This is a genomic window from Corynebacterium kalidii (assembly GCF_022869005.1).
GTDB classification, from domain to species: Bacteria; Actinomycetota; Actinomycetes; order Mycobacteriales; family Mycobacteriaceae; genus Corynebacterium; species Corynebacterium kalidii.
The window spans coordinates 225,335-272,509 of sequence record NZ_JALIEA010000013.1; the positions used below are offsets into that span (position 1 = coordinate 225,335).

At 69.2% G+C, this 47,175-nt stretch carries 44 protein-coding genes and 2 tRNA genes (1 of these 46 running past the window's edge); 27 read left to right on the forward strand and 19 right to left on the reverse strand.

All coding sequences use genetic code 11. The features are described 5' to 3' along the window. The 4 genes in view from MUN33_RS09300 to MUN33_RS09315 are tightly spaced (each overlapping or abutting the next) and all read right to left on the reverse strand, a layout consistent with a single transcriptional unit that may run on beyond the window. On the reverse strand, window positions 1-263 hold the 5' end (the start) of the coding sequence (locus MUN33_RS09300; protein WP_244804637.1) for a Na+/H+ antiporter subunit E. 892 nt of this gene lie to the left of the window's left edge; only the first 263 of its 1,155 coding nucleotides appear in the window; it begins with the start codon at window positions 261-263; the stop codon falls past the left edge of the window. Then, complete coding sequence (locus tag MUN33_RS09305) at window positions 263-1,924, reverse strand: monovalent cation/H+ antiporter subunit D family protein (protein ID WP_244804638.1); 1,662 nt, start codon at window positions 1,922-1,924, stop codon at window positions 263-265. Before MUN33_RS09305 ends, MUN33_RS09300 begins: the two co-directional genes overlap by 1 nt. After that, the gene (locus MUN33_RS09310) at window positions 1,924-2,352 is read right to left on the reverse strand and encodes a sodium:proton antiporter (protein ID WP_244804639.1); all 429 of its coding nucleotides are present in this window, start codon (window positions 2,350-2,352) and stop codon (window positions 1,924-1,926) included. Before MUN33_RS09310 ends, MUN33_RS09305 begins: the two co-directional genes overlap by 1 nt. Continuing rightward, complete coding sequence (locus tag MUN33_RS09315; protein ID WP_244804640.1) at window positions 2,349-5,510, reverse strand: DUF4040 family protein; 3,162 nt, start codon at window positions 5,508-5,510, stop codon at window positions 2,349-2,351. Before MUN33_RS09315 ends, MUN33_RS09310 begins: the two co-directional genes overlap by 4 nt. Window positions 5,511-5,731: 221 nt before the next feature. On the opposite strand from MUN33_RS09315, the gene MUN33_RS09320 reads away from it, so the two are divergent. Further along, window positions 5,732-6,589: an aldo/keto reductase gene (locus MUN33_RS09320; RefSeq protein WP_244804641.1), complete on the forward strand. Its 858-nt coding sequence runs from the start codon at window positions 5,732-5,734 to the stop codon at window positions 6,587-6,589. Window positions 6,590-6,623: 34 nt separating this feature from the next. Continuing rightward, complete coding sequence (locus MUN33_RS09325; protein ID WP_244804642.1) at window positions 6,624-7,325, forward strand: LuxR C-terminal-related transcriptional regulator; 702 nt, start codon at window positions 6,624-6,626, stop codon at window positions 7,323-7,325. A gap of 21 nt (window positions 7,326-7,346) precedes the next feature. Here the strand turns inward: MUN33_RS09325 and MUN33_RS14240 are convergent, their stop codons facing one another. From MUN33_RS14240 to MUN33_RS09345, 4 genes are all read right to left on the reverse strand, one after another. Continuing rightward, window positions 7,347-7,646 (reverse strand): GlsB/YeaQ/YmgE family stress response membrane protein, encoded by a 300-nt coding sequence (locus tag MUN33_RS14240; protein ID WP_244804643.1) that lies wholly within the window; start codon window positions 7,644-7,646, stop codon window positions 7,347-7,349. A gap of 172 nt (window positions 7,647-7,818) precedes the next feature. Further along, window positions 7,819-7,892 (reverse strand) — tRNA-Pro (locus MUN33_RS09335). 130 nt (window positions 7,893-8,022) lie between these two features. Continuing rightward, on the reverse strand, window positions 8,023-9,051 hold the full coding sequence (locus MUN33_RS09340; protein ID WP_244804644.1) for a metallophosphoesterase: 1,029 nt from the start codon (window positions 9,049-9,051) through the stop codon (window positions 8,023-8,025). A gap of 52 nt (window positions 9,052-9,103) precedes the next feature. Beyond that, the gene (locus MUN33_RS09345) at window positions 9,104-11,272 is read right to left on the reverse strand and encodes a transglycosylase domain-containing protein (RefSeq protein WP_244804645.1); all 2,169 of its coding nucleotides are present in this window, start codon (window positions 11,270-11,272) and stop codon (window positions 9,104-9,106) included. Between the two features lie 532 nt (window positions 11,273-11,804). Between MUN33_RS09345 and MUN33_RS09350 the strand changes: the two genes are divergently transcribed. The 6 genes from MUN33_RS09350 (at window position 11,805) to MUN33_RS09375 (ending at window position 15,537) form a co-directional block, all read left to right on the forward strand. Further along, a complete protein-coding gene (locus MUN33_RS09350) occupies window positions 11,805-12,209 on the forward strand; it encodes a WhiB family transcriptional regulator (protein ID WP_305037383.1) in 405 nt (134 codons plus the stop codon). 40 nt (window positions 12,210-12,249) lie between these two features. Further along, the gene (sp36, locus tag MUN33_RS09355) at window positions 12,250-12,402 is read left to right on the forward strand and encodes a Sp36 family protein (RefSeq protein ID WP_075814027.1); all 153 of its coding nucleotides are present in this window, start codon (window positions 12,250-12,252) and stop codon (window positions 12,400-12,402) included. Then, window positions 12,403-12,888, forward strand: a complete 486-nt coding sequence (locus tag MUN33_RS09360; RefSeq protein WP_244804646.1) for a RidA family protein — start codon at window positions 12,403-12,405, stop codon at window positions 12,886-12,888. A gap of 67 nt (window positions 12,889-12,955) precedes the next feature. Then, window positions 12,956-13,780 carry an MBL fold metallo-hydrolase gene (locus MUN33_RS09365; RefSeq protein ID WP_244804647.1) on the forward strand — a complete coding sequence of 275 codons (825 nt, stop codon included), beginning with the start codon at window positions 12,956-12,958 and terminating at the stop codon, window positions 13,778-13,780. A gap of 195 nt (window positions 13,781-13,975) precedes the next feature. Further along, complete coding sequence (locus MUN33_RS09370) at window positions 13,976-14,569, forward strand: TetR/AcrR family transcriptional regulator (protein ID WP_244804648.1); 594 nt, start codon at window positions 13,976-13,978, stop codon at window positions 14,567-14,569. Next, a complete protein-coding gene (locus MUN33_RS09375; protein WP_244804649.1) occupies window positions 14,566-15,537 on the forward strand; it encodes an EamA family transporter in 972 nt (323 codons plus the stop codon). Before MUN33_RS09370 ends, MUN33_RS09375 begins: the two co-directional genes overlap by 4 nt. Before the next feature lie 27 nt (window positions 15,538-15,564). Here the strand turns inward: MUN33_RS09375 and glxR are convergent, their stop codons facing one another. Then, complete coding sequence (glxR, locus tag MUN33_RS09380) at window positions 15,565-16,248, reverse strand: CRP-like cAMP-activated global transcriptional regulator GlxR (protein WP_244804650.1); 684 nt, start codon at window positions 16,246-16,248, stop codon at window positions 15,565-15,567. Window positions 16,249-16,428: 180 nt separating this feature from the next. Here glxR and nth point away from each other — a divergent pair, with 180 nt between their 5' ends. Genes nth through MUN33_RS09400 form a run of 4 tightly spaced genes read left to right on the forward strand, consistent with a single transcriptional unit; the run spans window position 16,429 to window position 19,981 of the window. Beyond that, window positions 16,429-17,127 carry an endonuclease III gene (nth, locus tag MUN33_RS09385; RefSeq protein WP_244804651.1) on the forward strand — a complete coding sequence of 233 codons (699 nt, stop codon included), beginning with the start codon at window positions 16,429-16,431 and terminating at the stop codon, window positions 17,125-17,127. Then, complete coding sequence (locus tag MUN33_RS09390) at window positions 17,124-17,861, forward strand: TlpA family protein disulfide reductase (protein ID WP_244804652.1); 738 nt, start codon at window positions 17,124-17,126, stop codon at window positions 17,859-17,861. Before nth ends, MUN33_RS09390 begins: the two co-directional genes overlap by 4 nt. A gap of 12 nt (window positions 17,862-17,873) precedes the next feature. Next, window positions 17,874-18,788 (forward strand): NUDIX hydrolase, encoded by a 915-nt coding sequence (locus MUN33_RS09395; protein WP_244804653.1) that lies wholly within the window; start codon window positions 17,874-17,876, stop codon window positions 18,786-18,788. Continuing rightward, entirely contained in the window at window positions 18,785-19,981 is a 1,197-nt protein-coding gene (locus MUN33_RS09400; protein WP_244804654.1) for a MarP family serine protease, read from the forward strand. The genes MUN33_RS09395 and MUN33_RS09400 overlap by 4 nt, the downstream gene beginning before the upstream one ends. 21 nt (window positions 19,982-20,002) lie before the next feature. On the opposite strand, the gene MUN33_RS09405 is transcribed toward MUN33_RS09400, so the two are convergent. The 3 genes from MUN33_RS09405 to MUN33_RS09415 all read right to left on the reverse strand — a co-directional run bounded on the left by MUN33_RS09405 (window position 20,003) and on the right by MUN33_RS09415 (window position 22,505). After that, on the reverse strand, window positions 20,003-20,938 hold the full coding sequence (locus MUN33_RS09405) for an alpha/beta fold hydrolase (protein WP_244804655.1): 936 nt from the start codon (window positions 20,936-20,938) through the stop codon (window positions 20,003-20,005). A gap of 40 nt (window positions 20,939-20,978) precedes the next feature. After that, the gene (locus MUN33_RS09410; RefSeq protein ID WP_244804656.1) at window positions 20,979-21,485 is read right to left on the reverse strand and encodes a phage holin family protein; all 507 of its coding nucleotides are present in this window, start codon (window positions 21,483-21,485) and stop codon (window positions 20,979-20,981) included. A gap of 129 nt (window positions 21,486-21,614) precedes the next feature. Then, window positions 21,615-22,505, reverse strand: coding sequence for an HAD family hydrolase (locus MUN33_RS09415; RefSeq protein WP_244804686.1), 891 nt, complete (start codon window positions 22,503-22,505; stop codon window positions 21,615-21,617). A gap of 219 nt (window positions 22,506-22,724) precedes the next feature. Here MUN33_RS09415 and MUN33_RS09420 point away from each other — a divergent pair, with 219 nt between their 5' ends. Genes MUN33_RS09420 through MUN33_RS09445 form a run of 6 tightly spaced genes read left to right on the forward strand, consistent with a single transcriptional unit; the run spans window position 22,725 to window position 27,122 of the window. Further along, the gene (locus MUN33_RS09420; protein ID WP_244804657.1) at window positions 22,725-23,717 is read left to right on the forward strand and encodes a hypothetical protein; all 993 of its coding nucleotides are present in this window, start codon (window positions 22,725-22,727) and stop codon (window positions 23,715-23,717) included. After that, window positions 23,714-24,889 (forward strand): TadA family conjugal transfer-associated ATPase, encoded by a 1,176-nt coding sequence (locus tag MUN33_RS09425; protein ID WP_244804658.1) that lies wholly within the window; start codon window positions 23,714-23,716, stop codon window positions 24,887-24,889. The genes MUN33_RS09420 and MUN33_RS09425 overlap by 4 nt, the downstream gene beginning before the upstream one ends. After that, window positions 24,871-26,082, forward strand: coding sequence for a type II secretion system F family protein (locus MUN33_RS09430; protein WP_244804659.1), 1,212 nt, complete (start codon window positions 24,871-24,873; stop codon window positions 26,080-26,082). Before MUN33_RS09425 ends, MUN33_RS09430 begins: the two co-directional genes overlap by 19 nt. A gap of 43 nt (window positions 26,083-26,125) precedes the next feature. Continuing rightward, a complete protein-coding gene (locus MUN33_RS09435) occupies window positions 26,126-26,404 on the forward strand; it encodes a DUF4244 domain-containing protein (protein ID WP_439647845.1) in 279 nt (92 codons plus the stop codon). A gap of 48 nt (window positions 26,405-26,452) precedes the next feature. Next, window positions 26,453-26,776, forward strand: a complete 324-nt coding sequence (locus tag MUN33_RS09440; protein ID WP_244804660.1) for a TadE family type IV pilus minor pilin — start codon at window positions 26,453-26,455, stop codon at window positions 26,774-26,776. Beyond that, window positions 26,754-27,122, forward strand: coding sequence for an Rv3654c family TadE-like protein (locus MUN33_RS09445; RefSeq protein ID WP_244804661.1), 369 nt, complete (start codon window positions 26,754-26,756; stop codon window positions 27,120-27,122). Before MUN33_RS09440 ends, MUN33_RS09445 begins: the two co-directional genes overlap by 23 nt. 11 nt (window positions 27,123-27,133) lie before the next feature. On the opposite strand, the gene MUN33_RS09450 is transcribed toward MUN33_RS09445, so the two are convergent. After that, a complete protein-coding gene (locus MUN33_RS09450; RefSeq protein WP_244804662.1) occupies window positions 27,134-28,468 on the reverse strand; it encodes a lipase family protein in 1,335 nt (444 codons plus the stop codon). Between the two features lie 106 nt (window positions 28,469-28,574). Next, window positions 28,575-30,965, reverse strand: coding sequence for a DEAD/DEAH box helicase (locus MUN33_RS09455; protein WP_244804663.1), 2,391 nt, complete (start codon window positions 30,963-30,965; stop codon window positions 28,575-28,577). Window positions 30,966-31,349: 384 nt separating this feature from the next. Between MUN33_RS09455 and MUN33_RS09460 the strand changes: the two genes are divergently transcribed. Continuing rightward, window positions 31,350-31,553 (forward strand): cold-shock protein, encoded by a 204-nt coding sequence (locus tag MUN33_RS09460; RefSeq protein WP_038546005.1) that lies wholly within the window; start codon window positions 31,350-31,352, stop codon window positions 31,551-31,553. Between the two features lie 272 nt (window positions 31,554-31,825). Here the strand turns inward: MUN33_RS09460 and MUN33_RS09465 are convergent, their stop codons facing one another. After that, complete coding sequence (locus tag MUN33_RS09465; RefSeq protein WP_244804664.1) at window positions 31,826-32,179, reverse strand: winged helix-turn-helix transcriptional regulator; 354 nt, start codon at window positions 32,177-32,179, stop codon at window positions 31,826-31,828. Between the two features lie 75 nt (window positions 32,180-32,254). Here MUN33_RS09465 and MUN33_RS09470 point away from each other — a divergent pair, with 75 nt between their 5' ends. The 4 genes from MUN33_RS09470 to MUN33_RS09485 all read left to right on the forward strand — a co-directional run bounded on the left by MUN33_RS09470 (window position 32,255) and on the right by MUN33_RS09485 (window position 38,167). Then, window positions 32,255-32,884, forward strand: a complete 630-nt coding sequence (locus MUN33_RS09470) for an NAD(P)-dependent oxidoreductase (protein WP_244804665.1) — start codon at window positions 32,255-32,257, stop codon at window positions 32,882-32,884. A 157-nt stretch (window positions 32,885-33,041) separates the two neighbouring features. After that, window positions 33,042-36,044, forward strand: a complete 3,003-nt coding sequence (gene topA / locus MUN33_RS09475) for a type I DNA topoisomerase (RefSeq protein WP_244804666.1) — start codon at window positions 33,042-33,044, stop codon at window positions 36,042-36,044. Between the two features lie 192 nt (window positions 36,045-36,236). Continuing rightward, window positions 36,237-36,698: a hypothetical protein gene (locus MUN33_RS09480; protein WP_244804667.1), complete on the forward strand. Its 462-nt coding sequence runs from the start codon at window positions 36,237-36,239 to the stop codon at window positions 36,696-36,698. A 227-nt stretch (window positions 36,699-36,925) separates the two neighbouring features. Beyond that, the gene (locus MUN33_RS09485; RefSeq protein WP_244804688.1) at window positions 36,926-38,167 is read left to right on the forward strand and encodes an Nramp family divalent metal transporter; all 1,242 of its coding nucleotides are present in this window, start codon (window positions 36,926-36,928) and stop codon (window positions 38,165-38,167) included. Here MUN33_RS09485 and MUN33_RS09490 read toward each other — a convergent pair. Further along, window positions 38,164-39,690, reverse strand: a complete 1,527-nt coding sequence (locus tag MUN33_RS09490) for an adenylate/guanylate cyclase domain-containing protein (RefSeq protein ID WP_244804668.1) — start codon at window positions 39,688-39,690, stop codon at window positions 38,164-38,166. The two genes, MUN33_RS09485 and MUN33_RS09490, sit on opposite strands and share 4 nt — an antisense overlap. Window positions 39,691-39,787: 97 nt before the next feature. On the opposite strand from MUN33_RS09490, the gene MUN33_RS09495 reads away from it, so the two are divergent. Both MUN33_RS09495 and MUN33_RS09500 read left to right on the forward strand, forming a co-directional pair. Beyond that, the gene (locus MUN33_RS09495) at window positions 39,788-41,017 is read left to right on the forward strand and encodes a DNA polymerase III subunit delta' (RefSeq protein WP_369414950.1); all 1,230 of its coding nucleotides are present in this window, start codon (window positions 39,788-39,790) and stop codon (window positions 41,015-41,017) included. 100 nt (window positions 41,018-41,117) lie between these two features. Then, a tRNA-Thr gene (locus MUN33_RS09500) sits at window positions 41,118-41,190 on the forward strand. A gap of 81 nt (window positions 41,191-41,271) precedes the next feature. On the opposite strand, the gene rhuM is transcribed toward MUN33_RS09500, so the two are convergent. Together rhuM and MUN33_RS09510 are read right to left on the reverse strand one after the other, a co-directional pair. Further along, complete coding sequence (rhuM, locus tag MUN33_RS09505; RefSeq protein ID WP_244804669.1) at window positions 41,272-42,360, reverse strand: RhuM family protein; 1,089 nt, start codon at window positions 42,358-42,360, stop codon at window positions 41,272-41,274. 588 nt (window positions 42,361-42,948) lie between these two features. Beyond that, window positions 42,949-43,557, reverse strand: a complete 609-nt coding sequence (locus tag MUN33_RS09510; protein WP_244804670.1) for a hypothetical protein — start codon at window positions 43,555-43,557, stop codon at window positions 42,949-42,951. 247 nt (window positions 43,558-43,804) lie between these two features. Between MUN33_RS09510 and MUN33_RS09515 the strand changes: the two genes are divergently transcribed. Together MUN33_RS09515 and MUN33_RS09520 are read left to right on the forward strand one after the other, a co-directional pair. After that, window positions 43,805-44,569, forward strand: a complete 765-nt coding sequence (locus MUN33_RS09515; protein WP_244804671.1) for a metal-dependent hydrolase — start codon at window positions 43,805-43,807, stop codon at window positions 44,567-44,569. Between the two features lie 103 nt (window positions 44,570-44,672). After that, window positions 44,673-45,239, forward strand: coding sequence for a TIGR03086 family metal-binding protein (locus MUN33_RS09520; protein ID WP_244804672.1), 567 nt, complete (start codon window positions 44,673-44,675; stop codon window positions 45,237-45,239). Between the two features lie 371 nt (window positions 45,240-45,610). Here the strand turns inward: MUN33_RS09520 and MUN33_RS09525 are convergent, their stop codons facing one another. Beyond that, window positions 45,611-46,147 (reverse strand): hypothetical protein, encoded by a 537-nt coding sequence (locus MUN33_RS09525; RefSeq protein WP_244804673.1) that lies wholly within the window; start codon window positions 46,145-46,147, stop codon window positions 45,611-45,613. Window positions 46,148-47,175: the final 1,028 nt, after the last annotated feature.

Below are 47,175 nucleotides of genomic sequence, written 5' to 3' on the forward strand. Positions count from 1 at the left end.
GCGGCGTCCTCGTCGACCTCCTTGGGGCCGGTCACACCCAACGCCAGCGTGCCGGGGGTCATGGTGATCGACGCGATGAACACGGCGATGTCACGTTCCCGGGTGAGCCGCAGCGGGTAGTAGACCATCACCGGTGCGATGTGGCGACCGGTGGTGAACGTGTCGTAGGCCATGATCGTGGACTCCTTCACGATCTGGCCCACGAGCCACACCGAGTAGGACGCCCCGTGGCCGATCTGGTGGAGGACGTGCTTCAGCGTCATCACCGCGCTCCTTCCGTGGCGGCCGCCGCGTCCGTCGCGACGGGGGTTGAACCGGAGTCCGTGTGCGCCAGCCCGTAGTGCTCGGACGGGAGCACGACACCGACCGCCTCGTCCGGGTCACCGATGACCGAGTGGACGTAGTCGGTGGTGTCGGTCAGCGACGCGGCCGCGTCGCCGGTGACCTGGGTGACCACGCCGACGAAGAGGAACATGCCGACGCTGACCACCATCATCGTGGCGCTGGGGAGGGTGAGCCGCACGCTGACCGCCAGGCTGGGGTCCATGTCCTGCTTGTCCATGGGCTTGCCCCAGAAGCACTTCCGCCAGACGTGCAGCATGCTGAGCAGCGCGCCGATCGACGCGACGACGACCGCGCCGACACCGACCCACACCATGGGGCCGGAGTCCCGGACCATGGCGAAGACGAGCATCAGCTTGCCCCACAGCCCGGAGAACGGCGGGAAGCCGATCAGCGACATGGCGGCCGCGGCGAAGACCACGGAGATCATCGGGTCGCGGCGCATCAGGCCGGAGAGCCGGCGGAGCCGTCCGGTGCCGTAGGTCTCCTCCACGGCACCGGCGGCCATGATCATCGCCGCGGCGGTGATCATGTGGTGGAGCATGTAGAAGATGGCCGCGGAGAGCATCAGCTCGGCGCTGCCGCCGAGGAACGCCAGCGCCACCAGGATGAACGGGATGCCGTTGACCATCTGGTAGGCGATCACCCCACGCAGGGTGGTCTCGCCGAGGGCGGCGAACCCGCCGATCATCATGCCGATCACGGCGAAGACCAGGATCGGCAGCGCCCACCGCTGGTCGCCCTCGAAGACGGTCATGTACACCCGCAGGATGGCGTACACGCCGACCTTGGTGTGCAGACCCGAGAACAGGGCCATCACCGACGGCGAGGTCGAGCCGTAGGAGCGGGGCAGCCAGGTGTGCACCGGTGCCGCACCGGCCTTGACCGCCAGGGCGATGAGCACGACGCCCAGGGCGAGCAGCAGCTGCCACTGGGTGCCGAAGACCCCCTCGGCGAAGCCGCCTGCGCCACGTTCACCCGCGGCACCGGCGAGGGCGGCCATATTGGTCGTGCCCACCACCGCGTACACCAGGGCCACACCGGAGAGCAGGCACAGCGAGGTGACCAGGTTGACCAGCACGAAGGTGCGGCCGGCGGCGAGCCGTGCCCAGGTACCCGTCATGGCCAGCAGTCCGAAGGACGGCATGAGCATGACCTCGATGAAGACGAAGAGGTTGAACAGGTCGGCGGTGAGGAAGGCGCCCCAAACGCCGGCGAGCAGCATCAGCGTCATCGCCGGGTAGAAGCGGGCGCGGGACTCGCCGACAGCCTCGGCGAACCAGTTCGCGGTGAGGGCGACGACGGCGGTGGCGACGATCATCACCGCGGACAGCGTGTCCGCCACCAGGGGGATGGACACGCCGCCGGTGAAGGAGCCGACGTTGTCGGCGACGACGGTGGTCTCGCCACCGCCGGACACCTGGGTGAGCAGCAGGACACCGCCGACGAGACCGGCGGCGGGCACCAGCAGGCCGAGGGCACGCCGGGGGAGGCTCCACGGCAGGGCGGCGGCGACACCGGCCGCCATCAGCGGGACCACGACGAACAGTGCGAGCAGTGGTCCGAGGGTGTCGGGGTTCATCAGTAGTCCACCTCTCGGTCGCGACGGCGTTGTGCCTGGGCTGAGTGTTCGTCGATCCGGTGGGCCGAGCGTCGGCCCACGGTGTCCAGGGCGCGGAACTCGCGGCGGGCGCGCTGGACGTCCTCGCCGGAGCGGGTGTCGTCGTCACGGCCGAGGGCGGCGAGGGCGAGCAGCACGGCGGTCGTCGCCATCGAGATGACGATCGCGGTCAGGACGAAGGCCTGGGGGAGGGGGTCGGCGGAGTCCGCGGGGAACGTCCGGTCGGCGAGCGCGTCCGAACGCCACGCGCCGATACCGGCGGCGAGCAGGAGCAGGTTGACTCCGTGACTCATCAGTGTGGCGCCGATGATGACACGGACCATGCCACGCTGCATCACCATGTAGACGCCGGCTGCGACAAGGAGGGCGATGATGGCCGCGATGATCACCGGAGGTCACCGTCCTTTCCCTGGTCGCTGTTGCTGTCGTTGTCGTTGGTGCTGTCGTGTTCGTCGTCGGGTGCTGCCCCGGGTTCTCGGGTACCGGATCCGGTCCTGCCGCGTTGTTCCTCGGCGACGGCGGAGGGATTCAGCGGCACGGCGGACCCGCCGGCGGTCACGGCGACCTGTGAGTTCGCCACCGCCTGCAGTTCAGGACGGTCCGCCACCGGCCGCGCCAGTTCGACCGGGCTGGCCTTGGACGGCCGGTGTGCCTCGGAACCGGGGCGGTCCCGGCCACCGAGCTCGTTGAGCACGATGGTGACGATGCCGATCACGGCGAGGTAGACCCCGCCGTCGAAGAAGAGCGAGGAACTGAAGTGCTCGGACCCGATGTAGAAGTGGATCGGGGTGAGGAAGCTGCCCTCGGCGAAGCCGACGAGGCCGGTGACCAGGGCCAGGACGATACCGCCGCCGACGAACTGGTACCCCAGGTCGGCGCCGCCGATGCGCTTCGCGTTCGGCTGGACGAGGTACCAGAACACCAGTCCGAGGGCGAGCATCAGCGCGGCGAGGAAGCCGCCGCCGGGTGCCTGGTGGCCGCGGTAGAGCGTGACCGCGGAGTACACCACGAGCACGGCGAGGAACGGCCAGACGACCTGACGTCCCAGGATGGAGTTGAGGTGGGTGCTGCGCAGGTACTTCGAGTAGAACGGGGCGAGCTCCGGCACCTTGTGCACGTCCGGGAACTTGGTGGAGCCCGGCTTGCGGAAGAGCTCGGCGCTGGACCCCGGACCGTAGCCCGGCACCGGGGACTTCGGCACCGAGGAGACGATGGCGGCGATGACGATGCCGGCCATACCGAGGACGGCGAGTTCGCCGAGGGTATCCAGTGCACGGAACTCGACCAGGATCGCCGCGACGATGTTGTTCGCGCCGGAGACCTCCGGCGACTCGGTGATGTACCACATGGCGAGCTCCGGGCGCTCGTGGCGCCCGATGAGCAGCCAGACACCGATGAACACGACGAGGCCGACGATCGCGGCCAGGGTGACGGCGAACTTGGTGCGGTTCTCGCCCTCCTTGAGGTAGAGGCGCGGCTGGTGACGGACGACCAGCATGAGGAACACGGTGACGATGAACTCCACCATGAGGTTGGTCATGGCCACGTCCGGGGCACCCAGGGTCAGCATGATCCAGGAGACACCGGCACCGGCCACGCCGACCAGGATGACCGAGCCCATCCGGGAGCGGGTGGAGATGATCGCCATGGTCACCATGAACATGATGACCAGGCCGATGATGTCGGTGAGGCTGTCGATGCCGCTGACCCGCGGTGGCAGTTCGCCCAGGTGCTCCAGGCCTCCCGGCCCGAAGAACGCGGCGACGGTGAGGACCAGGACCATCACGAAGATCCAGAGAAGGTGGGCGTTGGGGCTCAGCGTGTTGCCCAGGCGGCTGACCAGCCGGCCCCACCGGGCGGCCATACGGAGGGTGAAGGCGATCACCTCGTTGCCGGTGAAGGGGAACAGCCGGTGGTCCTCCATCCAGTTGGTGTAGGCGCGGTGGCGCAGGGCCACCAGCACGACACCGAGGACGATGACCGCGAGGGTGATGTAGAGCGGGATGCCGAACCCGTGCCACAGGCCCAGGTGGGAGTGGGATTCACCGGCGCCGATGGATCCCACCACCGCGTCCAGCGGCGAGTCCAGCGCAGTGAGGAACAGGACCACGGGCAGGGACAGGAACCCGGGGATGGCGGCGGGGAGCCAGAGGGACACCGGGACCTCCTTGACCTCGTCGACGGGGGTCACCTCGGCGGTGTCCGCGGCCGACCCGGTGTCGATGAAGGCACCGGTCAGGTACTTCGCGGAGTACAGGAACGTCGCCAGGGCACCGACCCCGGCGGCGACCAGCAGCACGATCTCCCAGGACGGCACCAGCGGGGACTCGGTGAAGGCCTCGAGCATGCCCTCCTTCGACACGAAGCCGAAGGTCGGGGGGAGACCGGCCATGCTCGCCGCGGCGACGAGGGCGGCGGTGAACGTGGCCGGCATGCGGCGCCAGATGGAACCGAGTTCGCGGATGTCCCGGGACCCGTTCTCGTGGTCGACGATGCCGATGATCATGAACAGCGAGGACTTGAACATGGCGTGGGCGGCGGTGTGGACGACGGCGGCGGCCAGCGCGAAGGGTGTGCCGATACCGATCGTCGCGACGATCCAGCCGAGCTGCGAGACCGTGGAGTAGGCCGTCAACCGCTTGAGGTCGGTCTGCTGGTAGGCGAAGACCGCCGCCATCACCGCGGTGCACATGCCGGAGATGATCAGCATCAGGTTCCACACCATGACGTCGGAGAAGACCGCCGAGAACCGCAGCAGCAGGTAGATACCGGCCTTGACGACCGCGGCGGCGTGCAGGAACGCCGACACCGGGGTGACGGCCGCCATCGCCTCGGGGAGCCAGATGTGGAACGGCAGCTGGGCGGCCTTGGAGAAGCCGGCGAGCGCGACGAGGACGGCGACGATGGCGGTGAGGGAGGCGTCCTGGCCCCACACGTCACTGGCCAGGATCCCGGACAGGTTCGTCGTCCCGGTCGCCATGACCGAGATACCGAGGGCGACCAGCAGGCTGAGCCCACCGGTGAAGGTGAGCAGCAGGGTGCGCACGGCGCCCGGCTCACCGGTGTGGCCCGCGCGGGCGACGAGGAAGAACGACGCCAGGGAGACCAGTTCCCAGCCGATGAACAGCACGGAGACGTCGTCGGCGAGGAAGAGCAGGACCACCGAGACCATGAACCCGGTCATCAGGACATAGAAGTTCATGATATGCTCCCCGCGGTGCAGGTACCGCGAGGAGTAGGCGAAGACCGCCGAACCGACGAACAGGGCCAGCAGGGTGAAGAACAGGCCGAGCGAATCCATGCGCAGGGCGAACTCGAGGTTTCCCGCGGATCCGTCGACCCCGGGGATGATCCCCTCGATCCACGTCGCGGAGTAGACGGCGTCCTGCCCGTCCAGGATGTCGCCGGCGTGGGCGACGACGTAGGCGGCGACGCCGAGGAACACCGCGGCCAGGGGCCAGCCGGCGTTGCGGTCGAGAGTTCTGACCAGGACCGGGGTGAGTGCGAGGGCTATGGCCAGCACCACGGGAACGACGATCAAGGTCACGGTCTCACCAACACCTCACTGTTGTTCTGATTCGGTAGGTGCCCCATGGTTTCTCCGGGTGTCGGACCCGTACGGGCCCGGCCACCGGTGGGCCGTGCCAGGGCCCCGGCAGTCTCATGCGACGGGACAAGTTTATCAGGCGTGTCGCAGGTGGGTACGGCCGCCACTTTGCAGTAGAGAGCGGTGGAGGTCAGCGGCGCGACGTTGTTACCATCGGTGGGATGTCACCCACATCGTCATCGGTAACGTCATTCACCCCGCCGCCACTGGAACTCCCCGGTATCGGTTTCGGCACCTACAAGTTGCGCGGTGCCGACGGCCGGGAGGCCGTGTCGGGGGCGATCGAGCTGGGGTACCGGCTCATCGACTCCGCCTACAACTACGAGAACGAGGGCACGGTCGGCGCCGGCATCCGCGACGCCGTCGAGAGCGGTGCCGCGACCCGCTCGGAGATCATCTACACCAGCAAGCTGCCGGGCCGGTACCACCGACGCGCCGACGCCCTCGCCACGGTCGAGGAGTCGTACCACCGGTCGGGGATCGGCCCGATCGACCTCTACCTGATCCACTGGCCCAACCCGAAGCAGGGGCACTACGTCGAGGCATGGAACGCGCTCATCGAGGCCCGCGAGCGTGGCCTGGTCAAGCACATCGGTGTGTGCAACTTCCTGCCCGCGCACCTGGAGGTCCTGGAGAAGGAGACCGGGGAGCTGCCGGAGGTCAACCAGATCGAGCTGCACCCGGCGTTCCCCCAGGTGGGCGCGCTGGAGTGGAATGCCGCTCACGGGATCATCACCCAGGGGTGGAGCCCGTTGGGCCGCGGGGCCGCCCTGGACAGCGTGCCGGTGCAGGACGCCGCCCGGGCGCACGGCGCCACGGCCGGGCAGGTCGTGCTCGCGTGGCACCGCGCGGTGGGCTCGTTGGCGATCCCGAAGGCGGCCGGGCGTCAGCGCCAGCAGGAGAACCTGGAGTCGTTGACCGTGGAGCTCACCGACGACGAGGTCACCGCGATCACGGCCCTGGGCACCCCGGACGGCCGGTTGAAGGGCCAGGACCCGGCGACCTACGAGGAATTCTGAGCCGTCCCGCCCGCCGGGCCGGTAAGGTGGGTGTGTGACCCATCCTCCGTCCCGGCCGCTGAACCTCCGTCTCCTCAACGACTACGAGGTGGTGGTCCTGGGCCTCAGGTCCATGCTCCGCCCGTTCGCGGACCGGATCAGGATGGTGGAGGCGGAGACCGGGTCGGTCTCGGACGTGACCGCGGACATCACCCTCTACGACACGTTCGGACGGTCCCAGGTCGAGGGCCTCGACCTGGACGAGGTCCTCCGCGACGGCGACGCCGGCCACGTCGTCATCTACACCTGGAACATGCGGGCCGACCTCATCCGCACCGCCCTGGACAAGGGGTGCCGCGGCTACCTGGACAAGTCGATGGGGGCCGACGCCCTGGTGCGCAACCTCGAGGCGATCGGGAACGGTGAGGTGCGGGTGTCCGACACGGCGGACTTCTTCCGCGAGGAGTCCGACGACCGGGTGGATTCAGTGGACTCGGTGTCCGACCGGGGGTTCTGGCCAGGTCGGGACGCGGGGCTCACGGCGCGTGAGGCCGAGATCATCGCACTGGTCACCCAGGGACTGACGAACGCGGAGATCGCGAACCGCTGCTACATCACCATCAACTCGTTGAAGTCCTGCATCCGGTCGGCGTACCGGAAGATGGGCGTCGAGCGGCGGTCGCAGGCCGTCCGGTGGGGGATGGAGAACGGGATGACCCCGCCGTCGGCGCGGGGGAGGGCGCCCCAGCGGAGCTGAGGCACACGCGTAGGAGGGGTGTTACCTCTTCCTGGTGACCAGGCCGACGATCCAGAGCAGGATCACCGCGCCCACCAGGCAGGTGAGGAAGCTGAAGAAGATGCCGCCTCCGGCGACGTCCACGCCGAACAGGGTCAGCAGCCAGCCGCCGAGGAAGCCGCCGACCACACCGACGACGATGTTGAGGATGATCCCCATCGACGCGTCGGTGCCCATGATCTTCGAGCCGATCCAGCCGGCGAGCCCGCCGATGACGATCCAACCGATGAAGCCCAGCGGGGGAGCCGATTCCGCCGCGAGGATGAGTGTGGTGGAGTCCACTGTTGTTCTCCGTTCGTGAGAGGTCGGTCTTGCGGTCATGTGACCGGACCAACGGTAGGAGAACAGGGCACCCTGTGAAACACCCCTGAGGGTGGTGCCGCGGAGCGGGTACGGGAAAACGGAGAACACCCTCCGCCCTGCCTGTGCAGGTCGGAGGGTGTTCTCCCGGCTGTCGGGGTAGCGGGATTTGAACCCACGACCTCTTCGTCCCGAACGAAGCGCGCTGCCAAGCTGCGCCATACCCCGGTCTGGAACGGCACACCTCATCCCTGTCGGGAATCGCTGTGTCGCAACAGGTAAGCACTATAGACCGATGTGGAGCCCGCTGGCAAAACGGCTGGACACGCCGGTGCCGGGGGCGTGGCCGGAGCTGCTGTCAGGCCGGGCGTTCGACGACCCGGACCAGGGTGGCCGAGGGCCGGCAGAACGTCCGGAACGGGACGTACTTCGACGTGCCCAGCCCGTTGGTCACGTGCAGCCACATCCGTTCGGACCAGCGGGACAGCCCGGCCACCCGCGACCGGTCGATCCCGCAGTTGGTGACGATCGCCCGGCCGCCGGGGAGACACAGCTGACCGCCGTGGGTGTGGCCCGACATCGTCAGCTGGTAGCCGTCCGCGGCGAACTCGTCGAGCACCCGGGGCTCCGGGGAGTGCGACAGGCCGATCGCCAGGTCCGCCTCGACGTTCGGTGCACCGCCGAGCCGCGCGTAGTCGTCCCGGTCGAGATGCGGGTCGTCGACACCGCCGACGGCCAGCTTCACCCCGCCGGTGGCGAAGTCCACGCGCCGGTGGGTGGCGTCCTCCCATCCGTGCTCGACGAAGGCGGCGCGCATACCGCGCCACGGCAGTTCGACGTCGCTGGGCTTGTTGCGCTTCCCCAGCAGGTAGTTGACGGGGTTCACCGGGTGCGGTGCGTAGTAGTCGTTGCTGCCGAAGACGAACACCCCGGGCCGCCGGAGCAGCGGGCCCAGGGCGCGCAGCACCCCGGGGACCGCCTCGGCCTCGCCGAGGTTGTCGCCGGTGTTCACGACGAGATCGGGTTCGAGGGCGTCGAGCCCGGCGACCCAGTCCTGCTTCGCGCGCTGGCCGGCCAGCATGTGCAGGTCCGAGATGTGCAGGATCGTGAACGCCTCGCGCCCGTCGCCGAGGGTGCCGGGCGCGAGCACCGGGACGGTCACCTCGTGGAGGACGAAGGCACGGGTCTCGGCGACGGCCGCGACGGCGGTGGCGGCAACGACGGCCGCCGCGGTACCGACGGCGGCCAGCGCCCCCGGAACCAGCCCAGGAACCAGCCCGGAAGCAACCCGGGAAGCTACCCGGGATATCGGGCCGTGCCCGGCGTCGGCCTCCCCGGTGCGGCGGTGGGGGACGGGCTGCTGTTCTGGACTGCGTCGGTTATTCATCGTGTCCAGTGTAAACGGCGGGCCCGACGTGGACGACGCGTGCAGCCCGGAGCTACTCGAACTCGTCGAGGGTCATGTCCCACCCGGCGCTACGGCTCTCCTGCCGGGGCGTGGGGGCGTCGTCGGTGAACGTCGCGTTGCGGTAGCGGTCGGGGTTACCCCGGTCGTAGCTGCGGTCGTAGCGGGGCAGGCCGGCACCGCCGTAGCTGGCGGCCAGGGAGTTCGCCGCGGTGAAGAACGCCCGCGCCGGCTCGTTGCCGCCGTACAGGTTGCCCGCGCCGCACTGGCGGAGCGGGGAGGTGCACAGCGGCGAGGTCTGTGAACCGTCGTTGAAGGCGTAGGTCGCCCCGGCGAGTCCGGGGGTGAACCCCAGGAACGCGGCGGAGAGGCTGGTTTCGGTGGTGCCGGTCTTCGCCGAGATCGGCCCGCTCCAGCCGGACGCGGCGGCGGCCGCCGACGCGGTGCCGTCACGGACGTCCCCGCCCATGCCGTTGGCCAGCGCGTCCGCGATGTCGCGGGACAGCGCCTGTTCGCACGACGGGGTGTCCAGGTCGACGGTGTCGCCGTCGCGGTCCGAGACCGACAGCACCGGCGAGGGCTCGCACCACCGGCCGTGGTCGGCCAGGCTGGCGGATACGTTGGCCAGCTCGAGCGGGTTGACCTCCAGCGGGCCCAGGACGAAGGAGCCGAGGTTGCTGTCCTTGACGAAGTCGGCGACGGAGGTGTCGCCGTCGTAGGAGCCGGGTTCGGCGTAGGAGCGCAACCCGAGGTCGACGGCGATGTCGGTCATCCGTCCGGTGCCCAGCTGCTCCGCCATCGCCACGAACGGCGTGTTGGGGCTGGTGGCCAGCGCCTCACGCAGGCTCATGCTGGACTTGAAGTCGCCGGCGTTCTCGACGCAGTACCGGTCGGCGGGGCACCCCGCGGCACCGCCGCTGCCCATGCCCGCCACCTCGATCCGGGACGGGACGTCGAGTCTGGTGTTCAGCCCCATCCCCTTCTCCATGGCCGCGGCGGCGGCGAAGATCTTGAAGACACTTCCGGCGCCGTTGCCCTCGGAGGTGTGGGTGACCGGCAGCACCGTCTCGCTGACGTCGGCGTCGAGCCCGTAGGTGCGCGACGACGCCATGGCGACGACCTCGTGGGCGTCGTCGGTGGGGGCGATGAAGTTCGAGGTCATCGAGACCCCCGGCGTGGCGCTGTCGGCCTGGGAACGCACCGCGTTCACCGCCGCGTCCTGCGCGTCCGGGTCCAGGGTGGTGCGCACGGTGTACCCGCCGCGGGCGATCTCGTCGCGGTCCAGGTCGTGGTCCTCGAGGTAGGACAGGACGTAGTCGCAGAAGAAGCCGGCGTCGTCGGCGCCGATGCAGCCGTTCGCCTGCCCCACGGGGGACTCGTTCACGCCGAGGGGCTGGGCGATGAACCGGTCGCGTTCCTCCGGGCCGAGGGCGCCGGTGGACTCCATGGCGGTCAGGACGGCGTCGCGCCGGGCTTTGGCGCTGTCCGGGTTCATCCACGGGTCGTGGGCGGTGGTGGACTGCACCATGCCCGCCAGCAGGGCGGACTGGGGCACGGTGAGTTCGGCGGCGGTGGTGGAGAAGTAGGTGCGGGCGGCGGCCTCGATGCCGTAGGCGCCGTTGCCGAAGGAGATGAGGTTGAGGTACCGGGTGAGGATCTCGTCCTTGGAGTAGCGCTTCTCCAGGTCCGTGGCCATCTTCATCTCGCGCAGTTTCCGGGTGGCCGAGGTTTCGGTCGCCGCGGCGCGTTCCTCGTCGTTCGCGGCGTCGATCAGCAGCAGGTAGTTCTTGATGTACTGCTGGTTGATGGTGGACGCGCCCTGCTCGACGGCTCCGCTGGAGAAGTTCGCCGCCAGGGCGCGCAGTGTGCCGCGCACGTCGACGCCGTCGTGCTCGTAGAAGCGACGGTCCTCGATTGCGACGATCGCCTGCTTCATGTTGTCGGAGATCTCGTCCGAACCGACGGAGTAGCGGCGCTGGTCGTACAGCGTGGCCAGCCTGTTCCCGTCGCGGTCGGTGATGGTGCTGACCTCGGGCAGCGAGGTGTTGTCGTCGATGTCGGCCAGGTCGCTGTCGACGGTGTCGGAGCCGGCGTTGACGGCGAACCCCATGCCGCCGACCAGGGGGACGGCGGCGAACGCGGTCAACACGCCGACCAGGACGATGGCGAGGACGAGTGTGGCCGCGTTCCGGAGGTAAGTCACACGGAAAAGGGTATCGGATGCCGGCGGTGAGGGGGAGTCCGCGCCGGGATCGTCGGCAGGGGGAGTCGACGGGGGTGGTCGACGGTGGCGTCCCCGACAGGTGCGTCGGCGCCGGACGGGGCGGGGCGGAGGCGGGGTCCTTTAACAACGCGGTGGCGTCCGCGGGGCCGGAACGGGCTATCGGTGACGGACATCACAACATGCTCGCGGGGGCGGTGAGGGTGTGATGACCAGCACATTTTCTGGGATGATTGCTCCAATTTCCCGCGGGGCGCCGGTGAATGTGCAGGACGGTGAGGAAAATCTCCGGCTGCCGTCCGGCCGGGCCGCGGGGTGCCGGCGGCCCGTCGGGACGTCCGTCGACGAGGTCCCCGTGATGTGCCGCACAGTTGTTCGCGGCATGTGCGATTCGACACTTCTAAATCTGTGTGAATACACTTACATCCAGTTTGCTGATGATCGCTTCCGGGGTCCCGATCTCCGGAGCCGGAGGTCATCAACCCCCGGCCACTATGTACAGCGGAAGGACATCATGACCGCATCACTCCGACACCCCGACACCAAGGCCAGCGTCGACGCCGGCACCGCCCCCCAGGTGCGCAGCGGTAGCGAGGGCGTCCTGCACCGGACGGCCGGCCAGGTGACCACCCGCGAGTCCTTCGCGAACCGCGGCGAATGGATCACCCAGGCGCACTGCCGCAACATCGACCCCGAGGAGCTGTTCGTCCGCGGCGCGGCCCAGCGCAAGGCCGTGGCCATCTGCCGCCACTGCCCGGTGGTGCTCCAGTGCCGTGCGGACGCACTGGACAACGAGGTCGAGTTCGGCGTGTGGGGAGGCATGACCGAGCGTCAGCGCCGTGCCCTCCTGCGCAAGCACCCTGAGGTGGAGAGCTGGGCGGACTTCTTCGCCGGCCAGCTCGAGGCCACCCGGAACTGACCCTCCCCGGCGGTCCCGGCGCGTTTGTATACTCGGCGGCATGACTCAATGGGAATACGCCACCGTTCCGCTCCTGACCCACGCGACGAAGCAGATCCTGGACAACTGGGGTGAGGACGGCTGGGAACTCGTGTCCGTGCTCCCCGGCCCCACGGGGGAGCAGCACGTCGCCTACCTGAAGCGGGAGAAGTAGATGGCCGACGCAGCCCGCCCCGTCTCAGCCTGCCTCGCGGAGCTGGGGATCACGCTTCCCCCCGTCGCGGCGCCCGTCGCCGCCTACGTCCCCGCGGTGAGGACCGGGGACCTGGTCTTCACCTCCGGTCAGCTGCCGTTCACCGACGGCGCTCTGCCAGCCACCGGCTCGGTCGGTGACACCGGTGAGGGGGCCGCCGTCTCCCCGGAGGACGCCGCCTCCTACGCCCGCACCGCCACTCTCAACGCCCTGGCCGCGATCGACGACCTGGTGGGCCTCGACAACGTCGCCCAGATCGTCAAGGTCGTCGGCTTCGTGGCGTCGGCCCCCGGTTTCGGCGGCCAGCCTGCCGTGGTCAACGGGGCCTCTGACCTGCTCGGCGAGATCTTCGGTGAGGACGGGGCACACGCGCGCAGCGCCGTCGGTGTCGCCGAACTGCCGTTGGGCAGCCCGGTCGAGGTCGAGCTGACCGTCCGGGTGGTGTGACACCGCGCCCGTCGGGGCACCCCCGTCGGGCCTGTCGTTTCCCGCCGGGCGACGTAGGATCGGTGTCATGGAGCATCCCGCGTACAGCCAGTTGCGTCCCGTCACCCCGTCCACCGGCGTGGTCCTGTGCGACAACCCCAGCTACCAGGCCCTGGAAGGCACGAACTCCTGGATCATCCGGGCACCGGGCGACACCGCGAGCGTGATCGTCGACCCGGGCCCGCAGGATGAAGGTCACCTCAACGTGCTGTGGAGGAAGGCCAGCGAGGGGGGTGCCGAGGTGGCGTTGATCCTCCTGACCCACCACCACCCCGACCACGCCGACGGTGCGGCCCGGCTGCGGCAACTGGTCGGCGCCCCTGTCCGTGCCTTCGACAAGCGGTACTGCCTTGGCGGAGAGCCTCTTGTCGACGGTGAGTTCCTGCACATCGACGGACTGACTCCCAGCATCGAGGTCCTGGCCACCCCGGGCCACACCGACGACTCCGTCTGTTTCGCCGTGCATACCGACGGTGGGGATACCGACGCCGACGTCGAGGGGATCCTGACCGGCGACACCATCGCCGGACGGCACACCACGATGATCTCCGAGACCACCGGCGACCTCGGTGACTACCTGGAGACCCTGCGGTTGCTCGCCCGTCGGGGGTCCGGGGTGCGGTTGCTGCCCGGGCATGGTCCGGACCGGGACGACACCGCCGAGCTGGCGGAGAAGTACCTGCAGCGCCGGGAGCACCGGCTCCGCCAGGTCACCGCGGCCCTGGAGAAGCTGGGGGAGGACGCCACGGTGGGGCAGATCGTCGACGAGATCTACATCGACGTCGACCCGGTGCTGCGGGACTCGGCGAAGCAGTCCACCCGCGTGGCGTTGCGGCACCTCGGCGCGTTGTAGCTGTTGTAGCTACAGCTTCGCGGGCACGGCTGGCGGGCCTGGGGGTCCGGGGTGCTCGGTAGCCCGGCCTGTTGGTGGTTCTGGACCCTGAAAACCGACAACGGCGCGGGTAGTTGCCGCCGTTCCGCAAAGTAGGCAGACTGGGCTACCTAGACGTGGCCACCCACCGAGACCCGAGGAGCCCGGAGAAGACCCATGACGCACGACACCGCCCCTCGTCCCCGCCCGGCACGACAGCGGATCCTCGCCGCCGCCGACGAGCTGTTCTACTCACGGGGAGTACTCTCCACCGGCATCGACGCGGTGACCGACCACGCCGACGTCGCCCGCAAGAGCCTCTACAACAACTTCGCCTCGAAGGACGACCTGGTCCACGCCTGGCTCGAACAACGCCACCGCGACTGGCGCGGCTACTACGACGCCCGGGTGGCCGCGGCGCAGGGGGAGGGCTCCGTGGACGGGGCTGGCCTCGTCCTCGCCGTCTTCGACGCCTACCTGGACCACGCCATGGCCGCGGGCGAGGGCTTCCGTGGTTGTGGCCTGCTCAACACCGCCGCGGGCTACCCGCCGGACTCCGCGGTCCGGCAGCTCGTCCGGAGGCAGAAACAGGAGGTCGAGGACCTCCTCGCGCTGGGCTCGCCGACCCATGCCGACATGCTGTCCCACCTGCTCGAAGGTGCGGTGACGCGCGCGGGCCTGGAGGGGTCGCCCGACCGTCTGCACCGCGCGCGGGAGCAGGCCGCCGTCATCCTCGGCGCCCGCACCGTCCCTGAGGGAGGGCAGGGGTGAACGGGCGGTCGAACAGCCCCCTCGCCCTGGCCGCCATCGCCACGACGGCCGTGCTGTGGGGGACGACAGGCACCGCCGCCACGTTCTCTCCGGGTGTCGGCCCCCTGGCCGCCGGCGCCGCGGCCCTGGGTATCGGCGGGATCCTCCAGGCGGTCGTGGCCCTTCCCGAGCTGCGTCGCCGCTTCCGTGAGCTCCTCGGGCACCGGGGTCTGGTGGTGGCGGGTGCGGTGGCGGTGTTCACCTACCCACTCGCCTTCTACAGTTCGATGCACCTGGCCGGCGTGGCGGTCGGGACGGTGGTCTCGTTGGGGTCGGCACCGCTGTTCGCCGGGCTCATCGAGTGGATGACGACCGGGCGGGCCCCGTCCGCGCGCTGGTTCGCCTCGGTGGTCGTCGGGGTCGTCGGCGCGGTGCTGATATCCACGGCCACGGCGCCGACAGGTGCGGAGGGCCCGGGGTCGACGGTCCCCGGATTACTGCTGGGACTCCTCGCCGGGGCGTCCTATGCCGTGTACTCCTGGGTGGCGTCGCGGTTGATGGGGGCCGGCGTCGGACGTGGCGCGGCGATGGGGTCGGTCTTCGGGCTGGGCGGTGTCCTGCTCTTGCCGGTCCTGGTGGTCACCGGGGCACCGATCCTGGATTCCGTGCAGAACGTGGCGGTCGCGGCGTACATGGCGTTGATCCCGATGTTCCTGGGCTACGTCCTCTTCGGGTACGGGCTCACCCGGCTGCGACCGTCCACGGCGACCACGGTGACACTCCTGGAGCCGGCGGTCGCCGCCGCGCTCGCGGTGTTCGTGGTCGGGGAGCAGCTCAGCGGTGCAGGCTGGACGGGTGTGGCGCTGATCGGTGGGTCGCTCGTCATCCTCGGGGCGCCGTCACCGATGCGTCGTGGTGGACGTGGTGGACGGCGCGGCGGACGAGACGACGCCGCACCGGGACCGGTGGGTCGCCCGTCCCGTCCGTGACACGGAGCCTCCGTCGGCGGTGCGGCGTCAGCGGGCGCGCTTGGCCAGCCGCTCGGTGTCGGAGATCAGCACGGACTTGCCTTCCAGGCGGATCCACCCGCGGTGGGCGAACTCGGCCAGTGCCTTGTTCACGGTCTCCCGGGACGCGCCGACGAGCTGGGCGATCTCCTCCTGGGTCAGGTCGTGGTGGACACGCAGCGCGCCGCCCTCCTGGACGCCGAAGCGGTTCGCCAGCTGGAGCAGGGCCTTGGCCACACGGCCGGGCACGTCGGTGAAGATCAGGTCGGCCAGGGTGTTGTTCGTCCGGCGCAGACGACGGGCGAGCACGCGCAGCAGCTGTTCGGAGATCTCGGGGTGGGCGGAGATCCAGTCGTGCAGCATCTGGGAGTCCATCGTCGCCGCGGTCACCTCGGTGACGCAGACGGCCGCGGACGTGCGGGGGCCCGGGTCGAAGATGGACAGCTCACCGAACATGTCGGAGGGGCCCATGATCGTCAGCAGGTTCTCCCGACCGTCCGGCGCGTGCCTCGCCAGCTTCACTTTGCCGTTGATGATGATGTAGAGCCGGTCCCCCGGTTCACCCTCGTCGAAGATGGTCGTGCCGCGCGGGAACGTCACCGACTCCAACTGCTCGATGAGTGCGTTGACCGCGGTGGTCTCGACACCCTGGAAAATTCCGGCGCGAGACAGGATCTCAGGTACTTCACCCATTGCTCGTCTGACTCCTGGTCTTGGTACGGTTGGTCTGCTGTTCGGTGGCAGGTCGGCGGTGCTGGCGATGCCCCTGGCCGTCGGTGACGGGTTGGTCACACCGGCCCCCGAAAAGGGTCACTCCACACAATACAGCGTAGGGGGTGTGTTCTGTGGAACGCGGGTTAGACTGGCTGCACCATGGTCGCCACTTCACCCTCACGTCCCGCCGTCAACGCCCCGTCCGTTGCGAGTCCGTTGGCGCTGACCCGCCGCACCCGGAAGGTCAACCGGACCCTGGCCCGGGAATACCCGGACGCGCACTGCGAGCTGGACTACACCACACCGTTGGAACTGCTCGTCGCGACGGTATTGTCCGCCCAGTGCACCGACAAACGCGTCAACCAGGTCACCCCGGCACTGTTCCGGGAGTTCCCGGACGCCGCGTCCTACGCCGGTGCCGACCGGGAGCACCTGGAGGAGCTCATCCGTCCGACGGGTTTCTTCCGCAACAAGGCCACCAGTCTGATCGGACTCGGCGCCGCCCTGTGTGAGGAGCACGGCGGCGAGGTCCCCGGGTCGATGGAGGAGCTCGTCGCCCTGCCCGGGGTGGGGCGTAAGACGGCCAACGTGGTGCTCGGCAACGCCTTCGGGGTGCCCGGGTTCCCCGTCGACACGCACGTCGGACGGGTGCTGCGTCGGCTCGGCCTGACGACGCAGACCGACGCCGTCGCCGTGGAACGGGAGATCACCGCGCGGGTGGAGAAGGCGGAGTGGACGATGTTCTCGCACCGGCTGCTCTTCCACGGCCGGCGGGTCTGCCACGCGCGGCGTCCCGACTGCGCCGGATGCGTCCTCGCGGCCGGGTGCCCGTCGGCCGAGGTGGGGGCCGCGCCGTGACCGGGGTGCAGGAGCCGGAGGATTCCGGCTCGCGGCTGCGTGCCGTACTGCTGGTCGTGGTGGTCGTTGTCGGACTCGCCGTCGCGGCGGTGCCGATGGTCATCTCGTTGACCGGGGGAGGGGACGACGCGTCCTCCCCGTCCGCCGCGCCGTCCGCCCTGCCCGGGGACCCCGCTGCGTCGGGCGGCACCGGTGTGCCGACGCCCGACCGGACCGCGGCCCCGGACCCGGCCGGGACGTCCTACGACGTCGCCGGCGGTCAGCGTATCGCCTGCCCCACGCCGCAGGAGGGGGCAGTGGTGGCGCCGGACGCCGAGCTCGGCGACGTCGTCCTGCCGTGTCTGACCGACGGCGGCGCGGAGTCGGAGGCCACGGTGGCAGAACTGACCGCGGGGCGTCCCACCCTGGTGAACGTCTGGGCGTGGTGGTGCGGTCCGTGCCGTCAGGAGCTGCCGGTGCTCCAGGAGGTCGCCGAGAAACACCCGGAGTGGAACATCGTCGGTGTGCACACCAACGAGCGCGGCCAGGCCGGGGTGGACCTGCTGGCGGACCTGGACGTGCGCTTCGCCAGCTTCCAGGACTCCACCGGTGCCGTCGCCGCCGCCGCGTCGCTGCCGGCGGTCGTCCCGCTGTCGGTGGTCTACGGGCCCGACGGCTCGCGTGTGGCCATGCACCCCGGCGAGTTGACGTCGGTGGAACAGGTGGAGGAGCTCATGGCGCCTCTGGGCACGTAGGATGGGGAACCCATGAGCCTTTCCACCGATCGCCCCGACCGGGCCCACTCGCTGGAGGACTGGCTGGCGGCCGCGCAGGCCCAGCCGGACCTGCCCTCCGACGCGCCCGCATGGGTCCGTGACCTCGTCGGCCTTGTCGCCGCCGTCCGCGGGGTCACGGGGGAGGACGCCGGGTCGACCATCTTCAGCGAACCGTCGCGGACGGTCCCGGAGGCAGGTCCGGACGGCACGCCACCGCGCTACTCCGCCGTGCTGGTGCTCCTCGGTGAGGACGGTGCTGCCGGTGCTGCCGGTGCTGCCGGGGCTGCGGGGAAGACCGTGCTGCTGACCCACCGCAACCCCCGCATGCGGACCCACTCCGGGCAGATCGCCTTCCCCGGTGGGCGTCGTGAGGCGCAGGACGCCGGCCCGGTCGAGACCGCCCTGCGCGAGGCGGTCGAGGAGACCGCCCTCGACCCGGCCTCGGTGGTGCCGGTCAGCGTGATGGAACCCCTCTACATCGACCGGACGAACCACGCGGTCGTCCCCGTCCTCGCCTGGTGGCGCACACCAGGGCCGGTGCGTCCCGCGACGGAGGAGACCGACTGGGTCTGCGCCTACCCCGTGGCGCGCCTGGCGGAACCGTCGTCCCGCAGCCGGATCGGTGTCCTCGGCTGGCACGGCCCCGCGTTCGACGTCGAGGGCTACCTGCTGTGGGGCTTCACCGGCGGAGTGGTCGACGCCCTGCTGCGGATCGCCGGATGGGACGAGGTCTGGGAGGAACCCTGGACCGACGGTGAACCTGCGGCGGTGCAGGACCTCTTCGCCGCCCTGGAGGGGTCGCGCAACGGCGAGAACCTGGTACCGGCGGTCTTCGGTGAGACGGGCCAGGGCGACGGCCAGGATGACGGCCAGGACGAGCACGACGACGGGGAGGCGCCACGGTGAGCGGGTCGGTCATCGTCGATGTCGCACTGGTCGTCATCGCCCTGTTCGCCCTGGTGTCCGGGTGGCGTCAGGGCGGTTTCTCCGCCCTGCTTTCCCTGCTCGGCGTCCTCGGTGGCGGTGTGCTGGGTCTGCGGGCCCTGCCGTGGGTGATGGGCCACCTCGAGGGGGACACCCAGCGGTTCCTCGCCGCGCTCGCGGTCCTCGCCGGCTCGGTGGTGGTGGGGTACACCGTGGGGTCGATCATCGGCGGACGCCTGCGTGACCTGATCCGGACCCGCACCGCCCTGCGCGCCGACTCCGTGGTGGGCGCCATGGTGCAGGTCGTGACGACGGTGGTCGTGGTGTGGCTGATCGTCGTGCCCGTGGCCGGGAACAACTCCGGCCAACTGGGGTCGTCGGTGCGTGGCTCCTCGATCCTCTCCGGCGTCAGCGACGTCGCCCCCTCCTGGCTGGAGGCGCTGCCGCAGCAGACCGCGTCGTTCTTCAGCGACTCCGGGTTCCCGGTCATCACCGACCCCTTCGACGACGTCCCCAGCGCCGAGGTCGAGCCGCCGGACACCGCACTGTCGGACAACCCCGTCGTCGCCCAGACGCGGCCGTCGCTGGTGCGTGTGCTCGGCGAGGCGGAGCAGTGCAGCAGGATCCTGCAGGGCTCCGGCTTCGCCGTGGCGCCCGACCTGGTGATGACCAACGCCCACGTCGTCGCCGGGACCGGACGGGTGGCACTGGAGACCGTGGACGGCGACGCCCAGGGTGAGGTCGTCTACTACAACCCCTCGCAGGACATCGCCCTGATCCGCACGACCGACGGGACGACGCTGCCGCCGCTGGAGTGGGCGGACACCCCCGCCGCGCAGAACGACGACGCCATCGTCATGGGGTTCCCGCTCGGCGGGCCGTTCCAGGCCACGCCTGCCCGTATCCGTGAGATGTTCACGGTCTCCGGGCCGGACATCTACGCGGACACGCGGGTGGAGCGGGAGGCCTACACCCTGCGGGGGACGGTCGTACAGGGTAACTCGGGCGGCCCGTTGCTCGACACCGACGGCCGGGTCCTGGGCCTGGTCTTCGGCGCCGCGGTCGGGGACTCGGACACCGGGTACGCCCTGACCAGGAACGAGGTGCTGTCGCAGGTGGGGGACACCGGCGCCTACCGCACACCCGTGGACACCCGGAGCTGCGTGGTCAGCTGACCTCGCGGCGGTGCGGGGGATTCAGCCGCGGCCGGGACGGAGCCCGGCGGCGGCGCGGATGATCGCCGCGACCGCGGGGGGATCCTCGATGTGCGGGAAGTGGCCCACCCCGTAGAGTAGTTCGGCCGAGGAGCCGTCCCCGCCACGGTCGGCGGACCGTCGGGCGATACGGCGGGAGTAGGCCGGGTCCATCGACCCGTCCACACAGACGGCCGGGGCCTCGGTGCGGGCGGGGAAGGTGCGGTTGAAGTCGCCGCCTTCGGGGCGCAGCCGGCTGCGCAGGGTCCAGCGGCGGTACTCGCAGGACAGGTGCGCGACCTTGTCGATCTGCATGGCCTCGCGGCGGAGCTCCTCGTGCTCCCGGCAGATCCGTGTGCCACGGAACCCGGGACCGACCTGCCGACGGAAGGAGTCGGCCACGGCGGCGGACCCGTTCTTGCGCAGGGCACGTTCCGGTAGCCGGGGGAGCTGGGCGTAGAGCGAGGCCCGCACCCGTGGCCACTGGGACACCGGGTGCAGCAGCACCGACCGGGCGAGGACCAGGGGGTGCGAGGAGGCGAGGGTGACGATGCCGCGGACGCGTTGTGGTTCGTGGGCGGCCATCGTCCAGGCGACCAGGCCACCTTCGCCGTGGCCGACGACCAGGGCGTCGGCATGGCCGAGGGCGCGGATGGCGCCGCACATGTCGGACGCCGCCGTGGTGAGGTCGTATCCGCGGGGCGTCTTGTCGGAGCGTCCGTAGCCGCGCAGGTCGACGGCGGCCACGCGGAACGGCGGGGCGTCGGGTGAGTCGGTGCCGGTCAGCTCGGGCATGAGCTCACGCCAGTCGAAGTGGCCGCCGGCGAATCCGTGGATCAGCAGGACCAGGGGGGCGTCGACCGGCCCCTGGACCAGGACGTGCAGGCGGATGCCCCGCGTGTGGAGGTACTGGTGGGCCGCGTCGTCAGGGGAGGTCATCAGTGGAGGTCGTCGCAGGAGGGGGAGAGCCTGGGGTGGGCTAGGTGAACATCCCGTCGCCGGAGGAGGCGGGCTTCTGGCCGGACGGCACGACGGACTTCAGGTCGTTGAGGGAGTCGATCGTCGCCTGCGGCTTCCGGACGCCCTTGATGTACTTCACGCCGCCGATGGCCAGCAGGGCGACCAGCACGAACATGATGCCGAAGACGATGAGGAACGCGGACCACCGCGGCAGCCAGGTGTCCAGCAGCTCTGCGAGGAAGAAGAAGAAAAAGAAGGAGCTGTAGGCCAGCACCACGCCGGCGGCGCCGAAGAGGGCGACGGCGATGCCGGCCTTCTTCGCGGTGCCGGAGATCTCCGTCTTGGCCAGCTCCACCTCGGAGCGGATCAGGGAGGACACCTGGGCGGTGGCGTCTTTGACGAGGTCGCCGATGCTGCCGCCGCGTCCTGCGGCCTGCGCGTCCACGTCGGACAGCGGGATGGAGTTGACCCGGGGGTTGAAGCTGTCCTGGTCAGTGAACAGGCCGTTGCTGTTCTTGTCGCTCACTACGCACTCTCCTGGTCGATGGTCTAACTCGGATCCTACCGGTTGGTTCTCCACGCTATTGTGCCAGAGGCTCCTGCGTGGCGAGGGGGAAGCCGTACTCTAGCGGCCTCCGGTGATACTACTGCACGGTCATTCCTCGTCCCGCCCGCGGAGCCACACGAGGAGGCCGGCGGCCACGGTGCCGACGAGGGCGACGGCGGCCGAGGTGCCGGCGATGGCGCCGGTGTTCTCCGGGAGACTGACCAGTGGTTCGGTCCGGGCGAACCGGGCGACGGGCCAGTCGCGGGCGGTCGCCTCGCGGCGGAGGGCGCGGTCGGGGTTGATGACGGTAGGGTGGCCGACGGCCTCGAGCAGGGGCAGGTCGGTGGCGGAGTCGGAGTAGGCGTAGCTGGCGGTCAGGTCGTAGCCCTGCCGGTCTGCCAGTTGCCGCAGCCCCTCGACCTTGGCCGGGCCCTTGCAGAAGAAGGGGACGTCGCCGGTGAACAGTCCGTCGTCGTCGACGGCGAGTTCGGTGGCGATGAGGTGGTCGGCGCCGAGCTCGTCGGCGACGGGCGTGACCAGTACTCGGGCGGAGGCGGTGATGATCGCCACGTGGTGGCCGAGGGCGTGGTGCCGGTCGATGAGGGTGCGGGCCTCGGAGTAGATGAAGGGGACGATCACGTCCTGGAGGGCGCCGTGGGCGACGTCGGCGAGGTCGTCGTGGCTGCGGCCCCGGACCATGGACACCAGGGTGTCGCGGGTGGTGTTCATGGAGTTGTCGTCGTGACCGCTGATCATGTAGTTGCCCAGCATGACGAGCATGCGCAGCATGTCGGTGGTGGTGATCAACCCCCGCTCGGCGAGGGGTTTGCGGTAGGCCATCGAGGCGGATGTGTCGATGATGGTCTTGTCCAGGTCGAAGACGGCGAGGACGGTCGACGGGTCGACGCCGGGGTCGGTGGAGACGGTTTCGACGAGGTCGGCGACCGGCGTGTTGTCGGCGTGGGCGTCGTCCGGTTCGCGTGGTCCTCCCGGCGGCATAGTCACACCACCACCATACGTCCCAGAGGTCACATTCGTTACCTTGCGTCTCATACTTTTCTCCTGCCGTGAGGGTTATCCACAGGGGGTGGGGGCACCGGCGCAAAACCGGGACCGAAGTTATCCACAGGCTCGGGGCCTGTCGGCCCGGCCCTGGCCCTGGGGTGGCCTGTACTGTCACCATCTACCGCCATGAGGGGAACACGAGGTGTCAGGGCAGTGACGGGCAGGTACACCGGGTTAGCCCGGCGGCGACGGGACGGCGGGGGTGGACCGGACACCCGGCGCGCACCTGTCCTGGTGGCGCTCGAGGATCCGGGACTGGTGGACGCCGTCGCCATGACGGTGGCGGCGACCGGCCGTCGGCTGGTCCGGGCCGACGAGCTCTCCGCCGTGGGCGGGTTGGTCGTGGTGACGGACGCCGTGGAGCCGGAGGTGCCCGACGTACCGGGGCCGGTGCGGGTCGTCCGTGTCACCGGGGAACCTGGCGCGGCGGACGTGGCTGGTTCGGGCGACGCGGTGCCCATCCAGATCCCGGAGGGCACCCAGGAGCTGGCTGCGGCGGTCGGCACCCACGATCCGCTGGAAATCGCGGTGAGTGGTGTGGTCGGCGGGGCCGGGACCAGCGTCTTCGCCGCCGCGCTCGCCGGGGCGGTGGCGGAGCCGGGTCCGGACGGGACCGACGGCCCGGGCCAGGCGTTGCTGGTGGACGCCGACCCGCTGTCGCCCGCGGGGCACCTCCGGGTGCTTCTCGGCGCGGAGGGGCAGGAGGAGCGGGACGTGACCTGGGTGGGTGACGTCGGCCTGGTGGAGGCCGGCGGGGCTGCCGGGACTGTCGGGGCTGCCGGGGAACGGTACACCGCGTCGCCGGCGTGTCCGGTGGTCCGGGACTGCGGTCGCGGTGCGGTCACCGACCTGCCGGCGACGGTGACCGCCCGGGTCCTGGTGGTTCCGCAGACCGTACCGGCGGTGTTGGCCGCCCGGCACCTCGTCGCGGCGGACGGCGGGGTCCACGTGGTGTTGCGCGAGCTTCCGCGCTCCGGGCTGACCTGGAACCAGACGGTGAGCCTGTTGGGGCGGACGCCGACGGTGACCTGGGAGGACGATCCTTTTCTCACCGTGGACGTCGACCGGGGTGATTTCCGCACGACCGGGAGGTCCGCGGGGACCGCCGCCACTGCGGCGGTGCGGCTGCTGGAGCAGATCCGGTGATCGGCCGGCTGCGGTTCCGGACGGCCGGTGCCGCCGGTGCCACCGGCGGCGACAGCTCCGGCGACGACACCGCCCACGGGGACCTGCCGCTGGTGGACCGGGTGCGCGACGAACTGGTCGACCGTGCGGTGCTCCGTCCGTCCCCGGGTGATATCGCCGGGGTCGTCGGGGCGCTGGGCTCCCCGGACGTCGAGCAGGTGCGTGTCCTTGCCCGGGAGTTCTCCGGACTGGGTGACCTGGCGATCCCCTTCGGTGACCCGGAGGTCACCGATGTGCTGGTCAACGGCCCAGGACCGGTGTGGGTCGACCGGGGCCGGGGTGTGGAGCCCACGGAGTTGTGTGTGCCGGACGAACCGGCGTGCCGTGCGCTCGCCGTGCGGCTGGCCACGGCCTGTGGCGTGCGCCTCGACGACGCCCGTCCCTACGCCGACGGCGTACTCACCGACCTTCCACCTGGTGTGGCGGCGGTGGGGGTGCGGGTCCATGCGGTCCTGGCCCCACCGGCCGGTTCCGGGACCTGCGTGAGCCTGCGGGCCCTGTCGCGAGCCTACCGTGACGTGGGCACACTGCAGCAGGCCGGGATGTTCCCGGAGGACGGCGCGCGGTTGCTGTGTGAGCTCGTCGCCGCGCGCCGGTCGTTCCTCGTCAGCGGTGGTACCGGCAGCGGCAAGACGACGCTGCTCGGGGCATTGCTGGGCCGGGTGTCCGCACACGAACGGCTGCTGCTGGTCGAGGACACCCCTGAGCTTCTCCCGGAGCATCCGCACGTGGTGCGGCTGCACACCCGGGAGGCCGGTCAGGACGGTGCCGGTGGCGTGGACATGCGGATGCTGGTGCGGCAGAGCCTGCGGATGCGGCCGGACCGCATCATCGTCGGAGAGATCCGCGGGGCGGAGATCGCCGAGCTGTTGCTGGCGTTCAACACCGGGCACAGCGGCAGCGCGGGGACATTGCACGCCAACAGTCTGTCGGCGGTCCCGGGCCGGCTCACCGCACTGGGTGCACTGGCCGGGATGCCGGCGGAGTCGGTGGCACGTCAGGTCGTCGACGGGGTGGACACCGTGGTGCACCTGCAGCGGCGCGACGGGCGGCGGCAGCTCGCGCAGATCGGACGGCTCACCGGGTCGGACGGGGTGCTGCGGGTGGATCCGGTGTGGGAGCAGTCGTGGTGACCGTGGTGGCGTTGATCGGGACAGGGGCGGTGGTGCTGTTCACCACCGGGCGCGTGGTCTCCGCGGTGGTCGTGTTGGCCGGCGACAGGCGGAGGGTCCTGGAGTACCGGGACTTCATCGACGCCTTCGCCGTGGAGCTGCTTGTCGGTGCCCGGCCGGTGGACGCGGCGGAACAGGCGCTCACCGCGGAGCACGGCATCAGCGACAGGCTGCGACGTCAGATCCACCGTGTCCGGCTCGGGGCGTCGGTCGACAGCGGTACCGGCCGCGACGACGACTTCGTCCGGTTCCACCGCCTGTGGGCCACCGCCGAGCGTCACGGTCTGGCACTGGGGACCCTGATGGGGAGGTTCGTCCAGGACCTGGATGCCCGGCTGCGGCACCTGGGCCACGTCTCCGGTGCCCTGGCCGGGGCACGTATGACCGAGGTGATCCTGCTGCTCCTGCCGGCCGGGGCGCTCGGTATCGGCCAGACCATGGGGCTGGAGCCCGTGACATTCCTCCTCACGGAGCCGGCCGGTTCTCTGGTGCTGTTGGCGGGCACGGGGCTGGCGTGCGCCGGGGTGCTGTGGGTGGAGTCGTTGACGGTGACCGTGCTCGGCGGGGTCGGCGGGCGCGCCGGGCCCGGTGGGAAAGCAGGGGTCTCAGGGGGCTTTCGACTCCCGGGGGTCTCAGCGGCACCAGGTATCGGCGCGCTCGCCGCTGCCCGGGTCCTCGACGTCTTCGCTGCAGCCGTCCAGGCGGGTCTCCCCGTCGCGGTGGCGTGGCGGGCGGCGGTGGACGGGGCGGTGCAGGATCTCCCCGGCGATGGCGATGGCGATGGCGATGGCAATGGCAGGGACGGGGACAGGTACGGGGACGGCGGTGCTGACGGTGAGGCGGTGGTCGCCCTGTACCGGGTGGCCGGCCTGTTGGAGTTGGGGGCGGGGGCGGATGCGTGGAAGCACCTCGCCGACGACCCGGACTTCGGGCCGGTGGCCCGTCGGGCTGCGGCACAGGTCAGGAACGGGGGAGGGATGTCGGAGGCGGTCACGGCCCAGGCTGACAGACTCCGCCAGCAGGCGGACGACAGGGCGCGGGCGGGTGCCGAACGGGTGCTCGTCGCCGTCGCCGCACCGCTGACCCTGTGCTTTCTCCCCGCTTTCGTGGTGGTGGGACTGCTTCCCCTGGTCATCGGATTCGCCGGGGTATGACGACAGCACAGAACAATGAAGAACAACGAGGAAAGGGGACATCATGGACGAGAACGAGAAGGACCACGACTACATGGACACCACAGGTGCCACGGACGACGTGGACGTCATGGCCAACGGGGGAGAACCCGGGGAAGGGGCAGGTCAGGACGGTGTAGTCCTGTCTGTCCTGGCAGATGATCGGGGGATGAGCACCATCGAATACGCACTGGGATGTGTCGCCGCGGCGGCGCTGGGTGCATTGCTGTACCTCGTGGTGACGTCTGACGCCGTCGAGGGTGCGCTGACGTCGATCTTCCAGCGCGCCCTGGACACCCAGTAGGCAGGCGGCGGCAGGGTGAGGGGGAGTTGTGCCGACGAGGACGGGTACGTGACGGTCGAGGCGGCCATCGTCTTCACCGCCCTGACCGCCGTGATCGGTGTGGTCGTCGCCGGTATCGTCACGGTGGCGACGTACCTCGGTGCGGTGGGGCTGGCCCGGGACGGTGCCAGAGCCGCCGCACTGGGCGGTGTCCTGGCCGCGAGGTCGCTGGTGACGGAGCGTCAACCGGATGCCACAGTGACGGTGACCAGTGGTTCCGTGGATTCGTCGACGGGACAGCTGGTGTACCGGGTGCAGGTGAGCGTCCCGGGAACACTGTTCGACCTCTCCGCCACGGCGGTGATCGTCGGTGAGCCGCAGACGGTGGGATGACGACGCCGGGAACGTGACCGTCGCCGGTGCCGCCGTCATCCTCGCCGTGGTGGTGCTGGCGTTGCTGATCGGCTCAGGGGTGACGGGGATGGTGCAGTCACACCGTGCCACACATGCCGCGGACATGACCGCGTTGTCCGCCGCGTCGGTGATGCAGCGGGCCAGCGTGGCCGACGCATGCGCCGTGGCTCGGGGTATCGCCGAGGACAACGGTGCCCGGCTCACCTCATGCGACCTGGTCAGTGGTGACGACACAGCCCACGGGCCGCCAGGACTCGAGGGGATCTCGGTGACGGTCTCCGTCGCAGGGAAGACCGCCTCGGCTGCCGCCGGGCCGGTGGGGTGAGGATCCCGGGATCAGGCGAACAACGACCGCAGGAACGGCGTCGAGTCCGCCATCGAGGCGACCATCGCCCCGCTGTGGTCCTCGTCGTACCAGTGCACGTCGACCTGCTCGTTGGAGCCGGCGAACTGGTTGATCCACATCTGCGAGTTCAGCATCACCCCGATGGGGGTCGGGACGTCGAGGTCCCGCATGCCGTGGCCCACGAACACCGGCTTGTCGTACCCGTCGGTCGGGGTGGCCATGTAGGAGCGCAACGCCGGCTCCAGTCCCGGCACCGAGCTGACCGGCGCGGTGAAGGCGCGGGACATCCCCACCCCGTCCAGGGCGTCCGCAAGCGAGGAGTAGCAGGCGGTCTCGGCCATGTCGGTGATCCGTCGTCCTTCGTCGGAGAGGACGGAGTCCACGTCGATCTCCGGGTGCGCCTCACGGAACCCGGCGAGGATGTAGGCGGTGTACACGTTCAGTCCCGTCGGAAGCACCACCGGCGGGAACGACGGAGAACCGGCCAGCACGACTTCCTCGACATATGCCGGTGCGCCGGTGGAGACCGCGCCCCGGTAGTCCAGGCCGAGCTCCCGGCTCCGCTCCGTCGCGGCATGGGCCACGTGCAGCGCCGCACCACCACCCTGCGACTGGCCGATCACCGCCCACGACGACGACAACGACGCCCCCACCGACTCCAGGGACCGGGCTGCGGCCACCGAGTCGATGACATTTGCCGCGCTGACCTGCCCGTTCAGGTACGACATCAGCCCCGGCGTCCCCATCCCCACGTAATCGGAGGCGACGACCGCGTAGCCCTGGTCCAGCCAGTGCTGCAGGTAGTCGGCGTCCCGCGCGCTCCGGGGAAGCGCCGAGGGCGTGCACTCGTCACCCAGCCCGACGGTGCCGTGGGCCCAGGCCAGCACCGGCCAGCCGCCCTTCGGCGCAGGCCCCTGCGGGAGGAACACCGCCGCGGTGGACGCGGCGACGTCCCCGTGCTGGTCCACCGTGGAGTACACGAACCGGCGTTGCGTGCCGGCGGACCCCAGTCCGAGATCCGGGTTCAACGCCACGTCCCCGACAGGCTCACCGACCCGGTCGGGGAGCGCGACCCCACCGGTGACGTCCAGCCCCGACCAGTCCGGGTTCTCCTCGTTGGGGGCCGCCGTGCCCGCCGGTTCCCCCGCGTCGACGAGGGCCGCCGGCAGTGATCCGGCCACAGACGCCGGTGCCGCGGTGGCGACAGGAGCGAGGACACCGCCAGCCAGGGCGAGCACGGTGGCGGGGACCAGGGCCCGTCGGAGCGGGGACAGGACAGTGCGGGACAGCGAACGCAGTGAACTCAGCGGGTTCAGCGAATTCATCGGACTTCTCGGGGCTGGTCAGGAACATCTCCGGCAGAAACACGTCTGCCGGTGAGTCTAGCCACCGCCACGGGGTGACCGGTGGAAAACCGCCGCTCACGGTCCGTCACCGCCGCTGCGCCGCATCCGCCAGGGCCCGCAGCAGCACCGCGGCACCGTGTTTGAACAGCGGGTCATTGCCGTTGCCGCACTTCGGCGACTGCACACACGACGGGCAGCCGGACTCGCATCCGCAGGACTCCACGGTGTCGGCGGTCATCGCCATCCACCGGGCGAACCGTTCGAACCCAGCCTCGGCGAACCCCGCACCTCCCTCGTAGCCGTCGTAGACGAACACGGTGGGGAAACCGGTGTCGGGGTGCAGCACCGTGGACACCCCGCCGATATCCCACCGGTCGCACGTGGCCAGCAGCGGCAGCAGGCCGATCGCGGCGTGCTCGGCGGCGTGCAGGGTCCCGGGCCACAACGGTTCCTCGATACCGAGGTCGAGCAGCACCGCCGGGTCCACCGTGTACGCGACGGCCCGGGTGCGCAGCCGTTGCGGCGGGTAGTCCAACGGCACGGTGGTCAGCACCTCACCGTCCCGCGTCCGACGCTGGTAGCCGGTGACCTGGTGGGAGACCTCCACGTCCACGTCCGCCGTCCAGACCCCCGACGGCGCGGACTCCGTACCGCCGATCTCACAGGTGCGCCGGACCCCCTCGATGCGGATGTCGACCGTCTCCTCGGCCCGCGTGGTCCACTCCGGGGTCTCCGGGTGCACCAGGCACACCGAATCGGCGAGGGCCAGCTCGTCCACCAGGTAACTCTCGCCCTGGTGGACGTACACCGCGCCGTCGTGGACCTCGCTGACGGCACGCGCGGTGTCGACGGTGCCGAGCACCTGGCCGGAATGCTGGTCGACGATGACCACCTCGTCGCCGGTGCCGCCCCGGATACTCACCCGCCCGTGCACCTCACCGGAGATCTCCAGGTCGCAGAACACCCCCCGCGGCCGTCGGCGCAGGGACCCGTCCGCCACCAGCGAGTCGACGACGCGCCGGGCCGTCGGACCGAACGCCTCGATCTCGCCGTCGGTCAGCGGGGCCTCGGCCGCGGCGCACAGCAGGTGCCCGGCCAGGATGTACGGGTTCGACGGGTCGAAGACGCTGGCCTCCACCGGGATGTCCAGCAACGCCTCGGGGTGGTGGACGAGGTAGGTGTCCAGGGGGTTGTCGCCGGCGACCATCACCACCAGGCAGCCCTGGCCCCTACGTCCGGCCCGTCCCGCCTGCTGGCGGAAGCTGGCGACCGTCCCGGGGAACCCGCAGGACACCACCGCGTCGAGCCCGCCGACGTCGATGCCGAGTTCCAGGGCACTGGTCGCGGCCAGACCCAGCAGGTCACCGTTGTCGAGGCGACGCTCCAGGTCGCGCCGGGCCTCCGGGGTGTACCCCGCGCGGTAGGACGCGATGCGCGCGGCGTCGCCCGGACGGCCCGTAGCGGCGAGCTCCTCGGCGCAGGCGAGCGCGGTGGTCTCGGCACCGCGCCGGGACCGGACGAACGTGAGCGTGCGGGCACCTTCGGCGATGAGCCGTGCCATGATCCGGGCCGACTCGGTGGTCGCCGCCCGACGGACCGGGGCCCCGTGCTCACCGACGACGTCCTCCCGGAACCCGGGCTCCCACAGGGCGATCGTCCGCTCCCCGCGCGGCGAACCGTCCTCGGTGACCGCCACGGTGGGACGTCCGGTGAGACGTTCGGCGTGACGTTCCGGCTCCGCCGTCGTCGCACTGGCCAGGATGACCGTCGGTGTCGAGCCGGCCCGCGCCGCGAGGCGCAGCAGCCGACGCAGCACCAGCGACACGTGGGCGCCGAAGACACCCCGGTACACGTGGCACTCGTCGACGACGATGAACCGCAGGGTGCGCAGCAGCCGCGACCACCGCTGCGACTGCCCCAGGACCGAGGCGTGCACCATGTCAGGGTTGCTGACCAGGATGCGGGCCTCGTCCCGGATCGTGCGCCGGGCCTCCGGCGGCGTGTCCCCGTCGTACGACGCCACCATCACCCCGCGCAGCTCGGGGACCGTGGAACACAGGCGGGCCAGCGACGCCCGCTGGTCCTGCGCCAGCGCCTTGGTGGGGGACAGGTACAGGCACGACGCGCCGGTGTCGGACGCGAGGCCCGAGAGGACGGGCAGCTGGTAGCCCAGCGACTTCCCGGAGGCCGTACCGGTGGAGACGACCACGTCGCGCCCGTCCCAGGCGTGCTGTGCGGTGGCGACCTGGTGGGACCAGGGGGTGGTGATGCCGTCGTCGACGAGCCTGTCGCGCAGCCCGGGGAGGACCCACTCGGGCCAGTCCGCCGGGGTCGAGGTGCGGGCGGTCTCGGTGCGGACGTGGGTGAGCGTGTCGGGGTGCTCCGCGCCGGCGCCTGGAGCCTGTGACGTCTGTAGAGCCTGTGGCGCCAGTGGAGCCAGCGTGGTGAGGAGTTCACCGCCGAAGGATTCGCTCATGGTGAACAGTGTAGGCAGCGGTACGGACGCGGCGGGAGCACCGGCCGGGCGACTGTGTGTCTGCAGGTCACGGGGTGTCGGGGCGGCCCGGGGCATAACCGGAAGCTGTGACCTCCCTGCGAATTCCGGTTTTCGGGGGAGAAAATAGTGCCGCGGTATGGTGCTCCGGCGTGAAACGTGGAACACTGGTGGGCGGTCACAGTTTCTGTGCGTCGCTTTGCTCGCTGTATCACCGGTTAGACCCGCAGTCAGTAGGTAAAACGTTCGCGGGAGTTGTTTGCATGCGGACGGACCAGCCTTAATCGGTGGTTCTAGCATCGGCCCGGTGGCCTCGCGAAAAGTTGGCGGGGCACCGATCACCGACATGTAAGTAAGGGAAAGATCATGGCACAGGGAACCGTCAAGTGGTTCAACGCTGAAAAGGGCTACGGCTTCATCGCACCGAACGATGGTGGCGCTGACGTCTTCGTCCACTACTCCGAGATCCAGGGCAACGGCTTCCGTACCCTCGAGGAGAACCAGCAGGTCGAGTTCGAGATCGGCGACGGCGCCAAGGGCCCCCAGGCTCAGGCTGTCACCGCTCTCTAAGAGCTCTGACTGAACCCGCCGCCTGCGGGACCTGATCCCCGGGCGGTAGCTTCACAACGACGTCGCCCGGCGTCTGCGGAGAGATCCGCAGGTGCCGGGCGACGTTTTCGTTGTGCCGGGGGCGGTGGGGCTGGCCTGCTCCGCCCTGCTCTGTCCGACATTCGCACCCCATAATCTTCTGCTCAAAATATGACCTGGGGTTTTATGAGATTAACATTCTTATGGGGTGCGACCATCGACACTGCGCGGACCGGACGTGGTTCCGGACGCCGTTACTGAGCCCCGCGGTGGTCGGCCACGTCCGACATGTGGGCCACCGTCCAGTCGAACAGTGCGTGGACCGGCGGTAGGGCGGAGCGCCCGAGGTCGGTGAGCTCGTAGATCACCCGGGGAGGGGTCTCCGGGAAGGCGGTGCGGGTGATCAGTCCGTCCGAGGCCAGGGTGGACAGTCGTTGGGAGAGGACCCGGACGGAGATGCCGTCCACCTGTGCATGGACCTCGCCGTTGCGCAGGGGGCCGTGCTCCAGGGAGAGCAGGATCAGCATGTTCCACCGGTCACCGACGGTGGTGAACAGGTCGCGGCTGGGGCAGTCGCGCGAGGCGGGGTTCCACGGGATGTCCGTCATGGTGTCGACCATATCAAAGGCACAATGTCGGGATGCCACTATACAAAAGGAAGTAACCAGGTTAGACTGGCCGACATGACTACAATCACCGTTTACGGATCGACCGGCATGGTCGGCAGCGACATCACCCGCGAAGCAGCGGCCCGGGGTCACCGGGTCATCGGCGTCTCACGTCAGGAGAGCCCGGACAACCGGGTCGACGGCGTCACCTACGTCACCGGGAACCTCCAGGACACCGCCGACGTCGTCGCCAAGGCGGCCGACACCGACGTCCTGGTCATCTCCGTCCCGGGACCGCGCGACGGCAGCTCCGTCCAGCCGGTCATCGACGCCCACGCCGCACTGGTCCCCGCCCTGGCCGGGCAGGATGTCCGCGTGTTCGTCGTCGGCGGTGCCGGGGCGACCCTCACCGCGGACGGCACCATGCTCGTCGACACCCCGGACTTCCCCGAGGCGTACGCCGCCGAAGCACGGTCCTTCGCAGAGGTCCTCGACCTCTACCGTGCCGCCCCCGCGTCCCTGGACTGGACGATGCTGGCCCCCGCCCCGGAGATCGGCCCCGGTGCACCGGCGGAGTCCTACGTCCTCGGCGACGACCATCCGGCCGGTGACAGCGTCACCACCGGCACCTTCGCCCGCGCGGCCCTGGACGAGATCGAGACCCCGGCCCACCGGCGGACCCGCTTCACCGTCGCCGACGCCTGAGACGTCCTGAAACCCCCCGTAAGGAGAGCGTTTCCGCAGAGGTGCGCTCGCGGCGTGTAGGGTCTCACCTCGAACCCCCTGTGATTCAACCGGGCGTACCAGACAGGTCCGGCACACAGGACAACGGGACCGACAGGAGAAGGTGGGAGCAACACCGATGGCAGCGCAGGAGACCCAGACCGGCGGCGGGAAGAAACTCGTCATCGTCGAGTCCGCCACCAAGGCGAAGAAGATCCAGCGTTACCTCGGCGACAAATACATTGTCGACGCCTCCGTCGGACACATCCGTGACCTCCCCCGGGGGGCCGCGGACGTTCCCGCCAAGTACAAGAAGGAACCGTGGGCGCGCCTCGGTGTGAACGTCGACGACGACTTCGAGGCCCTCTACGTCGTCAGTCCCGACAAGAAGAAGAAGGTCGCCGACCTCAAGAGCAAGCTCAAGCAGGTCGACGAGGTCTACCTCGCCACCGACCCCGACCGTGAGGGCGAGGCGATCGCCTGGCACCTGCTGCAGGTGCTCAAGCCCAAGGTCCCGGTGCGCCGCATGGTGTTCCACGAGATCACCGAAGCGGCGATCCGTGAGGCCGCCGAGAACACCCGCGACCTCGACCTGGACCTCGTCGACGCCCAGGAGACCCGTCGTGTGCTCGACCGTCTCTACGGCTACGAGGTGTCGCCGGTGCTGTGGCGCAAGGTGATGCCGCGTCTGTCGGCCGGTCGGGTGCAGTCCGTGGCGACGAGGGTCATCGTGGAGCGCGAGCGCGAGCGCATGGCGTTCGTGTCCGCGGAGTACTGGGACCTCACCGCCACCCTCGACACCGGTGCCGGGGAGACCGCCGGTTCCGGCAGCCCCACCACGTTCGACGCCTCGCTGGTCGCCGTCGACGGCAAGCGGGTCGCCCAGGGCCGCGACTTCGGCGACGACGGCCGGTTGAAGACGGGCAAGGCCCAGGCCAACGTCACGGTCATCGACCGGGCGACGGCGGAGGCGTTGGCGGAGAACCTCACCGGTGCCGCGATGTCGGTGACGAAGGTCGAGGAGAAGCCGTACACCCGGCGTCCCTACCCGCCGTTCATGACCTCCACGCTGCAGCAGGAGGCCGGACGCAAGCTGCACTACACCTCGGAGCGCACGATGCGTATCGCGCAGCGGCTCTACGAGAACGGCCACATCACCTATATGCGTACCGACTCCACCACGCTGTCGAAGGCCGGTATCGACGCCGCACGCCAGCAGGCCCGGGAGCTCTACGGCCCCGGTTTCGTGGCGGACGCCCCGCGCCAGTACAACCGCAAGGTCAAGAACTCGCAGGAGGCGCACGAGGCGATCCGTCCGGCCGGCGAGACCTTCGCCACCCCGGGCGCCCTGTCGGGGCAGCTGGACGCCGAGGAGTTCAAGCTCTACGAGCTGATCTGGCAGCGCACGGTCGCCAGCCAGATGGCCGACGCCCGCGGGACATCGATGAAGGTCACGGTCTCCGGGACGGCGACCAGTGGCGAGCGCACGGACTTCCAGGCCAACGGGCGCACGATCACCTTCCCGGGCTTCCTGAAGGCCTACGTGGAGACCAGTCAGCTGTCGGACGGCCGCAACGTCGCCGACAACGCCGAGAAGGTGCTCCCGGTGCTCGCCGAGGGCGACGGCCTGTCCAGCCGGAACGTCACCGCGGACGGCCACTCCACCAACCCGCCGGCTCGGTTCACGGAAGCCTCCCTGGTCAAGACCATGGAGGAGCTCGGCATCGGCCGTCCGTCGACGTACGCCTCGATCATCAACACGATCAAGGCCCGCGGCTACGTGGTGTCCCGTGGCTCGGCGCTGGTGCCCAGCTGGGTCGCCTTCGCGGTCGTCGGGCTGATGGAGGAGAACTTCGGTTCCCTGGTGGACTACGAGTTCACCTCCTCGATGGAGGACGAGCTGGACCGTATCGCCCGCGGCGAGGAGAACCGTTCGCACTGGCTGCGCGGATTCTACTTCGGCGACGACAAGGCGTCCGACGCGACCGCCGAGACCATCGCCCGCCTGGGTGGGCTCAAGACCATGGTCGGCGACAACCTTGAGCGCATCGACGCCCGCAAGGTGAACTCCCTGCACCTGTTCGACGACTCCGAGGGCATCCCGGTGATCGTGCGGGTGGGGCGCTACGGCCCCTACCTGGAGCGCACGAAGCCGGTGCCGGACGGGGCGCCGGAGGGCACGGAGCCGGAGGTGCAGCGTGCCAACCTGCCGGAGACGATCACGCCGGACGAGCTGACCCGCGAGATCGCCGAGAAGCTCTTCGCCACCCCGCAGAGTGGCCGGGAGGTCGGGGTCAACCCGGCGAACGGCCGGATGATCGTGGCGCGTGAAGGCCGCTACGGCCCTTACGTCACCGAGCAGGTCACCGAGGACGAGGAGGCCCGGGTCACCGCGGAGGCGGAGAAGACCGTGGAGGCCGAGCGCGACCGGGAGGACGCCGAGCGTGCCGCGGAGGGCAAGAAGCCGCTGAGCCGGGAGACCAAGACCGCGGCGAACAAGAAGGAGAAGCGGATCAAGGAGATTCTCCAGGAGACGCTGAAGCCGAAGACGGCCTCCCTCTTCGAGTCGATGGACCCGGCGACGGTGACGCTGGACGAGGCGTTGAAGCTGATGAGCCTGCCGCGCGAGGTCGGTGTGGACCCCTCAGACGGGGAGATGATCACCGCGCAGAACGGCCGGTACGGTGCGTACCTGAAGAAGGGCTCGGATTCGCGTTCGCTGCAGAACGAGGAGCACATCTTCACGGTCACCCTCGACGAGGCGCGGCGGATCTACGCCGAGCCGAAGCGTCGGGGCCGGGCTGCCGCGAAGCCGCCGTTGAAGCAGCTGGGCGACAACGACGTCTCCGGCAAGCCGATGACGGTGAAGGACGGACGGTTCGGCCCGTACGTCACCGACGGCACCACGAACGCCTCGCTGCGCCGTGGCGATTCCCCGGAGACGATGACGGACGCCCGGGGTAACGAGCTGCTCAGTGAGCGGCGCGCCAAGGAAGCCGCGGACGGTGGCGGCGCGGCGAAGAAGACGGCGAAGTCCACGCGGAAGACCGCGACGAAGAATACGGCCAAGAAGGCCGCGAAGAAGGCGGTGAAGAAGACGACGAAGAAGACGGTGAAGAAGTCGTCGTCGAAGAAGAGCTGACCGGGCCGGTCGCTACGCCGGTCACCTCGCCGGTCACCTCGCCGGTCGCCGGGCCTGTCACCACGCCTGTCCCCGCAGAAGTCTGGCGCCGGGTCGTTCCTGAACCTCAGGAGCGACCCGGCGCCGGACTTTTCTGTGCGTGCGGGCTACGATGGCCCCGTTGATGAGTTTTTCTCAAGGAGGAGAGTAGTGGTGGCTGAGTCTCGTGACGGTGACGGACGGTGGGGCGTCTACGACGCGCGCCGTGGTGAGGGGCAGGGTGCAGGCCAGGGTGCGAACCCGGGCACGGACCAGGGTGCGAACCAGGGTGCAGGAGGGGGCACCGCCGCCGCCGTACCTCCGCCCGGACACTACACCGGGCCGGTTGTCCCGCCGCGGGACCCGTTCTCGCTCTGGACCGCTTGCGGCCTGACCCTGTTCGTCGTCGGGGCGCTGGCGGCGGTCGTCTGTTTCGGGAACTCCAGCGGTACCGAGGTCAGCGGTTCCGGGTGGGGCAGGACCACGGTGGACGTGGTCTACATGGACGTCCTCCTCGGGGCGGTGTGCTGTTCGGTGTTGTCGGGGGCCGGGCTGATCGTCGCCGCCGTGGCGAAGGTGGGGTCGCAGATGGCCAAGGCGTCCCGGTCCGGCGGTTCCCGGGAGAGAGAAGTCTGACGCCAGGTCGCTTCCAGGCACTCCGGGCTACTCGGGAACAGACTTCTCGGCGCGTCGCACCGGGCCATCCCGCCACATTGCCCGTAAGTTCCCCGAGGTCTATCCTCAAGTTCAATAGATTGAACACGGGTAGTTGAGGAGGACGAACTGTGGTGGTGGATGCGGCGGACGTCGACCTCGGGCAGCAGGAGGACGGGCGCGGAGAGCGCAGCGGGCGACAACCGCGTCTGACCAGTCTCCTCGGCCCGGCGTTCGTCGCCGCCATCGCCTACGTGGACCCGGGCAACGTCGCGGCGAATCTGTCGGCGGGTGCCGAGTACGGGTACCTGCTGCTGTGGGTGCTCATCGTCGCCAATCTGATGGCGGCGGTGGTGCAGTACCTCTCGGCGAAGCTGGGTCTGGTCACCTCCAGGTCGCTGTCCGCCACGCTGGCCGACTGGTTCGACCGGCGCGAGTCCAGTGGCAGTCCGGCCCGTCGCCGGCGGGGGAGGGCCGGACGGTTGGCGTACTGGGGCCAGGCGGAGGTCATCGCCGCAGCCACGGACGTCGCCGAGGTCGTCGGTGGCGCCATCGCCCTGAACCTGTTGTTCGGGACGCCGCTGGTGCTCGGCGGGGTGATCGTCGGGGTGGTGTCACTGGGCATGCTCGCGCTGCAGGGCGGGCGTACCCAACGCCACTTCGAGTTCGTGATCATGGGGTTCCTGGTGGTCATCACGGTGGGGTTCCTCTCGGGCCTGTTCGTCACCGGGTTGACGGTGGGCGAGATGGTCGAGGGGGTCGTCCCGCGCTTCCAGGACACGCATTCGGTGGTCCTGGCGGCGGGCATGCTCGGCGCCACCGTGATGCCCCACGCGGTCTACCTCCATTCGGGTCTGGTGCGCGACCGTCGGTTCGCACCGCACGGGGAGGCGGGCATGCGGCGCCACCTGAAGGCCACGAAGTGGGACGTCGGCACGGCGCTGGTCGTGGCCGGCACGGTGAATATCGCGATGCTGTGCCTGGCGGCGCAGTCGTTGCGGGGTGTGGACGGCACGGACACCATCGAGGGCGCCCATGCCGCGGTGGAGGGTGCGCTGGGCCCGGTGGTCGGGATCCTCTTCGCCGTGGGGTTGCTGGCCTCGGGGCTGGCGTCGACGTCGGTGGGGTGTTACGCCGGTGACATGGTGATGCGGGACCTGCTGAAGGTCCGGATCCCGTTGTTGTTGCGCCGCCTGTTGACGATGCTCCCGGCGCTGCTGATCCTCGGCGCGGGTGTGGAGCCGACGTGGGCGCTGGTGATGAGCCAGGTCGTCCTCAGCGTGGGGATCCCGTTCGCTCTGGTCCCGCTGGTGGCGGTGACCGCGCGGAGCACCGTGATGGGCCGGTGGGCGAATCCGCGGGCGCTGACGGTGCTGGCTGCGGTGATCTGTGCGGTGATCATCGCGCTCAACGTCGCGTTGATCTGGTTGACGCTGACGGGCCAGGCTTAGCCGCGTTCGGCCAGCGTGGAGCGGATCGGGCGCGCAAGCTGGGTCATCTCGCGACGCCCGCGCAGTTCCACCGATTTCATCAGTGTCCAGCGGGCCTGTTCGGCTTCGTTGGCCTTGCGCAGGGTGGCGGCGTTGGTGAGGACGCGGCCCGGTGTGTCCTTGGCGAGGTCGGTCAGCCGGGCGGCGGCGTTCACGGCGTCGCCGATGACGGTGTACTCGAACCGGTCGCTGGCACCGATGTGTCCGGCGACGACCTCGCCGACGGCGGCGCCGATGCCGGCGGGGAGTTCGTGGTCGGCGAGTTCCTGGTGGAGTTCCCGGGCGGCGGCGAGGGTGTGGCCGGCCATGTCGTCCAGCGGGATCGGGGCGCCGAAGACGGCGAGTGCGGCGTCGCCCTCGAATTTGTTGATGATGCCCTTGTTGCGGTGGACGACCTCGACGACCTTGTCGAAGAAGCTGTTCAGCGCCTGGACCACGTGCTGGGGGGAGGACGAGACGGCGAACCCGGTGGAGCCGATGACGTCGACGAACAGGACGCCGACGAACCGGTTCGCGCCGCCGAGTTCGGGCTTCTCCTCGATGGCACGGCGGGCGACCTCGGTGCCGACGTAGCGTCCGAAGAGGGTGCGCACCTGTTCACGTTCGCGCAGTCCCTGCATCATCTCGTTGAACCCTGCCTGCAGGACGCCGATCTCGGTGGCGTCGTAGATGCGGACCTGGGCGTGGGAGTCGCCGCGGCGTACCCGGTTCATGGCGTACTGCAGTTCGCGGATGGGGTCGACCACGGTCATGGTGATCAGCCGGGTGCCGGAGAACCCGGTGAACAGTGCGGTGAGGCTGAGTGCGAGGACGCCGGGGAGGATCTCGCGGGCGTCGCCGGTGAAGAAGCCCGTGGCCTGGGCGCCGACCATGAGGACCACGCCGATGACCGGGACGGCGGAGGTGAGGATCCACACGCTGGTGATCTGCGCCGACAGTGGGGAGATCCGCCCCTGGGGTGCGGCGGTGCGGTTGAGGGCCTTCGCGGCGACCGGGCGCACCAGGCGCTCGGCGACCATGAAGGTCATCAGCACCACCATCGCGCCACCGAGGAGGGCGGTGACCGCCACGGACAGGGCCCACCGTCCGGAGACCTGCGAGGCCACGACGGTGAAGATGACCACGCCGACCCCCCACAGCACCGCGCCGAGCAGCGCCTGGAGGGCGGGGATGCGCAGCACCAGACGTCGGATCATCACGGGGTCGACGGGGTCGGGGTTGCGCTGCCACCGCAGCACGGGGGTGAAGAAGAAGAGGGTGGCGCTGATCCCGCTGACCAGGGCGACGATGAAGTAGACGGTGTAGAGCGTGGCGGTCATGGTGTTCACCGACGTCAGTTCCGTCGCACCGCCGAGCGGCACGAGGAAGCGGAGGAACGACGCCACGGCGAGCGCGCCGACGACGTTGACCACGAACACGGACAGGGCGTACAACGGCCAGGTGGTGCCCCACGCCCACGCGATGTACTGCCCCAGTCTCTGCATGACGTCCAGACTATCGGAGCGGGCACCTGTGTGTCCCCGTGGCCGCCCCTGTTGTGTCCGGGTCGGGGGTTGGACAGGATGACTAGACTGGTTCGCTGTGAGTTCTTCCCGTGAATCCGTGTTCACCACCGCCGTGCTCAGCCCGCATGTGACCGTCCCGTTGCTCGCTGCGGTGGACGCGGCGCGTGGGGGAGGGCAGTCGGCGGCGATGACGCATTCGTGGCTGTTCACCGGCCCTCCCGGGTCGGGACGTTCTGTCGCGGCGAAGGCGTTCGCCACGGCGTTGGTGTGCGAGGACCCGGACGTGCCGGGGTGCGGACGGTGCGGGGGGTGCCGGTCGGCGGCGGCGGGGTCGCACCCGGACATCACGTGGGTGCACACCGACGGTGTGGTGATCCAGGTGTCGGAGGCCCGCGAGGTGATCAAGACCGCCGCGGCGATGCCGACGGTCGCCCCGTGGCGGATCGTGGTGTTCGAGGACGCCGACCGTTTCAACGACAGCAGCGCCAACGCCCTGCTGAAGAGTATCGAGGAGCCGCCGGAGCGTACCGTGTTCATCCTCTGTGCGCCGAGCACGGACCCGGAGGACATCGCGGTGACGTTGCGCTCCCGCTGCCGGCACCTGTACGTCCCGACGCCGTCACGGGCGGAGGTCGAGGCGGTGCTGATGGCGGACGAGCGGCTCGGGTTGTCGCCGGAGCAGGCGTCGTGGGCGGCGGAGGTCGCCGGCGGGCACATCGGTCGGGCGCGGCACCTGGCGTCGGAGGAGAAGGCGCGGGCGAAGCGGGCGAGCGCGTTGAAGCTGCCCGGTCTGGTGTACGAGCCGGGGGAGTCGTACCGGTTCGTCACCGACCTGGTGGCGTCGGCGACGGAGGAGGCCACCGCCACGGTCGCCGCGCGGGAGGAGAAGGAGCTGGAGGACCTGAAGAGCTCCCTGGGAATGGGGGCCAAGGGACGTGGGGTGACGAAGGCGCAGTCGGGCTCGGCGGGGCAGATCAAGGAGCTGGAGAAGGAGCAGAAGAACCGGCGGACGCGCATGCTGCGGGACTCGCTGGACCTGGCGTTGATCGATATCGCCGGGCTGTACCGGGACGCGATGATGATCGCCGCCGGGGCCGTGGAGGAGGACGTCCCGGTGGGTGGTTTCCTGCACCCGGACCAGGCGAAGGTGTCGCGGGAGCTGGCCCGACGCAACGCCCCGGAGAACCTGGTGCAGTGCATCGACGCGGTGTCGGCATGCCGGGAGACCCTGACCTACAACGTGAAGCCGGATGTGGCGCTCGCGGCGATGGTGGGGCGTCTGAGGGAGTGCTGCGGCCAGGTCTGACCTGCGGTGGGAGCGTAGGACGGGGGTCTTTTTGTGGAGGATTGTGCCGTCCGCTAGGATTACCCGTCGTATGCTGAACCATCGCCGATGGTGCAGGTACGCCGCCTTAGCTCAGTCGGTAGAGCGTTTCACTCGTAATGAAAAGGTCGCGAGTTCGATTCTCGCAGGCGGCTCAGCACGAAGGCCCCGTCCACCAGGACGGGGCCTTCGTCGTGTGCAGGGGCTGGCGGGCAGATCGGTCCTGAACCCGCTTCTTACTCGCGGGTCCGGGGCTCCAGCCTTCTACGGTCGGCGAGGAGCTGTTTCTCGATTGACTGCAACTGCTCGATCTCCTCAGCTGCTGCCTGCGCTTCGATTGGTGCACGGCGCTTCGCATCGAAAAGGTCGTAGCGCTCTCCTGCGAGCTTCTTCGCTGCCTCCGTACGGATGCGACCTGCGTCATCGAGGCCATCGTATTCGTTGAACTCGATGAACTTGTCGGTTTTCTGCAGCCAGTCCTCCATGTACACGGCTTTGCGTCTACGCGCCTGGTCTTCGGCGTAGGTGAGAAAGCCGTCGGTGAAGCGGTTGAGGCGGTCGAGTTCGTCGGAGGTCAGGTAGTTCTTCGCGGTGTACACGTCTGCTTTGAGTACCTTGTTCCCCTTGAAGTTGGTTAGTCCCAGGTTAGCCGCCGCGGGGTCGCACCTCGTGGCGATGATCTCTCCGCCCGTAAGCCCCGTGACGGCGTAGTGCAGCTTGTTCTGGATCCTCTGGAAGAACTGAGAACACCGGGGATCGTCGGGGTCATAGTCGGCACACAAGGCGAAGATGTCCCTGATCTGCTTGTACAGCCGCGCCTCGGAGGTGCGTATGTCGCGGATCCGGGCGATCAGCTCATCGAAGTAGTCTGTCCCGCGGGGGTCCTTGAGCTTCTCGTCGTTCATCGCGAAGCCCTTGACCAGGTACTCCGACAGGATCGTGCTCGCCCAGGTGCGGAACTGCACGCCGCGGGAGCCTCGCACCCGGTATCCCACGGCGAGGATGGCGTCCAGGTTGTAGTGCGCCACGGTCCGTCGGATGGTCCGGTCCCCCTCGGATCGAACCTGCAAGAATTTCTTGCTAGTTCGGTCCCTGGTCAGCTCCTCTTCTTGATAGAGGTTGCGGAGGTGCGTACCGATGTTCGCGCTTGTGACGCCGAACATATGGGCTATCTCGGACTGGGTCATCCACACTGTGTCATCCACGACCCGGAGGTGGACCTCGGTGGAGCCGTCCTCGGTGGTGTAGATGACGAACTCGCCGACACCGTCGACTGTCTCGACGATGACCTCTTGAGCGTCGCCGGTATTCATTTCGTCGTCCATGTCTTCAACTCCTCGATCAGGTCGTCGTGTTCGGAACCTGCTGACTCTGCAGACGACGGGGCAACCCGGGCAGCCGGGATGCGGAGGCCTGGACCACGCCTCACCCCCAGGCTCCGATCAGGTGGCGGGTGACGCCGAGCTCTCGGGAGATCGTTCCGATGTGCGACCCGCAGTCTATCCCGGCGCTCCGGCCGGCGGCAGCATCGATCAGCTACCGTCGCCAAAGTCATCATCGCCCTCCGTCAGCTCTTCGTATGTGTGCGGCTCGCCCCTCACCATCATGCTCGAGGTCATGGACATGGAACGCCCTTGTTCGAACGTCTGGGGTGGGATCGCCGGCTTCGTCCTGCGCGTCGGGTGAAGCGCTCTGGGGTGAGGTGGCAGAGGTCCGGGCCGGCTGGCAGACCTACTGGGCGATTCCGCTCCCTGAACTGCCCTGTAGGTCTGCCATTCGGACGACACCTCTGCCACCCGTCCGCTCTACGACGGGATGCCGGCGCCTCAGCGGAATCAAAACACACCCGGCTCGCCGTGTCACGGCGTGCCGGGTGTGCTCATCTGTGGAAGGGCCCCTGCAGATGGAGGGGGTTACTCCTGCGTGGTGTCGGTCTCCTTGGTTTCCGTGTTGTCGTCCTTCTTCTCGTCACCGGAGCCTTCGCCGGTCCCCTCGGACTCGTCAGTGCCGTCACCGCTGTCGTCGCCCGTTCCATTGGGATCGTCCGTCGGCGTGTCGGTCTTGGTCGGGTCAGCAGGGGCCGTGGTGCCGTCGCCCCCGCCATTGTCGCTGCTGTTGTTCCCGCCGCCGGTCCCGCCGCCGGTCCCGCCGCCGGTCCCGCCGCCGGTCCCGCCGCCGGTCCCGCCTCCGGGGTTGCCACCGCCGCCGTTGCCTCCCCCGGCGTTCCCACCGCCGGCATTTCCGCCGCCACCGTTACCGCCGGCGGGGGCCGGCTCGCCGCCACCGTCCTGGCCGCCGTTGCCGCGGTCGTCGTCCCCGGGGTTCTCCGCCGAGGAAGACGCCGACGACGAGGTGGACGAGGAGGTGGACGACGTGGCGGACGTCGAGCTGGTGGCGGAGGTCGTCTCCGCGGCATCGTCGTCGCCGGACCCGCAGGCGGTCAGTGCGAGGGTCACGGCTGCTGCGGCGGCGACGGCCCCGAGCTTGGAGTGGTTGCGCATCGTGTTCTCCTGAAAAGTCATGGTGCCCCTCCTATGAGAAGGGACAGGGTGTGAGCAAAATAACGCATGTCCCGTTTCTTTAGCAAACGATGTTTTGGCCGACAGGGCTGTGGCGGGTGTGGTGGGTGTGGTGCGACACCCCTGTGTCCGTTTCATGTCCGGGATGCCCTGTAGAACTGTCACCGGAGTGCAGGAGCACGCCCCGGAGCATGGTGTGACGCTGTGTAAAGGGAAAACAGCCGAGGAAGGCGAGGATGGGACGATGGTCATGGGGCCGACGCACGCGATGTCGGGTGCGGCTGCGGGCGCTGCGGTGGCGGTGGTGACAGCGGGCATGTCGGGGGTGCCGGTCGACGCGACCTCCGCGGTGGTCCTGGCCGGGGTGACGGCGGGGGCGGCGGTCCTGCCGGACCTCGACCACCCCTCGGGCACGGCGGCGCGTACCCTGGGGCCGGTGAGCCGGCTGTTGGCCGTGTTCATCAACCGGGCGTCGTCGATGTTCGCCGAGGTCACAGGGGCGCGGAGCCGGCGTGCGGGTGGGCACCGCACAGCAACGCATACGGTGTTGTTCGCCGTCGCGATGGCGGTGGTGACATGGTGCGCGGTGGACCTCGGGGACGTGCGGGTGACCGTGGGGATCTTCGCGGCGCTCGTGCTGCTGGCGTTGCATTCACTGGTGCGGCCGGTGGTGCGGGAGTGGGGGTCGTTCGGTGCTGTGGTGATCGCGGTCGGTCTGTCGTTGCTGGTGTGGCAGGATTCTCCGGAGATGCTGTCGCCGTTGGTGATGGGCACCGCTGTCGGGGTCGGCTGCCTGGTGCACTGTGTGGGCGACGCGATCACCAGGTCCGGGGTGCCGTTGTTCGCCCCGTTCATCCGTGTCGGCGGCGACCGGTGGGGCGCGGTGCATCTGCTCCCGCGGGCTCTGCGGATCCGGGCCGCCGGCTTCGGGGACACTGTGGTGATGGTGGTGTGCACCGCCCTGCTTGCAGGCGTGTGCGTGGTGGGGTGGAACAACGGGTTGATCGTGGGTTGATCACGGGCTGACCGCCGTCAGATTGTGGCGTGCCGTTCGCGGGTACTCTCGGACTCAGCCACCGGGCGTCGACAGCGCCCGGGAATGACCAGGAGGTTGAGTAATGTCAGTACCGAAGGACACGGCCGAGCGTTTCCGGGTGATCGCGGAAGGGTTCACCGCGCAGACCAGGGACAATGACTGGGATGCGAGGACGCCGTGCGAGGAATGGGTCGCCCGGGACATCATCGGGCATCTGATCAGCTGGTTCGGTCCCGGGTTGGAGGATGCGGGCGTTCCGGTGAACCTCACGGAGGACAAGCATTCCGATCCGGCGGCGGCGTGGGAGCAGTTCGCCGCGATCGTGCAGGCTGCCCTGGAGGACGAGGCAACGGCGGAGTCGTTGGTCACCCGTGGTCCCATCCCGGGCCAGACCCTGGAGACGAACGCGAAGGGCTTCTTCATCCCGGACGTGTTCATGCACACCTGGGATCTCGCGCGTTCCCAGGGGCGGGACGTGGAGCTGGACGGGGAGTTCGCCGAGCGTAACCTCGGTGGTCTGAGGTCGTTGGGGGGCCAGTTGCAGGCGCGGGGTGGGTTCGGGCCGCCCCATGAGGTCCCGGCTGACGCGTCGCCGACGATCCGGTTGATGGCGTATGTGGGACGGGACCCCGGCTTCGGTCTGCGGTGACTGTCCCCGTCGTCGGGGATTGAGTCAACAGGACCCCGCGCCCAGGATAGGCCTGGGTACGGGGTCCTGGTTATGACATTCTCTGAGGTAAGAGACCTTAGAGGATGGAGCCGAGGACGGCGACGGTGCCGCCGAGGCCGGCGAGGAGGCCGCCGACGAGGCCGAGAACGGAGGTGAGCAGACCGCTGACGATCATGATGTTGTCCTTTCGGAAGAAGATTCAAGGGGCACTGCGGGGCGTGGAGAGCCTGAAACAACTTCAGTTCGGTGCAGTGTTACTGGTAATCGTAGGCTGTGGGGAACCTACTTTTCAAGTTGCAACGAAACTTCGCGGGCGGGGAGGCGTGACCTGCTGTTCAGGGGTGTCCCGTCTATGTGGCCCGCCACCGGGGAACGTCCTCGCCGCCTTCGTAGGTGCAGGTCATCGGTATGCCGTTTTTCGATAGGCCCGTGGCTCCCGCCATGTTCTTTCTGCACCATGCGCCCGGGGTGACGGCATCGTCTACGCCTGCGGACGCCGGGGGCGCAGGCTGAGCCAGGGCGGGTTGATGCGATGCGGGCGGTTCGTACCGGTAACCCTGTTCGGGCGCTGTGGCCGTGTCGTAGGGCTCTTGGAAAGGTCGTGCGCCCGTCTCAGGGGTGGGGAGTGGTGACGTGGTGGTTGCTGAACTGCGCGGAGTCGGTGGAACGGTGTCCGTTCGCGCGGAGCCGGGGCCGAGGTTCTCGCTGACCAGGCGGTTCGCTTCCTCTTCGCGGTGTTGGGCAATGGCTGCCTGCAGGTCTGCCGAGGCGGTGCTTGTTGAGGCGGTCGGTGGTTCGTATACCGATATGTTGTTGGCGAACACAAGGATGATCGCCGCAGCGACCGTGCCGATGAGGGAAAGAAGGACCTTCCAGGTCTTGTTCACTGAGTTCCTGTCTCTAAGGTGGCCGTTCTGCGTGGGGGTTCAACGCATTATGGTGAGAAGAAGCTCAGTGTAGCCACATCTTCTATCGCTTCGGAAATAAGTTGTGGGTACTGGGGGTGGAATGGTGCGGGAGTTGGCGTTGTCGGCGGTGGCCGAAGGTCTTTTCACGCCGAGGTCTATCTCGACAGGAAAACGCAAAAGCCTCGACCGGCGTGCTCTGGTCGGAGCTTTGTGCACGTCCTACTTGAGGGAGCTGACGACGGTGCCGAGGAGCATAAAGGGGAGGTAAAGGCTGTAGCCGATAAAGGTGTAGAGGATATCCTGGATCGCTGACATGAATGGTGCCTTCCGATGAGGTGGATGGGGTGGGCACTACGGTGTCCCCGGTAGTGCTCCATCCCTGGTATCGGAGATTTGCGGATAGTCATTACGTCACCAAAACATCAGCCCTCGCTGATGGTGGTACGGGGATCACCGGGTATGCAAAAACTCCGACCAGCGGGTGCTGGTCGGAGTATTTCAGGCTGCCCCGGTGCTGGGGCTAGCTCACCGTCTTACTTGACGGAACCCACAACGGTGTCGAGGACAGAGCCGAAGGTGTCGACGATGGCGTTGATGACGGTGGTGAGGATCTCAGCGATTGCAGACATGAATGTTGCCTTCCGATTGAATGTATGGGGTTAGCGCGGCAGCGTTCCCGGTCGGGCCCGTGGCGCTTCATTTCTAGTATCGGGGGCGTCCGGAGGTTCGTTACATTACTGGAAAAAAATCTTTTCCCCGGTGCTGAGGGCGGATCTGTTCCCAGCGACAGGACGTGTCGATTCGTGGGGTGCTGCCGAAGTTTGTGGGAGGTGGGAGAATCGAGGACATACAAAAGCTCCGACCAACCTAGGTTGATCGGAGCAGATGGCATGTCCCCGGAGTTGGGGCAGTCCGTCTTACTTGACGGAACCGACGATGGTGTCGAGGACGGAGCCGAAGGTGTCGACGATGGCGTTGATGACGGTGGTGAGGATCTCAGCGATTGC

Excerpts from the sequence above, each read along its gene's own strand:
- rhuM (WP_244804669.1), bottom strand. The coding sequence starts at position 42,360 with ATGGACGACGAAATGAATACCGGCGACGCTCAAGAGGTCATCGTCGAG.
- MUN33_RS09490 (WP_244804668.1), bottom strand. The coding sequence starts at position 39,690 with ATGCAGAGACTGGGGCAGTACATCGCGTGGGCGTGGGGCACCACCTGG.
- MUN33_RS09320 (WP_244804641.1), top strand. The coding sequence starts at position 5,732 with ATGTCACCCACATCGTCATCGGTAACGTCATTCACCCCGCCGCCACTG.
- nth (WP_244804651.1), top strand. The coding sequence starts at position 16,429 with ATGGTCGCCACTTCACCCTCACGTCCCGCCGTCAACGCCCCGTCCGTT.
- MUN33_RS09520 (WP_244804672.1), top strand. The coding sequence starts at position 44,673 with ATGTCAGTACCGAAGGACACGGCCGAGCGTTTCCGGGTGATCGCGGAA.
- topA (WP_244804666.1), top strand. The coding sequence starts at position 33,042 with ATGGCAGCGCAGGAGACCCAGACCGGCGGCGGGAAGAAACTCGTCATC.
- MUN33_RS09350 (WP_305037383.1), top strand. The coding sequence starts at position 11,805 with ATGACCGCATCACTCCGACACCCCGACACCAAGGCCAGCGTCGACGCC.
- glxR (WP_244804650.1), bottom strand. The coding sequence starts at position 16,248 with ATGGGTGAAGTACCTGAGATCCTGTCTCGCGCCGGAATTTTCCAGGGT.
- MUN33_RS09405 (WP_244804655.1), bottom strand. The coding sequence starts at position 20,938 with ATGACCTCCCCTGACGACGCGGCCCACCAGTACCTCCACACGCGGGGC.
- MUN33_RS09435 (WP_439647845.1), top strand. The coding sequence starts at position 26,126 with ATGGACGAGAACGAGAAGGACCACGACTACATGGACACCACAGGTGCC.
- MUN33_RS09360 (WP_244804646.1), top strand. The coding sequence starts at position 12,403 with ATGGCCGACGCAGCCCGCCCCGTCTCAGCCTGCCTCGCGGAGCTGGGG.
- MUN33_RS09460 (WP_038546005.1), top strand. The coding sequence starts at position 31,350 with ATGGCACAGGGAACCGTCAAGTGGTTCAACGCTGAAAAGGGCTACGGC.
- MUN33_RS09305 (WP_244804638.1), bottom strand. The coding sequence starts at position 1,924 with ATGAACCCCGACACCCTCGGACCACTGCTCGCACTGTTCGTCGTGGTC.
- MUN33_RS09365 (WP_244804647.1), top strand. The coding sequence starts at position 12,956 with ATGGAGCATCCCGCGTACAGCCAGTTGCGTCCCGTCACCCCGTCCACC.
- MUN33_RS09470 (WP_244804665.1), top strand. The coding sequence starts at position 32,255 with ATGACTACAATCACCGTTTACGGATCGACCGGCATGGTCGGCAGCGAC.
- MUN33_RS09370 (WP_244804648.1), top strand. The coding sequence starts at position 13,976 with ATGACGCACGACACCGCCCCTCGTCCCCGCCCGGCACGACAGCGGATC.
- MUN33_RS09340 (WP_244804644.1), bottom strand. The coding sequence starts at position 9,051 with ATGAATAACCGACGCAGTCCAGAACAGCAGCCCGTCCCCCACCGCCGC.
- MUN33_RS09455 (WP_244804663.1), bottom strand. The coding sequence starts at position 30,965 with ATGAGCGAATCCTTCGGCGGTGAACTCCTCACCACGCTGGCTCCACTG.
- MUN33_RS09465 (WP_244804664.1), bottom strand. The coding sequence starts at position 32,179 with ATGACGGACATCCCGTGGAACCCCGCCTCGCGCGACTGCCCCAGCCGC.
- sp36 (WP_075814027.1), top strand. The coding sequence starts at position 12,250 with ATGACTCAATGGGAATACGCCACCGTTCCGCTCCTGACCCACGCGACG.
- MUN33_RS09395 (WP_244804653.1), top strand. The coding sequence starts at position 17,874 with ATGAGCCTTTCCACCGATCGCCCCGACCGGGCCCACTCGCTGGAGGAC.
- MUN33_RS09415 (WP_244804686.1), bottom strand. The coding sequence starts at position 22,505 with ATGCCGCCGGGAGGACCACGCGAACCGGACGACGCCCACGCCGACAAC.
- MUN33_RS09510 (WP_244804670.1), bottom strand. The coding sequence starts at position 43,557 with ATGACTTTTCAGGAGAACACGATGCGCAACCACTCCAAGCTCGGGGCC.
- MUN33_RS09450 (WP_244804662.1), bottom strand. The coding sequence starts at position 28,468 with ATGAATTCGCTGAACCCGCTGAGTTCACTGCGTTCGCTGTCCCGCACT.
- MUN33_RS09515 (WP_244804671.1), top strand. The coding sequence starts at position 43,805 with ATGGGGCCGACGCACGCGATGTCGGGTGCGGCTGCGGGCGCTGCGGTG.